Here is a 56,574-nt window from a genome sequence, read left to right on the forward strand (position 1 = left end):
GGAAATATTCAAAGAGTTCACCTTCGAGTCAGCCCACCGCCTGCCCCACGTTCCCGACGGGCATAAATGCGGCCGCCTGCACGGGCATTCCTTTCGTGTCGCCATCTATCTGGAAGGTGAGGTGAATGCCCATACCGGCTGGATTCGAGATTTCAGCGAGATAAAAGAGATCTTCAAGCCGATCTATGACCGCCTCGACCACAATTATCTGAACGATTTGCCGGGCCTTGAAAATCCGACCAGCGAAAATCTCGCCAAATGGGTCTGGCAGGAATTGAAGCCGCTACTACCGGAGCTGTCGCGGATCCGCATTCACGAAACCTGCACCAGTGGGTGCGAGTACCGCGGGGACTGACCGACCTGAGGCGTTTGCCGCCGCAGGCCTTTATGTTTCACGCCTAAATGAATTCCGGGACGTCAGCGCAGCGAGAGCGACCATCTGTACCGCTCTCGGGCTTGATCACTAAACCGCGATCCACGACCGCTCCGATCAGCCCTCCAGAGCTGCGAGACGTTTGAGGAAAGACGCTTCATCTTCAACCGTGACACCCAGTTCGTTGGCTTTGGCCAGCTTAGATCCAGCGCCGGGCCCAGCGACCACAACGCTGGTCTTGGCCGATACCGAGCCCGACACCTTCGCTCCCAGGGCTTCGAGTCGCGCCTTGGCGTCATCACGGCTCACGGCTTCCAGAGTGCCGGTGAGCACCCAGGTCTGACCCGCCAGCGGCAAACCTTCCGCAGCCTTCCGCTCACTTTGCCAGTGCATGCCGAACTGCTTCAGCTGAGTTTCGATGGCACGGGCGCGAGCTGAGTTTTCCGGCACATCGAAATAGTCGCGCAAGGCGCGAGCTGCTTTCTCATTGAGGCGCTCGACCTGCCGCAGGTCGAGCCAGTCAGCATCGATGATGCCCTCGAGGCTGCCGAAACGATCCGCCAGACGCTGGGCGCCTGTTGCTGCAATGAAGGGAATGTTCAGCTTGTCGAGCAAACCGGCCAGCGTTGCACAGGCCGCAAACTCTGCATGCACATCGCCCTCCTCCTGCAACTGCACGCCTCGTTCACGCAGCTGCCGAATAACAAGTTGATTGTGTTCGTCCTCAAAGAAGCTGTGTATCTCATGAGCCACTTCAAGACCGATATCCGGCAGATAGACCAGCACGTCCGGCAAGGCCTGTGCGATGCGATCCAGCGACCCGAGGGCGCGCGCCAGCAGCTTCGCCGTGCCCTCACCCACATCGGGGATACCCAACGCAAAAATGAAACGCGCAAGAGACGGCGTGCGACTTTCATCAATTGATTTGAGCAGGTTGCGGCTCGACACTTCGGCAAAGCCTTCCAGCGCGAGCACCTGCTCGAAGGTCAGGCAGTAAAGATCGGCAGGTGAGGCAACGAGCCCGGCATCCACCAGCTGTTCGACGATCTTGTCGCCTAGGCCGTCGATATCCATGGCACGGCGGGAAACGAAATGAATGATCGCCTGCTTGAGCTGCGCCTGGCAGGCCAGACGGCCGACGCAACGATAAATCGACCCTTCGCTGACCGACTCGCGGCCTTTGCTGCGCTTTATCAGCTGCGTACGTTCGACGGCCGAACCGCATACCGGGCATTGCTCCGGTACGTGCACCTCGCGAGCGCTATCAGGCCGGCGTTCAGGAATAACGCCAAGAATTTGCGGTATGACATCACCGGCGCGGCGCACGATCACCGTATCACCGATCATCACGCCCAATCGGGCAACCTCGTCCATGTTGTGCAGCGTCGCGTTCGAGACCGTTACACCAGCGACCTGAACCGGCTTGAGACGCGCCACTGGCGTAATGGCGCCGGTGCGGCCTACCTGAAATTCGACGTCAAGCAGTTCGGTCACTTCCTCACGAGCGGGAAACTTATGCGCGATGGCCCAGCGTGGTTCACGCGCCCGAAACCCCAGTTCGCGCTGCTGGGCAGTCGAGTTGACCTTGAACACGACGCCGTCGATCTCGTATGGCAGGGCATCGCGCTTCTCGCCAATGGCGTGAAAATAGTCGCGGCATTGCTGCACACCTTTGGCCAGTTTGAGTTCACGGCTGATCGGTAAACCCCACGCCTTCAATGCCTGCAATATGCCGACGTGCGTATCGGGTAGGTCCCCATCGCTGCGACCGACTCCATAAGCGCACAATTCCAGAGGTCGACTGGCTGTGATCTTCGAATCCAGTTGTCGGAGGCTCCCTGCAGCGGCGTTACGTGGGTTGGCGAAGGGTTTACCGCCTGCCTCCAGCTGACGAGCGTTAAGCGCCTCGAAGCCCGCCTTGGGCATGTAGATCTCGCCGCGCACTTCCAGAACCGCGGGCCAGTCGCTACCGTGCAGCTTCAATGGAATGTTTCGAACGGTGCGCACGTTGGTGCTGATGTCCTCGCCAGTGCTGCCGTCACCCCGGGTAGCGCCGCGTACCAGCTTGCCATTCTCGTAGAGCAGGCTCACCGCCAGGCCGTCGAGCTTTGGTTCGCAGCTGTATTCCAGCTCGACGCCATCATTCAGCAGATCGCCAGCTGGGAGATCTAGCCCTTCCCGAGCGCGCCGGTCGAAATCGATCAGGTCCTGCTCTTCGAACGCATTACCGAGACTGAGCATGGGCACTTCATGCCGCACCTGGCCAAATGCTGCGAGCGCTGCCCCGCCGACACGCTGGGTAGGCGAGTCGGGCGTCACCAGCTCGGGATGCTCAGCCTCGAGTGCTTTCAGCTCCTTGAACAGACGGTCGTACTCGGCGTCAGGAACGCTGGGCTCGTCCAGCACGTAGTAACGGTAGTTATGGGCGTCGATGTCGCTGCGCAGTTCGGCGATGCGCTCTGCGGCGGTCTGGGCGGACGTCATGGTATGAGAGGCCATTTCAGCAGGCCGGATCGGCTGCGCGCGCAGCGCGTCGATCGACCTTAAGTTGATGTTCTGCGCAGGATTTTAGCTTGTTTGGTCAGCGGCATGGGCATTGGCGGGGGTGGCGGCGCCTGCCAGCAGACGAGATGGTCAGGCCGTACCCTGCGTGTGGGGGATCAATGAAGATGCTCGCCTCGAGGGCTTCATCCACTGCCCGCAATTCGGTCAAGCCCCCGCCAGGCTGATGCACGCCCCGCGCCCCGACTCAACATGGGCAAGGTACAGAGGCCAACTTGCTAGATAAAAAAACCGCTCACGAGAGCGGTTTTTTCGGATCAACGCTTGGTAGTCATCTGCCGCCGCTCGTAGTCGACGATACGCTGGCGATAATGTTCGATGGTCTGCGCCGTCAGTACGCTGCGCTGATCGTCCTTGAGTTCACCGTTCAGCTCCTGAGAGAGCTTGCGAGCTGCGGCAACCATTACATCGAAAGCCTGTTTTGGATGGCGCGGGCCAGGCAAGCCGAGGAAGAAGCTTACCGCTGGCGTGGTGAAGTGATCGATGTCGTCCAGATCGAAGGTTCCTGGCTTGACCGCATTGGCCATGGAAAACAGCACCTCGCCGTTGCCCGCCATGCTTTCGTGCCGGTGGAAAATATCCATCTCGCCAAACCGCAGGCCGCTTTCCAGAATGTTCTGCAGCAGCGCAGGGCCCCGGAAGCCATGCGGATCACGGGAGATCACGTTGATAACAAGCACTTCCTCGACCGGAGGCAGCTCGAGATCGGGATCGCTGGCATTGCTTTCACCCTCGTCGGCTACCGGATCGAGTAGCGTCGGGACTGGCGTATCGTCGCTCGAGAAATGCAAGTCGCCCTGACGCGGCTCTGTAGTTCTGCGCTTAGCGGGCTCACGTGCGCTCATGGATGGCAAGTCGGTCTCGTCCAGCGCGGGTTCGTTACCGCGACTCACGACCCGCGGCGGGCCCAGCAGCTCGGCGGATTCGTCTTCATCGGGCAGCGTGCTCGCGATGTTGCGGTCCAGTTTGAATTTCAACTTGCCCTTGCTACCGCGCATCCGCCGCCAGCCATCGAAAAGAATGCCGGCGATAACAATGATGCCGATGAGGATCAGCCACTCGCGCAGACCGATATCCATTAATGCTTGAACCCCTGAAATCGATGATAAAGACGCAGATTCACAGCCGCTGAACAGGCTCATCTGCGCATCGTAAAAATTGCGCCCTAAACTAGCACGACGAACGGTCGATGTGCACCGCCTGACGTGGCTCTTTTATTGATCTCCGCCCACCTTGGTCGTTGCCTGAAACAGGCGCCACTCAAGCTTCCACCAGCGCCACCGCCTGTTCCACATCGACCGTCACCAACCTTGAGCAGCCCGGCTCGTGCATGGTCACGCCCATCAGCTGGTCGGCCATTTCCATCGCGATCTTGTTATGCGTGATGTAGATGAACTGCACCTTTTCCGACATTTCCTTGACCAGGCGCGCGTAGCGTCCGACGTTGGCATCGTCCAGAGGGGCATCCACTTCATCAAGCATGCAGAACGGCGCCGGATTGAGCTGGAAAATCGCAAACACGAGCGCCAAAGCAGTCAGCGCCTTTTCACCGCCGGACAGGAGATGAATGGTGCTGTTTTTCTTACCCGGCGGACGCGCCATGATCGCCACCCCGGTATCGAGTAAATCTTCTCCGGTAAGTTCCAGATAAGCGTTACCGCCACCGAAAACCTTGGGAAAAAGCGCCTGCAGGCCTCCATTGATCTGGTCAAAGGTCTCTTTGAAGCGATTACGCGTTTCTTTGTCAATCTTGCGAATGACGTTTTCCAGCGTATCCAGCGCCTCGGCGAGATCGTCGTTCTGGGCATCAAGGTAGCGTTTGCGCTCCGATTGCTGCTGGTATTCATCGATGGCCGCGAGGTTGATCGGGCCGAGGCGCTGAATCCGCGCAGCCAGACGTTCCAGCTCCGCTTCCCATTCCGACTCACCCGCTTCGCCCGGCAATGTCGCGAGCACGCCATGCAGATCGAAGCCATCCTCGTGCAACTGGTCCTGCAACGCCTTGCGCCGAACGCTCAGCGCCTGCCATTCCATGCGCTGCTGTTCCAATTGGCCGCGCAGCAGTTGCGCCTGCTGCTCGGCCTGGGTGCGGCGCTTTTCAGCATCACGCAATTCGCGATCAGCATCCTCCATGGCCAGACGGGCCAGCTTGAGCTCGTCCTCGACGCTCATGCGCCGCTCCAGCAGTTCCTCAAGCTTCATGCGCAGCTCTTCGAGCGGCGCTTCGCCCTCCTCCAGATTAAGGGTCAACTGTTCGCGGCGTTCAACGGCACGCTCGAATTGCAGCTCCAGACGCTCTAGCGCCTGACGGATCGAATCGTGCTGAGCTTTAAGTGAGCCAATGCGTACCGCCAGTTGATGGGCGTGATCCTTTTGCTGACGCGCTTCCTGGCGGACCCGGTCAAGCTGCTCGCGAATACCGTCGCGGCTTCCCAGCAATGTTTCGCGCTGCTCTGTATCAAGCGCCATGGCATCCAGCGCGTCCTGCAGATGCAGGCGCGCCTCGCCCAGCTGTTCGGTTTCCAGCGCGCGCTGTTCGGAAAGCTCGGAGAGTTCTGCATCCAGACGGCGTCGACGCAGACTTAGCTGTTCGAGTTTCGCCTGGCTTGCGGACAGACGCGCATTCAACTCGCCCTGCTGGCGCGAAAGGTCCTGATGACGACGACGCTGATGCTCGCGTTGATCCTCGAGATCGCGTTGCGTCTCGCGCAGCTGACCGAGCCGCTCACCGAACTGCTCGACGTCAGCCTCTCGCTCGGCACGTTCAGCCAGCAGACGCTCCAGTTCCTGACCGCGGGCGAGTAACCCCGACTCGGCCTCCACGGCCCGACGAATCCGCAGGAAATGCCGGCCAAGCCAGTAGCCGTCACGGCTTATCAAGCTTTCTCCGTCAAGCAGCGAGCTTCGTGCCTCAAGTGCCTGACCAAGGTCTTCCACGGGTCGGATCCGGCCCAGCCATGGCGAAAGATCGGTGTTGGAGTCAACTTTGTCCAGCAGGCTTCCGTTCAACGCAACGGCCCCTGGAGCGGGGCTGACGAGACGAAGATCGCCTTGCTCAAAACCACTCAGGTTCAGGTCATCGAACCGATCCAGCATGACCGCCTGCAGATCCGCGCCCAATACGGTTTCGACCGCCAGCTCCCACCCCGGCTCGACACGCAGTCCTTCGGCGAGACGGGGCCGCTCGTCCAGCCCTTGTTCCTCCAGCCATTCGGAAACGCCCTTGCCGGGGTCCATGGCCGCCTGCTGCAACGCTTCCAACGAAGCGATACGGCCATTCAAACGCTGTAGCTCACCCAGTGCCTGCTGCTCCGCACGGCTCGCCTGCTGCAACTCGTCACGCAGCCGTTCAAGCTGCTCATCGGTCTGTTCCTGCTCGGCCGCCAGCTCTTCGAGACTAAGGTCTCCGACTGTGAGCTGCTCGCTCATCTCGGCTACCACGGCGTCTTCCGGATCACCAGCCAGGGTGGCGCTTTCCTCCTCCAGCCGTCGTTGACGCTCGGCCAGGCGCTCGAGACTTTGTTCAAGCTGCTGGATGCGCGATTGCTGCACTTCGGCCGCACGTCGCGGCTCGGCACTTTGCTGGTTGAAACGTTCCCAGTGCTCCTGCCATTGCTGCATGGCAGCTTCGGCTTCTTCGAGTTGGGCGGCGGTTTCCTCGGCTGCCGCGGCAGCGAGTTCCTGCTCGGGCTCAAGCATCGCCAGCTCTTCGCCCAGCGTGGCGAGAATGGTGCGGTCGTGCCCGAGGTGGGACTCGGTTTCCAACCGGGCCCGCTCGGCTTCACGCAGATCATCCTGCAATTGGCGCAAGCGCTGCTGCCCGTGCTGAATGCTCTGCTCGACCCGGGCGATATCGCCGCCGACCGAATAGAATCGCCCCTGCACGAGGTTGAATCGCTCGGACAGCTCGTGATGGCCGTCGCGCAGGCGCTCGATGCTGGCGTCTGCATTGCGCTGTTCGGCGACCTGGGCCTCGAAACCGACCTCCTGATCGCCGATCACCTGCTCTCGCAGGCCGACCTGATCATTCAGTGCCTGCCAGCGCAACGCTGCGAGCTGCGCCTTGAGCTGCCGCTCCTCGGTTTTGTATTCCTGATACTTCTCCGCCGACTGAGCCTGGCGGTGCAGGCGCTCGAGTTGGCGCTCCAGTTCTTCACGCAAATCGGTTAGACGGGCGAGGTTTTCGTAGGTGCGACGGATACGATTTTCCGTCTCACGGCGCCGCTCCTTGTACTTTGAGATTCCCGCAGCTTCTTCGATGAAATTGCGCAGATCTTCCGGCTTGGCTTCGATCAGCTTGGAGATCATCCCCTGCTCGATGATCGAGTAGCTGCGCGGCCCCAGACCGGTGCCGAGAAAGATGTCGGTAATGTCGCGACGACGGCATTTGACGCCGTTCAGGAAGTAGGTGTTCTGCGCATCGCGGGTAACCCGACGGCGAATCGAGATCTCGGCGTATGCCGCGTATTCGCCCGTCAGCGTGCCGTCGGAGTTGTCGAAGATCAGCTCGATGCTCGCCTGGGTGACCGGCTTACGGGTATTGGAGCCGTTGAAGATGACGTCGGTCATCGACTCACCCCGCAGGTTCTTCGCCGAGCTCTCTCCCATCACCCACCGGACGGCGTCGATGATGTTGGACTTGCCACACCCGTTGGGACCAACCACGGCCGCCATGTTGCTTGGAAAGCTGACGGTGGTTGGATCTACGAATGATTTGAACCCGGCGAGCTTGATGCTTTTCAGACGCATGAGGGCCTATCCGTGGCAGTCGGCGTGAAGATGTACAAGCAGAGTCGCCGTGGACATCGGGATTCCTGGCATCGAGTGAGTGCGCGAGAAAACGGCGGAGTTTATCACGCTGCCTTGCAGTCATTGCGGGGATGGGTGCGCAGTGTTTCGAAGCAATCGCGGGTCGATACGGACGTATCGTTAGGCCACGCCGCCTCCGCCTCAGACGTAAACGTGGGCTTCAGCCCGCCAATGGCGACGATGAATATGCGCGGCAGGCGAAACTGCGCGCAGTGAAACCCTGCAAGGGTGAAACAGGCAAAGCTCTGTTCAGGGTGATTTGGGGTCTCGTGCAGCTGATGGGCTGAAGCCCAACCTACTGTTGATCCACCAGGCTCTAACTGGCTTTTTTATCCAGCCAGAAGCTGGCGGCCTAACCCCCGGTAACGCTCATGAAACGCACCACTTGCACCTGCTCGTCAGCACGGAAGTCGTGCTTTTCGGGCTTGAGTTGAAGCGCGTCGACCAGCGCCTGACGCAGTCGTTCGCGGTCACCCGGATAGCGGCGCATGAGGCTCTTGAGATCCAGGGCGCCTTCGTGCCCGAGGCAGAGCACAAGCTTGCCCTCGGCCGTAACCCTCACACGGTTGCAGCTGCCGCAGAAGTTGTTGCTGTGCGGCGAGATGAAACCGACCTGGGTTTCGGTTCCCGCGACCTGCCAGTACCGTGAAGGTCCGCCAGTGGTGTGGCTGCTACGCACCAACTGGTGGCCCACCTCGATGCGCTCGCGTACCTCATCGCTGGAGCAGAAAGTGATTTCCCGTTCGTGGCTTGAGACAGCGCCTAGCGGCATCTCCTCGATGAAGCTGATGTCCAGACCCCGCTCGACGGCGAAATTCACCAAGTCCAGCACTTCATCATCGTTACGGCCTTTCTGAATCACGCTGTTGAGCTTGATTCGACTAAAGCCGGCATCGATAGCTGCGTCGATTCCCTGGACGACCTGATGGAGCATGTCGCGGCGTGTGAGTTCGGCAAACCGATCACGCTTGAGCGAGTCCAGGCTGATGTTCAACCGATTGACGCCAGCCTCACGCAATGCGGTGGCAAGTACCGGCAGCTGGGAGCCGTTGGTGGTAATGGCCAGATCCTCCAGCTCTCCCCTTGCGCCCAGGCGCGACAGCAGCCCGGTAAGCCCCTTGCGCACCAGAGGTTCGCCGCCGGTTACACGGATGCGTTTGACACCCAGGGAGATGAACGCGTCTGCCACGGCATATAGCTCCTCAAGGGTGAGGATCTGTGCGCGCGGTGCGAACACCATGTCTTCGCTCATGCAATAGGTGCAGCGAAAATCGCAGCGGTCGGTGACCGACAATCTCAGGTAGGTGATGCGTCGGCCGAATGGATCGACCAACTTCGAATCTGACATTTCGCTCTCCAACGGCTTGATGCGCAAGGCTAAGACTATGCCTCATCGCACACGGTAGCAAAGACTCCGGACCCAACGGTTGACCAGGAGCAAGCTCGAACGGTCAATCCACTACAAATGTCGTTTTTCGTTTGCATCGGAGGCGCTATGCAACGCCACGTTACGGTAGCGAGCCTTTCGCATGCCGATGGAACTCGGGATACTTGCCCCTAAAGTTCGCCAGGAGCTGTACATGGACAACGATTCCCTCCAATCGATGAGCTGGCGCGAACGCATCTACGTCATCATCTTCTTCACCAACACCCCGGCAGGAAAGCGCTTCGACACCTGGCTGCTGGTGGTGATCTTTGCCAGCCTCGTGGTAGTCATGTTCGACAGCGTCGCGAGCTACAGCGAGCGCTATGGTCTGTTGCTGGACGGCCTGGAATGGCTGTTCACCGGCATTTTCCTGATCGAATACCTGGTGCGCATCTACTGCCACCCGGAGCCACGCAAATACGTCTTCAGTTTCTACGGCGCGATCGACCTGCTCTCGGTCGTTCCAGCATTCATCGCGCTGTTGCTGCCGGATGCCGAATATCTGCTGGTGGTGCGCGCCATCCGGATGCTGCGTGTATTTCGCGTGCTCAAACTCACCCAGTACCTTAGCCAGGCCAACTTCCTGCTGGTCGCTCTGCGCGGCAGCAAGCAGAAGATCATCGTGTTCCTGCTCAGCGTCACCACCATGGTGCTGATCTACGGGACCTTGATGTATGTGATCGAAGGCCCTGCGAACGGATTTACCAGCATCCCCATGAGCATCTACTGGGCGGTGGTGACCATCACAACCGTCGGCTTCGGCGATATCGTTCCGCACACCCCGTTGGGCAAAGCCGTCGCGACCATGGTGATGATCACCGGCTATTCGATCATTGCCGTCCCCACCGGAATTTTTACTGCGGAACTTGCAACCGCGATGCGCACTGACAGCTTGCAGCACAAGTGCCCGAGTTGTGAAAAATTGAGCCACGAACCCAACGCAGCCTTCTGTAGCCGCTGCGGCAGTCAATTGTACGAACGCAACGCCGAGAGCTGACTGCACACTGCCGAGAGCGCCGTCTGACGTGCGCTCCACCGGCCGACCATGGCAACTGACTGCTCCATCCGAACCGCCTCGGCAGAGGGTTGTCACAACCTCTGACTTGCCAAGGGCTGGATGGAGACGCGGATGCCCCTGCTCAAACTGCTGCACTTCGCGAGCCTGCTGTGTTGGTGCGGCACCTTGCTTTATCTGCCGGCCTTGATTGCCGCCGGCACCCGGCGAACTGACCCGCTTTTCTATCAGGACCATGCCCACCTGACGCGCATGGTGTTCAACCTCATCGGAACTCCGGCAGCGCTGATCGCGATTGGCTCAGGCACTGCCTTGTTCCTGCGTGACGGCATCATGGCGGGGTGGCTGATCGTCAAGCTCAGTACCGTGGCGGGCATGGTGCTTTGCCATGCCCTGTGCGGTGTGCTGGTGCTGCGAGTCGAGCGTTCGCCCGAACTGAGCGTGAGCATTCGCTGCCGCTTTCTCGGGCTGGTGACTGCGACCTTCATCACCGCAACGCTATGGCTGGTACTGGCAAAGCCGTTCTAACCGATGACTCAAACCGCTCGACAGAAGCGAAAGCGCCCATGACCGAACGATTCAAGCCGTACTCAGAAAGCAGGTCAGACCTTGTCCAGATCGACCCCAACGGCATGCTCATAGACCAGGCGTCCGCCGAGATAGGCCGCCAGGGAAATCAGTGCCGCTGTGATGGCGGAGAGATAGAGTGCCCAGAGGTGAACGTTCTCGCCCTCGTTCTGGTAGCGCAGCAACCAGTTGAGCGATGCCAGCGAGAGCATCATGACCGCCAGGATCGCGTGGCACCAGGCCGTGATCTTCTGCCTGATCTCGCGCACGGTGAGCAAGTCGATCAAGCCGAAGATGCTTGCAACCCAGCCCCCCAGCGCACCCACACCAGCCAGCCAGAGGCCGGCGCGCCACCAGAAATCGTCCAGCGTCCAGATATGCGCAATATCCACCGGCAGCAAACCGGTCAGCGCCGCGACGGGAAAGTGGATAAGCATCGGATGCAGGGGATGCCCGGCAATTGCCGCGCGGCTATGAATGGAATCTCGGTAATTGGCCATCCGGCCCTCCAGCAACAGAAAGAGAGGGCCGCGCAGCCGTTCAAACGAGCCGGCGACCTTCTCAAATGGACCACGCTGGCGCTGGCAGTTCCTTTATTGAGTGCGTGTGAAGGTCCGCTGTCGGCACTCAACCCGGCGAGCCCCATGGCACGTCAGGTCGCGAATGTCTGGTGGGGGATGTTTGCCTTCGCCACGCTGGTACTGGTGGTCGTGAGCGCCATCTGGATCTACGCGCTGGCGCGCAAGCCGCGCGACACCAGCGAGATAGAGGCGCTGGCGATCAATCGGCGCTGGGTCATCGGCGGCGGCATCGTGCTGCCGAGCGTAAGCATCATCGTTCTGCTGATATTTGGGATTCCCACTGGTCGCAGCATGATGCCGCTGCCCGTCGACGGCGAGCAGCCGCTGAAGGTCGAAGTCACCGGGCATCAGTGGTGGTGGGAGGTGCATTACCCGGACAGCGGTGTCACCACCGCCAACCAGCTGATCATTCCGGCCGGGCGGTTGGTTGACGTGCACGTCACCAGCGCCGACGTGATCCATTCATTCTGGATCCCTCGGCTAGGCGGCAAGATGGACATGGTGCCCGGGCGTACCAACGTCATCCGCATCGAAGCCGGGCACGCCGGGATATTCCACGGCCAGTGTTCCGAATTCTGCGGGCTTCAGCACACCCATATGAAGCTTCATGTCGAAGCCCAACCGGCGGAGCAGTTCTCCGCCTGGATCGCCGCCCGGGAAAATCTCACGCATGAGCAACGCGCGCCGGGCGAGGCAGGCCAGGTCTTTGATGAACGCTGCGGCCAGTGTCACCGCGTTTCGGGCATCAGCGAAGGCAATCGTGCGCCCGACCTGACTGATCTGGCCACGCGGCCAAGCCTGGGAGCAGGCGTGATCGACAACGACAGCGAAGGTCTGCGTCGCTGGCTGCGCGAGCACAAAACACTCAAGTTCGGCAATGCCATGCCCACCCACGACGACGTTCCCCCTGAAACCCTTGACCAGATTGCCGATTGGCTGGAGACGCTTGCTCCATGAGTTCTTTTGATGAAAGCAGCGCGCCCTGCACGGACCCCGACCAGCTGAACGATCAGTTCAACAAGGTATGGGGCAACCCGCCCGGCTGGCGTGCACTTACCGTCGTCAACCACACCACCATCGGTCTGCGTTTCCTGGTCACGGGAGCGGTCTTTTTTCTGATCGGCGGCCTGATGGCGATGCTGATCCGCACCCAGCTCGCCCTGCCCGGCTATGTGCTGATGGAGCCGGAGGTCTACAACCAGGTCTTCACCATGCACGGCTCGGTGATGATGTTCCTGTTTGCCGTACCGATGATGGAAGGCCTCGCGGTTTACCTGATTCCCAAGATGATCGGCGCACGCGACCTGATCTTCCCGCGACTGTCATCGCTTGGTTACTTTTGCTACCTGTTTGGCGGGATCATCCTGCTCTCCAGCGTGTTCCTCGGGGTTGCGCCCAAGGCCGGCTGGTTCATGTACACGCCGCTCTCCAGCTCCTCGCACATGCCGGGCGTGAACTCGGACTTCTGGCTGCTGGGCATCACCTTCGTCGAGATTTCCGCGGTGAGTGCAGGCGTCGAGCTGGTGGTGTCGATCCTGCGCACGCGTACCAACGGCATGGCGCTGCACAAGATGCCGCTGTACGCCTGGTACATCCTGGTTATGGCGCTAATGATCGTCTTCGGCTTCCCGCCGCTGATCCTCGGCAGCATCCTGCTGGAGCTCGAGCGTGCCGCCGGCCTGCCATTCTTCGACGTAGCCAAGGGTGGCGATCCGGTGCTCTGGCAGCACCTTTTCTGGCTCTTCGGCCACCCCGAGGTGTACATCATTTTTCTGCCGGGCGCAGGCATCGTGTCGACGCTGCTACCGGTGTTCTGCCAGCGCCCGCTGGTGGGTTATCGCTGGGTAGTACTCGGCGTGCTGACCACGGGCTTTCTGAGTTTCGGGCTGTGGGTTCACCACATGTTCACCGTCGGTATCCCGGCTCTGGCGCTGGGCTTCTTTTCGGCGGCGAGCATGCTGGTGGCAATCCCGACCGGGGTGCAGATATTCGCCTGGATCGCCACGCTCTGGCTGGGCAAGCCGGTCTATCACGTCCCGATGCTGTGGCTGGTGGGCTTCCTGATCGTCTTTGTCTGCGGCGGCTTGACCGGCGTGATGGTGGCGCTTGTTCCATTCGACTGGCAGGTGCACGACACCCATTTTGTCGTCGCCCACATGCATTACGTACTGGTCGGTGGGATGTTTTTCCCGCTGATGGCCGGCCTGTATTACTGGCTGCCGCACTTCTCCGGCCGCATGCCCTCGGTGCGCCTGGGCCGCTGGGGCTTCTGGCTGGTGTTCATCGGCTTCAACACCACCTTCCTGATCATGCACTGGACCGGACTGATGGGCATGCCCCGTCGCGTCTACACCTACGACACGGGCCTGGGCTGGGATCTGCCGAATCTGATTTCGTCGATAGGCAGCTTCATCATGGCCATCGGTATCGGCACCATCCTGCTGGACATCGTGCTGCACTTCCGTTTTGGTCAGCCTGCGAAAACCAATCCGTGGAATGCTGACACCTTGGAGTGGGCAACCAGCCTGCCGCCGAGCCCTTACAACTTCGTCAGCCTGCCTGACGTGACCGACCGCCATCCGCTCTGGAAGGACCCCGATCTGCCGCACAGCATCGCGCGTGCAGAACATGCGCTGAAGACCATCGACCATGGCCGTCGCGAAACCTGGGGCTCCGACGCGCTGACCGGCGAAGTTCGCGAGATCATCCACCTGCCCGGCAACAGCTGGCTGCCCTTCATCGCCTCGGTGTTCCTCGGCGTGCTATGCCTGAGCCTGCTGAACAAGGTGTACATGCTGGCGCTCGTGGCAACGGTCGCGACGGTGATTGTGCTGTTCCGCTGGTCTTGGGAAAACGGTGCGCACCCGGCCGCGGCGCCAGATGCGCACACCCAGCCGGACGAACCTCCCCTGCATTCGCGCACATTCGACGGGCCAGGCCTTTGGGGCATGGGCGTCACCTTGCTGGCGGACGGCACCATGTACCTGTCGTTGCTGTTCGGCTGGTTCTATCTGTGGACCGTTTCGCCGGAATGGGTGGTGCCTAAGCACTCGAATCTGAACGGTTGGCTGATGCTCGCCAGCGCCATTCTGCTGACTCTGGGAACGCTATGGATGCGGATCATTCCGGCCAAGCTGCGCCGCGGTGATAGCAGCCGACTGCTGGTGAATCTGTCAATCGTGTCTGTGATTGGCACCGTACAGTTCGGAATGCTGCTGTGGGTGCTGCTCAGCGCCGGCCTGCAGATAACCGCGACAGCCCATGACGCGGTGATCTTCGTGATCCTGGCATACAGCCTGATTCATTGCGCCCTGGCGACAATCTGCACAATCTTGCAGGCCATGCGCGTGCATTACGGTTACGTCGGCGAGCTCGCGCCCTACGAGCCTGTGGTGGTCGAGCAGCTCTGGTATTACAACCTGGGTGTGATCTGGAGCGCCTATGCGGCAATCATTCTATTTCCATCGGCCTGGGGAGGCGCCTGATGAAATACAACCGCACATCCGCCTTCCATCCGGTTCAGATTCCGTTCGGGCTGACTATCTGGAGTTTGTGGTTCGCCGCGATGTATGGGTCTCACGCGGTGGTCTGCTCGATCGCGCCACCCGATCCGAATAGCGGCGTTCTCAATTGGCTGAACGCCAGTTTTGGCGTGGCGACACTGCTGGTGGTGGTGCTGTTGCTGTGGCTTGGACGGCGTTCGTGGAAGCTGTCCCGACCGCCGCATGAGCTCAACGAGCGGCAGGTGTTCGTCACAAAGGTGGCGTCAGGCATCCACTTTATTGCAGCTCTGTCGACGGTGTTCGTAGGCTTGCAGCTGGCGTTTCTTCCGCCGTGCGTATGAGCCCAGATGGCGACGCGACTAATCGACTTTCTTGCGAATCCAGTAGAGGTAAGTACCGTCTTCGGCCTGCTGGCCGACGAGTTCGTGGCCGAGAAAGACGCAAAACTTAGGGATATCGCGCTGCGTGGACGGATCGGTCGCGATCACCTTGAGCAGCTCCCCGCCCCCAAGGCCGCGCACCTTGTTGTGCAGCATCATTACCGGTTCGGGGCAATTCAGGCCGGTGGCGTCCAGCACCGCGTCGGCAGATAGTTCAGCAGATTGAGGCATCACGGGCTCCTAAAAACAGGGTGAGATTGTCGCCCAAAGTATTGCAGTGGTCATCCGTAGACCCTCACAGGCGTCGCAGATGACAGGTCACTTCTTCACGGTCGTGGTACAGCTGCTTGCAGCCAATGCTCGCTTTCACCCCTCGTTCGGCAAGCCCGTCGGCAATGCGTTCCAGCAGGCGTTTGACTTCGGCGTAGCGCTGTTTCATTGGCAGCTTGAGATTGACTACCGCCTCCCTGCACAAGCCTTCACCGATCCAGGTTTCCAGCAGCGCGGCGTTCCTGGCTGGCTTTTCCACGATGTCACAGACCATCCAGTCGACTGCACGCTTCGGCCTGAAGGCAAAGCCATCGGCGCGGTAATGACCGACCAGCCCGGACTCGAGCAACTCCTCGTTCATCGGACCGTTGTCCACCGCCATTACCTCGATCTCCCGGTTGACCAGCTGCCAGGTCCAGCCGCCCGGAGAGGCACCAAGATCGACTGCTGTCATGCCCGGCGCCAGCCGCTGATCCCATTGGTCGCGCGGAATGAAATGGTGCCAGGCTTCCTCAAGCTTCAGCGTCGAGCGACTCGGCGCCTGACGAGGAAACTTCAAACGCGGAATGCCGCCGGCCCACATTGCGCTGTTGTCTACATCGGCAACGCCAAGGAAGACTTCGCGGCCACTCTTGAACGTCAATAAAAGGCGCGGGCCGTTGCCCCCGTCCTTCAGGCGACCGCCCTTCTCCAGTGCTTTGCGCAACGGCGCTTCGAACTTGCGACAGAAATTGGAAAGCTCCTTACCGTCGTTGGTGTCGAAGACCTCCAGCCAGACGCTGCCAAACACTGGATAGCCCTTGAGCTGCTCCATCAGCACACCGATGCGGTCGGTTTCCGGCAGGTCAATCCACTGGCCCTGCGCCCACTGTCGCGGAAAAATCAACCGGGAAAAGCGCACGCCGCGCATCAGCCGTTGCGCGCCGTCAGCCTCGCTACAGACGAATTCGGCGTAAGCGCTGTTCGGCTTTGCCCGAGCATAGCCGGTCGCCTCGACCCGAGCCGCGTGATCGCTGATCTCGGCGCACGCCTCGTTCTCGAACCCGGGACGGCAATGCAGCAGCAATGTATTCATGAGAAATCCTGAGTGGCCAGCGCGCCGGCGCCATGCCATGCGACCAAAGGCGCGCATGATAGCGGACTGGGGAACCCCAGGCTTGCTGCTCCGGTCCAGTGAAACAGTTGCTGGAAATCGTGCCCCTCTCTAAAGCAGCGCAACAGACGCCGGCACACCTGGCGCAACGATTCCCCACTGTCGCCCGAGCAGGCGGCGCGTCATGGCGAAACGCTTCGCCAGAGACTAGTTTCAAACGAGAACGCTCCCTACATCAGTCAGCCCGGCCGTGCGGGCACAAGGAGAGACGAATGCCATCGCTGGATAGCCTCAATTGCCGTCGAAGCCTCGACGTCAACGGCAAGACCTACCATTACTACAGCCTCCCGGAGGCAGCCAAGCAGCTGGGCGACATCAGCCGTCTGCCCACTTCACTCAAGGTACTGCTGGAGAATCTGCTTCGCTGGGAGGATGACATCACGGTGCGAGCCGATGATTTCAACTCGCTGGCGGTCTGGCTGAAGACGCACACGTCCGAACGCGAGATCCAGTATCGCCCCGCTCGCGTCCTGATGCAGGACTTCACCGGCGTGCCTGCCGTTGTCGACCTCACTGCGATGCGCGACGCGGTATCTCGTGCCGGCGCCGACCCCCAGCGCATCAATCCGCTGTCGCCCGTCGATCTGGTGATCGACCACTCGGTGATGGTCGACCGGTTTGGAACCGACAAGGCGTTCGAGCAGAACGTCGACATCGAGATGCAGCGCAACGGCGAGCGATATGAATTCCTTCGCTGGGGGCAGCAAGCCTTCGACAATTTCCGCGTCGTGCCGCCAGGCACTGGCATCTGCCACCAGGTCAACTTGGAGTATCTCGGTCAGGTGGTCTGGACCAAGGAAGAAAACGGCGAAACCATCGCCTATCCAGACACCTTGGTCGGCACCGACTCCCACACCACCATGATCAACGGGCTCGGTGTGCTGGGTTGGGGTGTCGGCGGAATTGAAGCCGAAGCGGCGATGCTGGGGCAGCCGGTTTCGATGCTGATTCCCGAAGTCATTGGCATGCGCCTGACTGGCAAGCTCAATGAGGGCGTGACGGCGACCGACTTGGTGCTCACCGTTACGCAAATCCTGCGCAAGCACGGTGTGGTGGGCAAGTTCGTCGAGTTCTTCGGTCCGGGCCTGGATCACTTGCCACTCGCCGACCGCGCCACCATCGGTAACATGGCCCCGGAATACGGTGCCACCTGCGGCTTCTTCCCGGTGGACCAGATCACCATCGACTATCTGCGTCTGACTGGCCGCGATGAGGACCGTATCGCGCTGGTCGAGGCGTATAGCAAGGCGCAGGGCATGTGGCGCGACACCGATTCCCCGGACCCGGTGTTCACCGCGACTCTGGAATTGGACCTGGCCGAGGTCAGACCTTCGCTCGCCGGCCCTAAACGCCCGCAGGACCGTGTTTCGCTCGAAGACATCGGCGCTAGCTTCGACCTGCTCCTGGAAACCAGTGGCAAGATTCAGCAGGTCGATACCTCAGTGCCAGTTGCCGGCGAAGACTTCTCGCTCAAGCACGGCGCCGTAGTGATCGCAGCCATTACCTCCTGCACCAACACCTCCAACCCGAACGTGCTGATGGCGGCTGGGCTCGTCGCCAAGAAAGCGCTCGAGCGTGGCCTGAAGCGTGCGCCATGGGTGAAATCCTCGCTGGCCCCTGGCTCTAAAGTCGTCACCGATTACCTGGAACGGGCCGGCCTCACCACCTACCTCGATCAGCTCGGCTTCAACCTGGTCGGCTATGGCTGCACCACCTGCATCGGAAACTCCGGCCCGCTGCCGGACGCGATCGGGCAAGCGATTACCGATAACGACTTGGTGGTGTCCTCCGTGCTCTCGGGCAATCGCAACTTCGAGGGTCGAGTGCACCCGTTGGTCAAGGCCAACTGGCTGGCTTCGCCGCCTCTGGTGGTCGCGTTCGCGCTGGCTGGCACAACGCGGATCGACATGAACAGCGAGCCACTTGGCTATGACGAGCAGAATCAGCCCGTCTACCTGCGGGACATCTGGCCGACCAGCGCCGAAGTGAACGAAGCCGTCAGCAAGATCGACGGGCAGATGTTCCGCACCCGCTATGCCGATGTCTTCAGTGGCGACGAGCACTGGCGGTCGATCTCCTTCACCGCGGGCGACACCTATACCTGGAACAATAACTCCAGCTATGTACAAAACCCGCCGTTCTTCGAGGACATCGGGCAACCACTGACGCCGCCGAAGGATGTCGAGAGCGCGAGAATCCTGGCGCTGTTCGGTGACTCGATCACCACCGACCACATCTCCCCTGCCGGCAACATAAAGGCCAGCTCCCCCGCCGGCACCTATCTGCAGCAGCTGGGCGTGCAACCCGAGGACTTCAACTCCTACGGCTCCCGGCGCGGCAACCATGAAGTGATGATGCGCGGCACCTTCGCCAATATCCGCATCAAGAACGAGATGCTTGGAGGCGAGGAAGGCGGTAACACCTTGTACCAGCCAAGCGGCGAACGCTTGTCGATCTATGACGCGGCGATGCGCTACCAGGCTGAGGGCGTGCCGCTGGTTGTTATAGCAGGCAAGGAATACGGGACGGGGTCCAGCAGGGACTGGGCGGCCAAGGGCACTAATCTGCTTGGCGTGAAGGCGGTAATCGCAGAGAGCTTCGAGCGGATTCACCGATCGAATCTGATCGGCATGGGTGTCCTGGCGCTGCAGTTCGTGGGTGATCAAACCCGCCATTCACTCGGCCTGACTGGCAACGAGAAGCTGTCGATTCGCGGGCTGGGGGCCGACATCAAGCCGCGCCAGCTGCTGACTGTAGACGTCGAGCGCGCCGACGGATCACAAGACGCCTTCCAGGTACTTTGCCGCATCGATACGCTCAATGAAGTTCAGTACTTCAAAGCCGGCGGCATTCTGTATTTCGTACTCAGGCAGCTGATCGACGAAAACTGAGTGTCATGACACTTTGCGTTGAAGGCCCGTTGCAGAGCTTCTGCGACGGGCTTTTCTTTTGCCGGCTGTCGCATAGACGCTTAAGTCCAAAGGGAAGTGGCCGTTACGTTGCTTAGCACAACGGTCACAGGATTGACGTCAATCTGCCATCAATTCCATGAAATGCCGTCCGAACGGCTCGACCGGATCTATGAATGTGGCTTCGGCCACCTCGAACCGCCAGGCGTACCCCATGCGAAATAACCAGCCCGTCACTCAGCGCGAGTATGCATTTCCCGATCAGCAACGCCTGATCTCGACCACCGACCTGACCGGCAAGATCACCTACTGCAACGATATCTTTGCTGAAGTCAGCGGATACGACCGCAGCGATCTCATCGGCGCGCCGCATAACCTGATCCGTCATCCCGACGTTCCGGCTGCGGTGTTTGGCCATATGTGGACAACCCTGAAGGACGGCAAGCCATGGATGGGCATCGTCAAGAACCGCCGCATCAACGGCGACCATTACTGGGTCAACGCCTATGTCACACCGGTTCTGGATACGCAGCGCAAAGTCATTGGCTACGAGTCGGTCCGCACCAAGCCTACTCGCGAGCAGGTGCAACGCGCAGAAGCGCTCTACGCACGCCTTAACGCAGGCAAAAGCGGTGTGCCACGGCGTGACAAGTGGCTGCCTGTAGCGGTCAATTGGTTGCCCTTCATCGTCATCAGCCAGATCGGTTTCATGATTGGCGCATGGTTCGATCATGGCTGGGGATTCGCCCTTGCCGCGCTGCTTTCCGTACCCCTTGGGCTGGCCGGGCGCCACTGGCAGATGCGAGGCATGAACAGACTGTTGCGCCTGGCTCAGCAATCAACCAGTGATCCGCTGATTGCGCAGATGTACACCGACAGCCAGGGCGTCGAAGCGCAGCTGGAAATGGCGATGCTCAGCGAACATGCACGGCTGAAGACGTGTCTGACGCGCCTGCAGGACAGCGCCGTTCAGCTTCAGCAACAGGCCAAGCGTGCTGACGAACTGGCACACAGCTGTTCGGATGGCCTGTCTCGCCAGCACCATGAAACCGAGCAGGTCGCCGCGGCGATTACCCAGATGGCGGCTACCACGCAGGAAGTCGCCAGCAATGTCGCACTCGCGGCCGACGCCACGGAACAGGCCAATCAGCTTACCTCTCACGGTCAGAAGATCGGTTCGGATACCCGCAAAGCCATCGAGCTGCTGGCTCACGCGGTTACTGAAACGGGCGATGCCGTGTCAGCGCTGGCTCAGAACAGCAACGAGATCGGCACCGTGGTCGATGTGATCAAGAGCATCGCTGACCAAACCAACCTGCTTGCTTTGAACGCTGCTATCGAAGCAGCCCGCGCGGGAGAAAGTGGCCGTGGGTTTGCGGTCGTAGCCGACGAGGTCCGACAGCTGGCTCAACGAACTGCAGCGGCGACCGGACAGATCCATCAGTTGATCGAGAAGCTGCAACAGCAGGCGCGCCTGGCCGTGCAAACCACCGAGCAGGGTCGCAACCAGGCCAATCAGGGCGTGGAGCGGGTGATCGACGCGGACAAGGCGCTGGTCGGCATCAGTGAAGCCGTCGCTCGCATTATCGAGATGACTGCGCAGATCGCCTCCGCAACTGAACAGCAGAGCGCCGTGGCCGACGAAATCAGCCATAACGTGGGCAATATCGCCCGCCTGGCTGATCAGACGTCGGGCGATGCGCAAAGCTCGGCGTTGCTATCGGAAGATCTGGCGGCAACGGCGCAATCTCAGTACAGCCTGGTGGAACGCTTCAATCGCTGAGGGATTCAACCGAGCCCGCGACGGTCGCACCCTCTGCGACCGTCGCCCTGGCAGCGCTGCAGCGGGCGGGCCTGCTCATATGGCCTAGAGACTGATCAAGAACTCCGCGACGGCATTGGCCGCTGTATCCAGATGATCGTCGTGGGTGAAGCCTGATCGCTTCAGCGGCTTGAGGTCGTGATCAGCCGCCTCCAGCCAGCTCTGTCGAATCGCAGACGATAGCTGATAGCTTGCAACCCGATCCTGTCCTCCCAGGGCGTCTCTTTCTCCCTGAACGATCAATGCCGGCGTACGTAGCTCAGCAAGATGTGCCACGCGCGGCTTTTCCGGCTTGCCGGCGGCATGAAAGGGGTAACCCAGGCACACCAACGCATCGACCGCCAGCTCATCAGCCAGCAGGCTGGCCATCCGACCTCCCATTGACTTGCCCCCGATTGCCAGCGGACCTGCGGTTTGCTGTCGCACCAGCTGATGCACTGCACGCCATTGTTCAAGCAATTGTGGCTGCGGATTGGGTGGTCGTTTGCGCCCGGTGGTACGGCGCTCGGCCATATAGGCGAACTCGAAACGCCAGACCGCTATACCGCGAAACACCAGCCGCTCCGTCATCTGCTGCATGAATGGGCTGTCCATTGGCGCGCCAGCCCCGTGCGCCAGGATCAGGTTCGCCAGCGTGTCGCCATGGGGCTGATCAGCCCGGACGGGCGGGATGTCACTGCCCTGCGAGTATTGACCGGCGTCAATACCGGCCATTTGCCCATTGCCCATCCTTGCCCCCGCTTTCTACTGAAAGAAATGTCTGCTCATCGCAACAACAAAACATGCTCATTACCGTGGATGGAAGCCCATACATGAACACAGCAACCAGTACCGCCTATGACTACAAGGTGGTCCGCCAATTCGCCATCATGACGGTGGTGTGGGGAATCGTCGGGATGGGGCTCGGCGTTTTCATCGCAGCACAATTGGCCTGGCCGTTCCTCAACTTCGACCTGCCCTGGACCAGCTTCGGCCGCTTGCGACCGCTGCACACCAACGCGGTGATTTTTGCCTTCGGTGGCTGTGCCCTGTTCGCGACGTCCTACTACTCGGTCCAGCGGACCTGCCAGACCACACTGTTCGCGCCCAAGCTCGCAGCGTTCACGTTCTGGGGCTGGCAGCTGGTGATCCTGCTGGCGGCGATCAGTCTGCCACTGGGCTTCACCAGCTCCAAGGAATACGCCGAACTGGAATGGCCGATCGATATCCTGATCACCATCGTCTGGGTGGCGTACGCGGTCGTGTTCTTCGGTACCCTGGCCACACGCAAGGTCAAGCACATCTACGTCGGCAACTGGTTCTTCGGCGCCTTCATCCTGACCGTGGCGATTCTGCACATCATCAACAACCTGGAAGTGCCGGTCACGGCGATGAAGTCCTATTCGCTGTATGCCGGTGCGACCGATGCGATGGTGCAATGGTGGTACGGCCACAACGCCGTGGGCTTCTTCCTCACCGCGGGCTTCCTCGGGATCATGTACTACTTCGTGCCTAAGCAGGCCGAGCGTCCGGTGTATTCCTATCGCCTGTCGATCGTTCACTTCTGGGCGTTGATCACCGTTTACATCTGGGCCGGCCCGCACCACCTGCACTACACCGCGCTGCCAGACTGGGCGCAGAGCCTGGGCATGGTGATGTCGCTGATTCTGCTGGCTCCGAGCTGGGGCGGCATGATCAACGGCATGATGACCCTGTCCGGTGCCTGGCATAAGTTGCGCAGCGACCCGATCCTCCGCTTCCTGGTGGTCTCGCTGGCGTTCTACGGTATGTCGACCTTCGAAGGTCCGATGATGGCCATCAAGACCGTCAACGCCCTGTCCCACTACACTGACTGGACCATCGGCCACGTCCACGCCGGCGCTCTCGGCTGGGTGGCCATGGTCTCCATCGGCGCGCTGTATCACCTGATTCCAAAAGTGTTCGGTCGCGCTCAGATGCACAGCATCGGCCTGATCAACGCGCACTTCTGGCTGGCGACTATCGGCACCGTGCTCTACATCGCTTCAATGTGGGTTAACGGTATCGCGCAGGGCCTGATGTGGCGCGCGATCAACGAAGACGGCACCCTCACCTACTCCTTCGTTGAAGCGCTGGAAGCCAGCCACCCCGGCTTCGTGGTGCGGATGATCGGCGGTGCGATCTTCTTCGCCGGCATGTTGCTGATGGCATACAACACCTGGCGCACCGTACAGGCGGCCAAGCCGGCCGAATACGAAGCCGCTGCGCAGATCGCCTGAGGAGCTGACTGATGAAGAAGCACGAAATACTCGAAAAGAACGTCGGCCTGCTGACCCTGTTCATGATCCTGGCGGTGAGCATCGGTGGCCTGACCCAGATCGTCCCGCTGTTCTTCCAAGATGTCGTCAACGAGCCGGTGGAAGGCATGAAGCCTTACACCGCGCTCGAACTTGAAGGTCGCGACATCTATATCCGTGAAGGTTGCGTTGGTTGCCACTCACAGATGATTCGTCCGTTCCGCGCCGAAACCGAGCGTTACGGCCACTACTCAGTTGCGGGTGAAAGCGTCTACGACCATCCCTTCCTGTGGGGCTCCAAGCGTACCGGTCCGGATCTGGCACGCGTCGGCGGTCGCTATTCGGACGACTGGCACCGCGCGCATCTCTACAACCCGCGCAACGTCGTGCCTGAGTCCAAGATGCCGTCCTACCCATGGCTGGTGGAGGACACCCTCAACGGCAAGGACACCGCCGCAAAAATGAAAGCACTGCGCAGCGTCGGCGTGCCTTACACCGAAGATGACATCAGTGCGGCCGGCGATGCCGTCAAGGGCAAGACCGAGATGGACGCCCTGGTGGCTTACCTGCAGGTACTCGGCACCGCGCTTCAGAACAAGCGCTGAAGCAGCACGCTATCGAGAACGACGCGCTGCAAGGGCAGCCGTCAGAGATCTAACATCGCGGGCAGCTCGAGCGTTCGGGCTGTCCAGGAGTAACAGATGAACGCTTTCTGGAGTGGATACATCGCCCTGCTGACGCTGGGCACCATTGTCGCTCTGTTCTGGCTGATCTTCGCCACTCGCAAGGGCGAGTCGCCAGGGACGACCGACAAGACCATGGGGCATTCCTTCGATGGAATCGAGGAATACGACAACCCGCTGCCCAGGTGGTGGTTCATGCTCTTCATCGGCACGCTGGTGTTTGGCATTTTCTATCTGGTGCTCTACCCCGGCCTTGGGAACTGGAAAGGCGTAATGCCTGGCTACGAAGATGGCTGGACTCAGGACAAGCAATGGCAACGTGAGGTCGACCAGGCTGATGAGAAATTCGGTCCGATCTTCGCCAAATATTCAGCGATGAGCGTCGCCCAGGTGGCGCAGGATGAACGTGCCCTGAAGATTGGTGGTCGCCTCTTCGCCAACTACTGCTCGGTCTGCCACGGCTCGGATGCCAAGGGTGCAAATGGGTTCCCGAATCTGGCGGACAGCGAGTGGCGCTGGGGTGGCGATGCCGAAACCATCAAGATAACCATCCTCCATGGCCGCGTCGCCGCCATGCCAGCCTGGGGTCAGGTCATCGGTGAGGAAGGCGTCAAGAATGTAGCGGCCTATGTTCGCAGCGATCTCGCCGGCCTGCCGCTGCCGGAAGGCACCGCAGCCGACACTGCTGCTGGTGGTCAGGTCTATGCGCAGACGTGCTCGGTCTGTCATGGCGCAAATGGAGAAGGCATGGCGGCAATGGGCGCGCCCAAACTGACCAGCTCGGCTGGCTGGATCTACGGCTCCACCCTGCCTCAGCTGCAGCAGACCATTCGTCACGGCCGCAACGGCCAGATGCCTGGACAGGAGCAGTACCTTGGGAACGACAAGGTTCATCTGCTAGCGGCTTATGTCTACAGCCTGTCGCAGCGACCAGAACGCTTGGCGAAACAGTAAACCCCTACAGGGCGGCGTCGGACACCGCCCTGTTTTGGGTCAATATCTTGCGCTATGCGACGCTCTGTCGCACACCGTCCGACCCCTGCTCCGTTTGCCCACCCCTATTGCTGCTTTAATATTCTTCGTACTCGCCGTAGTCCCGCAGAATTACAAGGCGAAGCCCTCGACTCAACACATCGGCATGATGTGCAAAACGACCCTGTAAAGAGCATGGAAAACGCTTGAAATCAGGGTCCGAACGGCATGAGACGGCCTGGGCCTTGATTGCATTGCCCCCCTCCTTTCTCCATACTTGCCGCCGTTTTTGCCCCCTTGAAATGCCATTAGCGTGGAAGCCTTGCATGAGCACAGCAATAAGTGAGACTGCATATAACTATAAGGTGGTTCGCCAATTCGCCATCATGACGGTGGTGTGGGGAATTATCGGAATGGGCCTGGGCGTGTTTATCGCCGCGCAGCTGGTATGGCCGGCCCTTAACTTCGACCTGCCATGGACCAGTTTTGGTCGTTTGCGCCCACTGCACACCAATGCGGTGATCTTCGCCTTTGGCGGATGCGCGCTGATGGCAACGTCGTTTTACGTGGTCCAGCGGACCTCGCAGGCTCGCCTGTTCTCGGACGGTCTAGCATCGTTCGTGTTCTGGGGCTGGCAGGCGGTCATTGTTCTGGCCGTTCTCACGCTCCCGCAGGGCTTCACCAGCTCGAAGGAATATGCCGAGCTGGAATGGCCGATCGATATCCTGATCACGGTCGTCTGGGTCAGCTACGCCATTGTGTTCTTCGGCACCATCATGAAGCGCAAGGCACGGCACATCTACGTGGGCAACTGGTTCTTCGGCGCATTCATTCTGGTGACGGCGATGCTGCACATCGTCAACAACCTTGAAGTGCCGGTTACCTGGTTCAAGTCCTACTCGATTTACTCGGGTGCGACTGATGCCATGGTTCAATGGTGGTACGGCCACAACGCCGTAGGCTTCTTTCTGACCACCGGCTTCCTGGGCATGATGTATTACTTCGTGCCGAAGCAAGCTGGTCGCCCGGTCTACTCCTATCGCTTGTCCATCGTGCACTTCTGGGCGCTGATCACCCTGTACATCTGGGCCGGCCCGCACCACCTGCACTACACCGCATTGCCGGATTGGGCGCAAAGCCTGGGCATGGTGATGTCGATCATTCTGCTGGCTCCGAGCTGGGGCGGCATGATCAACGGCATGATGACCCTGTCGGGCGCCTGGCATAAGCTGCGTACCGATCCGATCCTGCGCTTCCTGGTGGTCTCGCTTGCGTTCTACGGCATGTCGACCTTCGAAGGCCCGATGATGGCTATCAAGACCGTCAACGCCCTGTCCCACTACACCGACTGGACCATCGGCCACGTACACGCCGGCGCGCTCGGCTGGGTAGCCATGATCACCATCGGCTCGATGTATCACCTGATCCCGAAAGTCTTTGCTCGCGAGCAGATGCACAGCATCGGCCTGATCAACGCGCACTTCTGGCTAGCGACTATCGGCACTGTGCTTTACATCGCGTCGATGTGGGTCAACGGCATCACTCAAGGCCTGATGTGGCGCGCGATCAACGAAGACGGCACCCTCACCTACTCATTCGTCGAAGCACTTGAAGCCAGTCATCCGGGCTTCATCGTGCGGGCGCTGGGCGGTGCATTCTTCCTCGCCGGCATGTTGCTGATGGCATACAACACATGGCGCACAGTACGTGTGGCCAAGGCGTCCGAATTCGACGCCGCTGCGCAGATCGCCTGAGGAAACGGATAGATGAAGAATCACGAAATACTCGAAAAGAACATCGGTCTGCTGACCCTGTTCATGATCCTGGCAGTGAGCATCGGCGGTCTGACCCAGATCGTCCCACTGTTCTTCCAGGATGTCGTCAACGAGCCCGTGGAAGGTATGAAGCCCTATACCGCGTTGCAGCTGGAAGGCCGCGACATCTATATCCGTGAAGGTTGCGTTGGCTGCCATTCGCAGATGGTCCGCCCGTTCCGCGCCGAGACCGAACGCTACGGCCATTATTCGGTAGCGGGTGAAAGCGTCTACGATCACCCGTTCCTGTGGGGCTCCAAGCGTACCGGTCCGGACCTGGCACGAGTCGGCGGCCGTTATTCGGATGACTGGCACCGCGCGCACCTCTACAACCCGCGCAACGTAGTGCCTGAATCGAAAATGCCTTCTTACCCCTGGCTGGTCGAGCATAGCCTCGACGGCAAGGATACCTCCAAGAAGATGCAAGCCTTGCGCAGCGTAGGCGTGCCTTACACCGAAGACGACATCTCTGGTGCGAAGGACGCGGTCAAGGGCAAAACCGAAATGGATGCCCTCGTCGCCTATCTGCAAGTACTTGGCACTGCACTCACCAACAAACGGTAACGCACCATGGATATCGGGATTCTTCGCGGCCTGGGCACCATTCTTGTTTTCGTCGCTTTCATTGGCGTCGTGCTCTGGGCTTATAGCAGCAAGCGCAAGAAAAGCTTCGATGAAGCAGCCAACCTGCCGTTCGCAGATGAGCCCGACGCCCAAAAGCGTGAAGAAGAAGCTTCCAGGAGTAAGAAATAAATGACCTCGTTTTGGAGTTGGTACATCACCCTGCTGAGTTTGGGGACCATTGCTGCATTGGTCTGGCTGCTGCTCGCGACTCGCAAGGGACAACGCCACGACAGCACCGAAGAAACCGTAGGCCATTCCTATGACGGCATCGAGGAGTACGACAATCCACTCCCGCGATGGTGGTTTCTGCTGTTCGTTGCCACGGTGATCTTTGCGCTCGGCTATCTGGCGCTGTACCCCGGCCTGGGTAACTGGAAAGGCCTGCTGCCCGGCTACGAAGGCGGCTGGACACAAGTGAAGGAATGGGAACGTGAAGTAAACAAGGCCAATGAGCAGTACGGTCCGCTCTACGCCAAGTTTGCTGCAATGCCCGTCGAGCAGGTTGCTCAAGACCCGCAAGCCCTGAAAATGGGCGGTCGTCTGTTCGCCTCCAATTGCTCTGTCTGCCACGGCTCGGATGCCAAGGGCGCTTACGGATTCCCCAACCTGACCGATCACGATTGGTTGTGGGGCGGTGAACCCGAGACCATCAAGACCACCATCATGGGAGGTCGTCAGGCCGCAATGCCCGCATGGCGCGACGTGATGGGCGAAGAAGGCATCCGCAATGTGGCCGGTTATGTCCGCACCCTCGCCGGCCGTGACATTCCCGAAGGGATCAACGTGGACATTGAGCAGGGTCAAAAGCTCTTTGCAGCCAACTGTGTAGCCTGCCACGGACCTGAAGGCAAAGGCACCCAGGCCATGGGCGCGCCTAACCTGACCGACAATGTCTGGCTGTACGGTTCGAGCTTTGGGCAGATCCAGCAGACGCTGCGTTACGGACGTAACGGGCGCATGCCGGCTCAGGAAGAAATACTTGGCAATGACAAGGTGCACCTGCTGGCAGCCTATGTGTACAGCCTCTCGCAGAAGTCGGAGAACTGATCCCATCAGCTCAGGCGCGACCTACAGTCGCACCTGACTCCGGTTATCGAGGCGTACCATTCGCAGCAGGTCAGCTAAAGATCCCGGTCGGCACGTATCGACCGGGACACTCACCCTCCGCCGTGGTACGCATTCGATGTCTAAACAGATCCCCGTCCATGATGTAACACCACCGGCCAAGGTCAACGCGACATCCGACCTCTATGCCGCCCGTGAAAAGATTTACACCCGCTCATTCTCCGGCCTGTTTCGCAATCTGCGTCTCGTTGGCGGTGCCCTCCTCTTCGCGCTGTACTTCGGTACTGTGTGGCTCAACTGGAATGGCCGCCAGGCAGTCTGGTGGGACTTGCCCGAGCGCAAGTTCTATATCTTCGGCGCCACCTTCTGGCCCCAGGACTTCATCCTGCTGTCGGCTCTGCTGATCATCTGCGCATTCGGATTGTTCTTCATTACGGTCTTCGCTGGACGGGTCTGGTGTGGTTATACCTGCCCGCAGAGCGTGTTCACCTGGGTGTTCATGTGGGCAGAGAAAGTCACCGAGGGCGACCGCAACCAACGCATGAAGCTCGACAAGGCACCAATGAGTGCCAACAAGTTTCTTCGCAAACTGGCCAAGCACTCGATCTGGCTAGGCGTGTCCCTGGCCATCGGCATCACCTTCGTCGGCTATTTCACGCCGATCCGCGAATTGGTGCCCGATCTGGTGACGCTACAGGTGGGCGGCTGGGCCTTGTTCTGGGTTGGCTTCTTTACGCTTGCGACTTATGGCAACGCCGGTTATCTGCGCGAGCAGGTGTGCATCTATATGTGCCCCTATGCACGCTTCCAGAGCGTGATGTTCGACAAGGACACGCTGATCGTTTCGTACGATCCACGCCGTGGCGAGCGACGTGGCCCGCGCAAGAAGGAGGCCGATTACAAAGCCATGGGGCTGGGCGACTGTATTGATTGCACCATGTGCGTTCAGGTTTGCCCCACCGGTATCGACATCCGCGACGGTCTCCAGGTCGAGTGCATCGGCTGCGCTGCCTGTATCGATGCCTGCGACACCATCATGGACAAGATGAACTACCCGCGCGGATTGATCAGCTACACCACCGAGCACAACCTGTCCGGTCAGAAGACCCACCTGGTACGTCCAAGGCTCATAGGTTACGCAGTAGCGCTTGTCGCCATGATGGGCGTATTCGCTTTCGCCGTCAGCGATCGCTCGCTGGTCAAACTCGACGTGCTCAAAGACCGTGTTCTCTATCGTGAAAACGAGCAAGGCAGAATCGAGAACGTCTACACACTGAAGCTGATGAACAAGGGCCAGAGCGAGCAGACTTTCGTAATCGAAGCGACCGGCCTCGACGGTTTGCAGTACGAGGGGCGCAGTGAGATCAAAGCCGAAGCCGGGGAGCTTGTCACCGTGCCTGTCGAGCTTTCCGTTAAACCCGAGGAACTCCCCTCCAGCACTAACGACATCGTCTTCCACGTCAGATCGCTGGACGACGCTTCAATCGAAGATGAGGCGGAAAGCCGCTTCATCGGTCCGACCATTCGATAAACAGGTAGTACATGAGCAACTCCGAGCCAGAAAAAAGCACCCGTTGGTACACACAGTTCTGGGCATGGTTCGTCATCGCGATCCTGCTGTCATCCGTGATTCTCGGAACGTCGATGCTGACAATTGCCATTCGAAATGCCGACACCCTGGTCTCGGACAACTACTACGACGCCGGCAAAGGCATCAATCAGTCGCTTGAGCGCGAGAAGCTCGCCGAGAGCATGGAAGTCAGGGCCACGCTTAACCTCAATGACGAACGCGGGCTCGCTGAAGTGCAATTGAGCGGCTCCAGCCAGCCGCAACAGCTGGTCCTTAACCTGCTTTCGCCCACCCAGCCCGAGCGAGATCGCCGCATGGTTCTGCAACCCCAAGGTGACGGGCTCTATCAGGGCCAGATGCCGGAGCCGGTGACCGGCAGACGGTTCGTCGAGCTTATCGGCCGTGAGGGCGAGCAGGACTGGCGCCTGTTCGAGGAAGAGGACATCGTAAGCGGCCAGACAATCGAATTGAGCTACTGACGCGTCGATGGCGAGCCCCGTCCCCTGTTATCACTGCGGACTTCCCGTACCGGCTGGCAGTACCTTCCACGCCTACGTACTGAATGAGCAGCGAGCGATGTGCTGCCCCGGCTGCCAGGCGGTGGCCGAAGCCATCGTTCAGGGTGGGCTCGAAAGCTACTACCTGCATCGCAGCGAGACCTCCATCAACCCCGGAGTCCTTCCGCGGGCACTCACCGAAGAACTCGAACTCTACGATCGCAAAGACGTGCAGGAGCCATTCGTCAAACACGAAGGTGAGCTCGCCAGCACTGCTCTCATGATCGAAGGGATCAGCTGCGCCGCGTGTGGCTGGCTTATCGAAAAACACCTGCGTGGCCTCGACGGCATCAACGAAGCGAGCCTCAACCTCTCCAACCATCGCCTGCGGGTCAGTTGGAACGACGCTGCCCTGCCGCTGAGCGAACTGCTCGCCGAGCTTCGCCGCATCGGTTACGCCGCGCACCCCTACCAGGCCGACCAGGCTGCCGAACGACTCGCGCAGGAGAATCGACGCAGCATGCGCCAACTCGGCGTGACCGGTTTGCTGTGGATGCAGGTCATGATGGCGACGATGGCGACATGGCCCGAATTCAATATCGACCTATCGCCGGGAATGGCCACCATCCTGCGCTGGACGGCCCTTCTACTGACGACACCTATCGTTTTCTACTGCTGCACCGACTTCTTCAAGGGCGCCGTCCGGGATCTGCGAACCCGTCACCTGACGATGGACGTCTCGGTCTCGCTGGCAATCGGAGGCGCTTACATCGCAGGTATCTGGTCGACGATTACCGGCCAGGGTGAACTGTATTTCGATGCGGTGGGGATGTTTGCGCTGTTTCTGCTAGCCGGACGCTTTCTCGAACGCCGCGCGCGTGAACGTACAGCCGCCGCGACCGCGCAGCTGGTCAATCTGCTCCCAGCTTCCTGCCTGAAGCTCGACGAACAGGGGCAGACAGCGCGCATTCTTCTCAGCGAATTACAACTCGGTGATCGAGTACTGATCCAGCCTGGCGGCCTCATCCCTGCTGACGGACGCATCCTCAGTGGGCAGTCAAGCGTCGACGAGTCTGTGCTCACCGGTGAATACCTGCCCCAACCGCGGAGCATTGGCGAAGCGGTTACCGCAGGCACGCTAAACGTAGAGGGAGCGTTGACGATCGAAGTCCTAGCGCTAGGCGACAACACGCGCCTTTCCGCCATCGTGGGTCTACTTGAACGCGCGCAATCCGACAAGCCGCGGCTGGCTGAACTGGCTGACCGCGTTGCGCAGTGGTTCCTGATCATCGTGCTGGTGACCGCTGCAGTGGTCGGGATCATTTGGTGGCAAATAGACCCTCAGCGTGCGTTCTGGATCGTCCTTGCCTTGCTCGTCGCGACCTGCCCCTGCGCATTGTCGCTTGCTACGCCGACTGCGCTGACGACGGCGACCGGCACACTGCACAAGCTCGGCTTGCTGCTCACCCGGGGACATGTACTCGAAGGGCTCAATCACGTTGATACCGTGATATTCGATAAGACCGGAACCCTGACTGAAGGGCGCCTGACCTTGGGCGAGATCAAGCTTCTTGCCGAACTGGACGCCAATGCCTGTCTGGAATTGGCCGCAGCATTGGAGAATCGCTCCGAACACCCCATTGCCCGAGCGTTCGGTCGAGCTCCGCAAGCCGCCGATGCGGTGGACAGTATCCCTGGGTTAGGACTGCAAGGCACAGTTGCGGGACGCGTGCTGCGCATTGGCCAACCCGACTTCGTTGCAGCTGGTTATTCAGGTGCCGCGCCTGAGATTCCGGGCACGGACGGGCAGTGGTTGTTGTTGGGTGATACGCAAGGACCACTGGCGTGGCTTGTACTCGATGACCGTCTGCGCGACGACGCACCGGCGCTGCTTCAGGCATGCCGCAACAAGGGATGGCGAACCGTATTGCTGTCCGGGGACAGCTCGCCGATGGTCGGTGAAATCGCCCGGCGACTTGGTATCGAAGATGCCCACGCCGGCATGACGCCCACCGACAAGCTCGCTTATCTCCAACAGCTGCAAGCCGAAGGGCACCGGGTTCTGATGGTGGGTGATGGGGTCAACGATGCACCTGTTCTTGCCGCGGCGGATATCAGCGTGGCAATGGGCTCCGCGACCGATCTGGCCAAAACGAGCGCCGACGCGGTGTTGTTAAGCAATCGTCTGGACAGTCTGGTTCAGGCATTTGCAGTAGCGCGGCGCAGCCGGCATATCATCATCGAAAACCTCGCTTGGGCAAGCCTCTACAACGGCCTGATCCTGCCATTCGCAGCGATCGGCTGGGTGACCCCGTTGTGGGCGGCGCTGGGAATGTCCGCCAGTTCGCTGCTGGTAGTGCTCAACGCTCTGCGGCTGACTCGTTTACCAACGCCTGCAGCCCGACAATCCGCCCTGCCTGACGTAGGATAGGTCACTCGCTGGCTCAGCCAGACTTGCCGAGACGTTTCTGGAGGCCCTCATGGCCGCACTTTATATTCTGATTCCGGTTGCCGTGGTTCTCGTTGCATTGGCCATCTGGGTCTTTTTCTGGGCAGTCGAGAGCGGTCAGTACGATGACCTGGACGGCCCCGCTCACAGCATCCTGTTCGACGAGGAAGACCCAAAGCACCGCGCGGGCATCGAGCAAGCGGACAAAGGCCACGACGACGGGAAGCCCGACCGTGAGTGACCTGTTGCCGCTGCTGGTATCGGCACTGGTGCTCGGCTTGCTCGGCGGCGGACACTGTCTGGGCATGTGTGGTGGGCTGATGGGTGCTCTGACCATGGCCATCCCACCGGAGCAGCGCGCCAAGCGCTTGCGCCTGCTGGTCGCCTACAACATTGGCCGGGTGCTCAGCTATGCCACTGCCGGGCTGCTCATAGGGCTTGCCGGCTGGGCGGTCGCAAACAGCCCGGCCGCAATGGCGCTTCGCGTAATAGCCGCGTTACTGCTGATCAGCATGGGACTTTATCTAGCTGGCTTGTGGAGTGGGCTGACGCGCGTGGAAGCGCTGGGTCGAGGCTTGTGGCGTCATATTCAACCGTTCGCCAGCCGCCTTATGCCGGTAAAAAGCGTGCCACGGGCGCTCTTGCTCGGCGCACTCTGGGGGTGGCTGCCCTGCGGCTTGGTCTACAGCACCCTGCTATGGGCAGCAAGCCAGGGCGACGCACTGGACAGCGCGCTGCTGATGCTGGCATTTGGTATCGGCACCTGGCCTGTTCTGCTGGCAACCGGCCTCGCTGCAGAACGCCTCACCGCAATGCTACGCAAACGCGGTGTGCGATTGACCGGAGGCATCGTGGTGATCCTGTTCGGCCTGTGGACATTGCCCGGCCCTCACCAGCAATGGGTGATGGGCCATGGCAGCAGTACGCAACATCAGCAACCTGCGCACCATCATTAGAAGACGACCTACCGAAGGCGGCACGCGAGGTTAGTGGTGACAGGAACTCACCAGCCTCGCCTCCATGCCCTACCTCAAGGCTCTTTGGGCAACTGACGCTTGTGTGCGGATTTGTCATAGGTATCGACGATGATCTGCGCTGCCTCGTCAGGTACGGCGCGTCCCTGTAGGAATTCATCAATGTGCTTATAGCTCACGCCGTGCGCATCCTCATCTGGCTTGCCGGGCGACAACTCCTCAAGATCGGCAGTCGGCACCTTCTTGACCAACTGCTCAGGCGCTCCTAACGCAGCCGCGAGCTCGCGCACCTGGTATTTGACCAATCCTGCCAAGGGCGTCAGGTCGCAGGCGCCGTCGCCAAACTTAGTGAAGAAACCCATTACCGCTTCGGCTGCGTGGTCAGTACCGATCACCAGCCCTTGCCGTGCATTGGCAATGGTGTACTGCGCCACCATGCGCATCCGCGCTTTGGTATTGCCCAGAACAAAATCGCGCTTTTCGGGCGTCAGTTCATCAAGCGCCTCGGTTGCCCGCGACAGCCCTTGAACGGCCGCACCAATATTCACCGTATGGCATTCGTCTGGCTTTATGGTATCGACCGCAAGCTGCGCTTCGTCCTCGTCGTGCTGAACCTGATAGGGCAGCCGGACGGCAATGAATCGATAGTCATCGCCCTCTCCTCCTGCGCGCATACCCTCGACCGCACGCTGAGCGAGCAGGCCGGCAGTGGTTGAATCGACACCGCCGCTGATTCCAAGCACCAACGTCTTCAAACCTGACTCGCGCAGACAGGACTGGATGAACGCGACGCGACGATCTATTTCAGCCTGAACGGCAGCCGGCCCTTCGAAAGGGGGACATACGTTGAGTGCAGCAGCGATCTCTTGCTGACGGCTATGCATGAGTTTCTCCTATGCGATTGAGCGATACGGTTAAAGACCCTGACTTGCTAATCCGACCATAATTCAGCAGATAAATCTCCACCTACGTACCGTCGGTCTCGGCGCGCGTGCGCGGGTCAGGACTCGCTTGATACAGGTCAAGTCTACGCGTCTGCGCGGGACCTAGAATCCTGCTACCGCAGTCAAACCGAGACCGTAAGATGCTCGACGCCATTCGCTGGGATGCCGACCTGATTCATCGTTACGATCAGGATGGGCCGCGCAATATCTGCTATCCGACGCCTCTTCAGTTAGATGGCCACCTGAGCTCATTCGATTTTCTGCATGCACTGCGCAGCAGTCGCCAGGAAGGCCGAGCGCTTTCTCTATATATACACCTGCCTTTCTGCGCGGACGTTTGCTACCAATGTAACCGCAACAAGGTCATCACCAACGACCGAGGGCGCGCGCTGCCGTATCTGGAGAGACTGGAGAAGGAAATCGAGCTGGTGGCCTGCCATCTAGGGTCGGACCAGTTTGTCGAGCAACTGCATTTTGGTGGGGGGACGCCGACTTTTCTCAGCCATGCCGAACTGCGTAGACTGATGGCTCATATTCGTCAGCACTTCAATTTGCAGGATGATGACCATGCCGACTTCAGCGTCGCCATCGATCCGCGGGAAGCTGACTGGCCAACGGTCGGGTTATTGCGCGAGCTGGGCTTCAACGGCATCAGCATCGGACTGCAGGACCTTGATCCTGACGTGCAACGTGCCATCAACAGAGTGCAGACCCTCGAACAGACCCAGACGGTTATCGAAGCCGCCAGAACCCTGCAGTTCCGCTCGATACATGTCGAACTGGCCTATGGTTTGCCGAGACAGACCGCCGAAGGATTCGCGCGCACGGTAGACGCCATAATCGCCCTCCAGCCGGATCGCGTATCGGTGTCCAGCTATGCACACCTACCCGAGCGGCATATGGCGCAGCGGCGAATAAACGCAACCGAGCTTCCAACACCGCCGGACAAACTGGTCATGCTGAAACACAGCGTGGAATTACTGACCTGTGCCGGCTACCGATATATCGGCATGGGCCAGTTCGCGCTACCGGACGATGAACTCGCCATGGCGCAGGAAGACGGCACACTTCATCGCAACTATCAGGGCTACACGACCCATGGCCACTGCGATCTTATCGGCCTGGGCGTATCGGCCGTCAGCCACATCGGCGATCTCTACTGCCAGAACAACAGCGACATCACTCTCTATCAGCAGGCGCTGGACCAACGCCAGCTGGCTACCGTACGCGGGCTCCGCTGCAATGAAGACGATCAGATTCGCCAGCGCGTGATTCAGTCGTTGATCTGTAATTTCGAGCTTCGTTTCGACGATATCGAAAGCATCTTTGGAATTCGCTTCAGCGCATATTTCAAGGATATCTGGCCGTCTCTACAAGAAATGGACGCCGATGGACTGATATCGCTCAGGGAGGACGCAATCTCGATTCGATCAGCCGGCCGGCTGCTGGCGCATAGGGTATGCATGCAGTTCGAACAGCACCTGCCGCCCCGCCACTGCGCGCAGTTGTCTCGTGCGATTTAGAGCGCCTTCACAAAGCCCCTGCGACCCCTGTGACGATTGGCCTTGAGCACCTGCGTGAGTTACCCTTGCACACTTCGTAGGGTTTCTCAGGGTCTGCCAATGTCCGAGTCAATCAAGGTGCGCAAGCAGCCGCAAGCCAACTGCAAGGATTGCAGTCTTTCTGGCCTGTGCCTGCCGCTTTCCCTGAACATGCAGGACATGAAAGCGCTGGACGATATCGTCAAGCGCGGGCGTCCGCTGAAGAAAGGTGAAACGCTTTTCCGTCAAGGCGACACATTCAGTTCCGTATTCGCCATCCGCTCAGGGGCGTTGCGCACATTCAGCGTCACTGATTCAGGTGAAGAACAGATAACCGGCTTCCACCTGCCCAGTGAGCTGGTCGGACTATCCGGGATGGATACCGAGACCTATCCGGTATCGGCGCAAGCCCTCGAAACCACATCAGTGTGCGAAATTCCTTTTGACCGTCTCGATGAACTCAGCGTGCTTCTGCCACAACTGCGCCGCCAGTTGATGCGCATCATGAGCCGAGAGATCCGTGACGATCAGCAGATGATGATGCTCCTGTCGAAAAAAACAGCTGACGAACGTATCGCGACCTTTCTCGTTAACCTTTCAGCTCGATTCAGCGCACGCGGCTTTTCCGCCAACCAGTTCCGGCTGCCCATGTCACGTAATGAAATAGGCAACTATCTCGGCCTCGCCGTCGAGACGGTTTCGCGGGTATTCACTCGTTGCCAAGCCAGTGGCCTGCTTGAAGCCGAAGGCAAGGAAGTTCGAATTCTGGATTCGATCCGTTTGTGCGCCCTTGCGGGCGGAAACATGGACGCCTGATGGAGCCGACATGATTTTCGATGAATTCTCGATCAAGACGCTAATCCGCCCCGTCCCTGACTTCCCGAAGCCAGGCGTAGTGTTCCGCGATATCACGCCACTCCTGCAGTCGCCCAAGGCGCTGCGGATGGTCGCCGACAGCCTGATCCAGCGCTATGTTGAAAGCGACTTCAGCCACGTAGGTGCTCTGGATGCTCGTGGCTTTATCATCGGGTCGATCATTGCCTATGAACTGAACAGACCACTGATCCTGTTCCGTAAGAAGGGCAAGCTACCCGCCGACGTCCTAGCCGCCTCCTACACCACCGAATACGGCGAAGCCTTCCTTGAGGTGCACGCCGACAGCCTCTGCGAAGGTGATTCGGTACTTCTGCTCGACGATCTGATAGCCACCGGCGGCACGCTGGTTGCCGCTGCTCAGCTGGTTCGCCGGATGGGCGCACAGATACACGAAGCAGCTGCAATCATCGATCTCCCTGAACTGGGTGGATCGCGCAAGCTTCAAGATATGGGAATCCCCACTTTCACCCTCACCGCCTTCGAGCTGAACGAGCGCTAGGCGTGCGCAGCCAGCTGAAGACCGCCATTCGCTACGCATTGGCGCTCGGCCTTTTAGCGCTCTGCACAGGAGCGCTGGCGCTTGATCGCAACGCACTGCTCGATGATGCGAACATCCTGCTGCTGCCTCGGGAGCGTGGACTACCGAGTCTGAAATTGGTGAATGAACAGGGGCAAACGGTCACGACGGATTCCCTTAAGGATCGTTGGCACCTGTTGTTCTTTGGCTTCACCGCCTGCCCTGATGTCTGCCCTACGACCCTGAGCGATATGCGTCAGCTCCTGGCGAAACTGCCAGCCGATGTTGGCAGTCAGCTTCAGCTGATTCTTATCAGCGCCGATCCGAAGCGCGACACGCCAGAAGCCCTGCGGACCTATTTGAGTTATTACCGAGCAGGATTCAAGGGGCTAACAGGCGAAATGGAGCAGTTGCAAAAACTCTCGAAGGCTCTGGGCCTTCCCTTCGTTCCCGCACAAGATACGACCGGAAATTACAGCGTCAGTCATAGCGGCAACCTGGCCATCATCGGCCCGGATGGCACCTTACGTGGGCACATCCGCGCACCGTTCAAGCTTGAAGGATTGAAGCAGGCACTCCCGCAACTTATCGAAGCTGAGTGACGGCTCGCCAGTCAGGTCTGTTCAATGACAATCCAGAGTGTCAGCCAGCACATAGGCCTGAAATGCAACTTCATCGATCCATTGCTGAGTGACGCTGGCTAAGCGTTCCTGGGCCTGCGGGCTGGCTGCCACTTGTTCGAGCCGCTCTTGCACCCTCGGGTCTTCAGCCTTTATCCGCAGGTTCACGGTCCGTTCGCCCAAGGAAGGCAGCAGCCTGTTGTAACGGCGCCACTCGGGCAGCTCGGCTATCTGCTCCAAAAGGACTTGGTCACCAACTACCGCCTGGCACTCGCCAAGCTTCAGTCCGATCAGCGCATGCGCGGCACTCGGATAGCTACGCGCTATGCCTCCATAGGTCGCTTCGACAACGTCAGCATGCGGACTGCCATCTGTCACACAAAAGGGTTGTCGTGAAAGGTCTTCCCATCGCGCCGGACCAGAGGAGGCGGCAGTCAGGGCAGAGATGTGGCTGGAGTAATAGGCGACGCCGGAGTCAATCGCACCGAAATGGATATCGGCTTGGCTTGGGTCCTTACCAAGGATGATAGGGCGGCCTGCCTGTTCGCCTAGTGTCGAAAGCCATGCAGCCTCGAAGCCCTCCTCTACAGCTTCGGCATCAGCTGCCTTGAGGGGTCGATAAGCCCCTTCAGAAACCGCCTCGAGCGTAGCCGCGAACGTGCTGGCCGAAACCGGAACGGCCAGCATTATCATCAGTTGGAGCAGACGATTGGTCACGGTACTTCCTCAGACGTACTGGTAACGCAGCATCCTTTGCTTGAATTTTTCCAGGACGACTTGATCGATCAATGTCGCGAGAATCGCAATGACCAATATATTCATCATGACCCCGGCCATATCGGCGATCTCGCCCGAATAGGCTAATGAGCGCCCCAACCCCTGGCCGAAACCAATGAGCATCTCGGCGGAAATCAGCGCCCGCCAGGCGTTACCAAAAGCCAACTGCGCACCGGTTATGAGTTCAGGCATCACGGCGGGAAGATAGACGCGACGCAATAACTGCCAACGCGAAGCACCCATTACCCGAGCAGCCGCAACGTGCACTGGCTGGACACTTTCGGTGGCATTCATCACCGACAGCGCCATTGGGAAAAAGGCAGCGAGCGCCACCACGACGATAATCGGCAGGTTACCGAAGCCCATCACGATCAGAAACAAAGGCACCCAGGCAATCGATGGGATCGACTGCAAAATCACGATGGCCGAGCGCAGGATCTCGCGGAAGAAAAACAACACCCCCCCGAGTAACCCGAAACCGATGCCAAACAACAGTGCAAAGCTGTAACCACTGCCCAATCGACTCATGCTGCCGTACAGCCCCTCTCGGAACACGGGCTCCTGCACGTTGGCGAACAGACGCTCGAACACGACAGGAATACCGGGCATCAGGAACGCTGGAAGACTCCATGCCGCAATTTGCCAGATCAGCAGGATGAACAGGATGGCCAATACCACGGCCAGGTATTTTTTCGGACCGGTAAGACGACGTCCCTGACTCATCAGTGGCCTACCTCCGTCTTGATGCCCAGCAACCGCAGAATCTCGCGCCGCTCTGCAGCAAATTCAGAAAGGTCGTGGCTTTTTTCACAATGAGTGAAGTTGAAGGTTTTAAGCACCTTCGCGGGTCGGGCACTGAATACCAGCACGTGGTCAGCCAGATAGAGCGCCTCGTCAACATCGTGGGTGACCAGCAGAACGGTCGGCTGATGCTCGTCGATCAGCTCGCGCAGAACATCCTGAAGCGCCATACGAGTCAGTGCGTCCAACGCGCCGAACGGTTCATCCAGCAACAGGACTTCAGGCTTGGCAATGAAGGCCCGGGCCAGCGCGGTACGCTGGCGCATGCCACCGGACACCTGATGCGGATAGTAATGCTCGAAGCCGTCCAGGCTGACCCGGGCAAGCCAGGCCTTGGCCTGCTCAAAAGCATCGCCCTTGGCCACACCTTGAAGCTCCAGCGCCATTGCGACGTTGCCCTGCAATGAAAGCCATGGATAGAGGGCATGCTCCTGGAAAACCAGGGTTCGCCGCGGACTTGGTCCGGGAATTTTTTTGCCATCGGCGAGGACCCGGCCTGACGTGGGGTCCTCAAGTCCGGCCACCAGATGCAGCAACGTTGATTTGCCACATCCAGAAGGTCCAACCAGGGCCACTAGTTCGCCCTGGGCGAACTCACCGCTGAAGCCCTTGATGACCTCCAGCTGCCCAAAGCGTTTGTCTACTTCTTCAAACCTGAGCTGCATAGCGCGTTGAAGACCTCAAGTATTTGCCCGACTGCGGGGCTGAATGACACTGCCCGGCGCTAGGCCGGGCAGTTGATGGAGCAATCCGACGCTCGCTTCAGAGTTCGCGCGCCTGCTGCCAGGACAGATCGAGAATCCCGCTCGTATCGAACGGCTTGCCGTCACGAGTCTTCAGCGATCCAAGCTCCTGAAGAATGTCGGCCAATTCCTGGATACGGGCTACGTCGTCGCTGCCAAGCTTGGAGCTGAACGTTTGAGTGGCGATGGCTTCTTCGATGACCACTTCACGAGGCAGATCACCGCGATTGAGGGTCTTTAACGTTGGTTCTGCAATGAAGTAGTTGGCGATGAGCTTCGCTGCTTCAGCTGGCTGGCTTTCCAGCATTTCGATGGCTTCACGCTGGGCATCGAGCGACTTCCAGACAGCCTCTTTACGCTTTTCCAGGGTGTCGCCGGAAGTAATCACAACCATGCATGGGAAGGGCCAGACCTCACCAATCTCATAAACCTGCTTAACAGGCGCTACGAGCTGAGCAATTCGGTCATAAGGCTCAAAGAGGAAAGCTGCATCAGTACGACCCGACACCAGCGATTGAACAGCAACGGCTGGGCTGGTTCCCATGATGTTCACGTCGCTGGGGGTCAAGCCAGCCGCCTTGAGCGTAACGCCGCGCAGCACGGCGTCGGCGGTGCTGCCCTCCTTCTGCGAGGCGAGGATCTTGCCCTTGAGGTCCTCGATCTTCTCGATGCCGGTGCCTTCACGCGCGACGATGGAGTGATAGCCCTGCTGGGCGCCTCCAACGACCTTGAGGTCGGCACCCTTGGACGCCCAGGCAACTGCGTTGGTAAAACCAAGCACGCCTGTATCCAGCTGACCGCCAATGATGGCCTTGATAAGGTCGGTACCAGAGCTGAATTCCACGAGTTCTACTTCAAGGCCGTGCTTTTTATAAAACCCGCCCTCGTGGGCAACCATTGCCTGAGCATCATCCATTACACGGATGTATCCGACTTTGAACTTCTCCTGGGCCTGAGCAAATGCGCTCATTAGCACCAGTGCGGGAATTAGCCAGTGTTTAGCTTTCATCATCGACCTCGGATTCGTAGGCAGCGCTTCGCTTATAACGGAATCAAAGGTTATTGTTCCATATAGATATAAGCGTATTCTGGCTTAGAACTTTACACGAAGTGATGAGTGATCGGCACTACCTTGCTGCCATAAACCGCGAACTCATGGTTATAAGGGTTGAGTGGGCAGTCGGATACGTCAGCCTACAAAGTGATTGTGTTTCGCCCGGCCAACGCATGGGCGAGTGTGCCACCGTCCACGAGATCGAGCTCCCCGCCTAGCGGTACGCCGTGTGCTATACGGCTTAGCGTCAGGCCTTTGGGGATCAGCAGCTGAGCAATGTAGTGCGCCGTCGCCTCACCTTCAACGGTGGGATTGGTGGCGAGTATGGCCTCGCTAAAGCTTCCCTCCGCTACCCGTACCAGCAGTTCGGGAATACCTATGGCCTCGGGGCCCAGACCATCAAGCGGAGAGAGATGGCCTTTAAGGACGAAGTAGCGACCGCGAAAGCCTGTCTGCTCTACTGCAAACACGTCCACGGGGCTTTGAACGATGCATAGCAGCGCATCATCCCGCCGTGGGTCGGCGCACTGCGGGCAGAGATCGTCTTCGCTCAAGGTTCGACACTGCCGGCAGTAACCCACCTCTTCCATAGCACGGGAAAGTGCCTGCGCTAAACGAAGGCCGCCACTGCGATCACGCTCGAGCATTTGCAGCGCCATGCGCTGGGCAGACTTCTGCCCCACGCCGGGAAGAATACGTAGCGCGTCTATGAGCTGACGAATAAGCGGACTGAAGGACATGGGCTCACCGGTGGGGGACGAAGCGGAAGTTTGGCAGATGATCGGTATCGGGTTCGCCCCGAACCTTCTAGCTGATTCCGCCAGAGCGGAAGCTAAGGTTCGGGGTGATTAGTACGGGCGCCAGAACGGCGCTCGTGAGTGGTCAGAAAGGCATCTTGAAACCGGGCGGCAGTTGCATGCCGTCAGTCATGCCAGACATTTTCTCCTTGCTGTTCAGCTCGATTTTTCGCACAGCGTCATTCACCGCGGCGGCGATCAGATCCTCGAGGATTTCCTTGTCTTCCTGCATCAGGCTGTCGTCGAGACTGACACGCTTGACGTCGTGCCGGCCGTTCATGACGACGCTAACCAATCCAGCGCCGGACTGGCCGCTCACCTCTGCGTTGGCCAGCTCTTCCTGCATCTTCTGCATTTTTTCCTGCATCTGCTGAGCCTGCTTCATCAGGCCTGCCATGCCACCTTTCATCATGGGGATTTTCCTCGGATCAGGGTTCGGAATGTTCTACGGGTTCGATAGTGCCGTCACGAATGACGGCGGCAAACTGTTGCATCAGTTGTTGCACCACGGGGTCCGATTGAATCGATTGCTCCGCCGCGCGCTGCCGCTCACCGCGTCGGCGCGCGGCAGCCTGCGCAGGTGTTTCCTGTCGCGGCGTCTGTAACTCGATGTCCAGATTGATCGTGCGGCCGTGATATTGATTCAGTGCGTCATTCAAACGACGGTGCTGGGTAGCATTGAACAAGGCACTTTGTGCGGGATCGAGATGCATCAGCCAGCGATCTCCATCCACCGAGATCAATGTGCAGTTGGCCGCGATGCTACCGGTTAAACCACCGAGACCAAGCTTCAGAAAGATCTCCAGCCACTCGGCTGCCAGTCCGGTCGCCGGCTCGATTGCTGGGGAAGGCTCAGGGGCCTTTGCCTGCTCAGCCACGTCGTCAAGGCCGTCCATGAAGGCTTCGGCCTGGGTTTCCACCTCGAAGTAATCTTCGTCGGTCAACGGCGGCTCGTCATCATCAGGCTCATTCACCTCGATGACGGTCGCATGATGCTCGGGTGAGTCAGCCGGCGTGGTGAACTGCTCAACCGCTTCGGTCTCGACCGCTACCGGGGGAATTGCCGGCGGCTCATTCCAGGGCACATCGACAACTGGTAGCTCTCGGTCCGCCCCGGCCGGGGCCACTGCTTCCGAACTTGGCGCTTTCTTCAAGCCTGAGGGTACCGAGGTCGAGGCAGGTACCAGCTGGGCAGCCATGACAAGGTTTGTATCCGAGAGCGTCGGTTCCGATGGCTGTGTTGCTGTCGGAGCTGTCGGAGCTGTCGAAGCTGTCGAAGCTGTCGAAGCTGTCGAAGCTGTCGAAGCTGTCGAAGCTGGGACCGGAGCGGCCTCTGAATGTGCCGTGCCGGCCACTTCATTCGTTTTGGAATCAGTTGTGGCCGAACTGATTCCCAAGGTCTTTAGCGGTGTTCGCGGCGCGTCGTCACTGCTAGCGGGACGAAATGCAAGCATACGCAGCAAGACCATTTCGAAGCCGCTGCGAGGATCGGGTGCCAAAGGCAGATCACGTCGACCGATCAGGCCCATCTGGTAGTAGAACTGCACGTCTTCGGCGGGCAATGCCTGCGCCAGCGCGAGGACTCTGTCTCGATCGCCCTGCCCGTTATCCACCGCGTCCGGCAATGCCTGAGCCACCGCAACGCGGTGCAGCACATTGAGCATTTCTGCCAGCACACCGCCCCAGTCGGGGCCCTGCTCAGAGAGGTGACGTACTGCTTCGAGCAACGCTTTCGCATCACCTTCCAGCAGCGCCTGCAGCACACCGTAAACCTGCCCGTGATCGAGTGTACCGAGCATGCTCCGGACATCAGCCGCGAGGACCTTGCCTTCCCCGAAGGCTATGGCCTGATCGGTCAGGCTCATGGCGTCGCGCATGGATCCATCGGCGGCGCGACCCAGCAGCCAGAGGGCATCCTCCTCGAATGGCACCTGCTCGACGCCGAGCACATGGGTGAGGTGTTCGACCACGCGCTCGGGCGGCATGTTTTTCAATGAGAACTGCAGGCAGCGCGAAAGAATGGTTACCGGCAGCTTCTGCGGGTCCGTTGTTGCCAACAGAAATTTGACGTGCGGAGGCGGCTCTTCGAGCGTCTTGAGCAGCGCATTGAAAGAATGCGACGAGAGCATATGCACTTCGTCGATCAGATAGACCTTGTATCGCCCACGGCTGGGAGCGTACTGAACGTTGTCCAGCAGTTCGCGCGTATCCTCGACCTTGGTACGGCTCGCGGCGTCGACTTCGATAAGGTCGACGAAACGACCTTCATCGATTTCTCGGCAGACTGAACATTCGCCACAAGGCGTAGAGCTGATGCCGGTTTCGCAGTTGAGGCATTTGGCGATAATCCGCGCGATGGTGGTCTTGCCGACTCCGCGCGTACCGGTGAACAGATAAGCGTGGTGCAGGCGCTGGCTGTCCAATGCGTTAATCAGGGCCTTGAGCACATGCGTCTGCCCGACCATTTCGCGGAACGAGCGCGGACGCCATTTACGGGCTAGTACCTGATAACTCATAACACCATCGCGGGATAAAGCAGAGGACGGGTAATGCTAGCGGAGCAGGCCACAAATTGCATCCGGCCTGTGTTCGCCCTTCTCGCGTCAACAAGGTGTCAGGATTTCAACCGTGCACCCAACGCTCGGACTACTCGCTCAAGCTCAGGCGCGACGGAGCTGAACTCAATCTGCACGCCGTCCACTTCCCGACGCTGCGGGTAGTGCTTGCGAAGCTGGTCGAATTCCACGCGACGTTGATCCCCGTCAGCGCTCAGGCTTCGACGAAACGCGGCGTCATCCCGACGTGGGTCGTAGACGGCTCGGCAGATAGTCGCGAGTAAATCCTCAGGCTCGATCGATGCATCAAAAGACAGGCCACGAAGCGGTGCCGCGGGCATCAACTCAGCCAGTTCCACCTTCGGCTCCAGCCCCTTGCTGGCGCAGAACGCCTGATAGATCTGCGCCGTGCCGCGCAACTTACCGTCCAGGCTGTAACCGGCGATGTGCGGCGTCGCGATCCAGCACAGTTCAGCCAGCGAAACATCCACTTGTGGCTCCCCTTCCCAGACGTCGAGCACTGCCTGAATGTCCGTGCGACGCGCCAGCTGATCACGTAGCGCCAAATTATCTACGACCGCACCGCGGGCAGCATTGATCAGCCATGCCCCGGGACGAAGCTTTTCCAGTCGATTGGCATTCAGCAAATGGAAGGTCGAGTGCTCGCCGTCCAGCGTCAAAGGTGTGTGCAAACTGATGACGTCGCATTCCCGCATGATCTCGTCCAGATCAACGAATTCGCCCAGTTCGCTCGCCTGGCGCAGCGGATCGCAGACTCGGACATCCCAGCCCAATCCCCGCAGCACCTCTACCAGCCGGCCACCTACCTCCCCTGCGCCAATCACACCATAACGGCGACGCTTAAGCTCGACGCCTTCGCCTTCGGCCAGCGCCAGCAGACTGCCAAGCACGTAATCGACCACGCCGCGTGCATTGCAGCCAGGCGCGCTTGCCCAGCTAATTCCAGCCTCGTCGAAATAATCGAGATCGAGATGATCGGTTCCGATCGTGCAGGTGCCGACGAAGCGCACCGAGCTGCCTTCGAGCAACTCACGATCAACACGGGTCACTGAGCGCACCAGCAGGACCTCGACATCCTCAAGCGCGGCCTTGTTTATCTGTCGTCCAGGCATGCGGCGAATCTCCCCATGTTCTGAGAAAAAAGCGTCGACCAGTGGAATGTTTTCATCGGCAAGGATGCGCATCAGCATAGCTCCGTCATTAGCTAGCCCATTCTAGACCGCGTCGCGCAGCTCTGCTGCCTTCCCGATTGCACCTCGCGCGGCGTAGACTAGGCCGCTCCTGTATACAATCTGGATAACACGTAATGCCCACTGAGCTCAGACTCAGACGGGTGCGCATTGAACTGCGTACCCTCTTCTCCCTCGCCCTGCCGATGATGATCGCCCAGTTAGCGAATACCACCATGGGCTTCGTGGATACCTTGATGGCGGGCCGGGTCAGCCCACACGACCTCGCGGCAGTCGCCCTCGGCAACTCGATCTGGGTGCCGGTGTTTCTGCTGGTCACCGGCATCATTCTGGCGACCACCCCCAACGTCGCTCAGCGCTTCGGCCGAGACCAGCACGACCAGATCGGGCCGTTGGTACGTCAGGCACTGTGGATGGGGCTTGGTGTGGGGACGCTGTTCGCTGTGTTGATGTGGAATGCCGAACCGGTGCTGCACCTGATGAATGTCGAACCGGCCCTGATCGAGCCGACGATGGCTTACCTGCGTGCAGTTGCATGCGGATTCCCGGCGGTTGCGTTGTATCAGGTCCTGCGCTGCTACAGCGATGGGCTTGGCCACACCCGGCCGAGCATGGTCGTCGGGATTCTCGCGCTGATGCTGAATATCCCGCTCAACTACATATTCATCTACGGCAAGCTGGGCCTTCCAGCCATGGGCGGTGTCGGCTGCGGCTGGGCCACTGCACTGGTCATGGGTTTCATGCTGCTGGCGATGCTGTTCTGGGTACGCCGTGCCGCCTATTACCAGCCAAGCCTGCTGTTCGCCCGTTTCGACTGGCCGGACTGGTCAGTACTGAGCCACCTGCTTTCGGTTGGCGTGCCTATCGGTGTGGCGGTGTTCGCCGAGGCCAGCATTTTCTCGGTCATCGCGCTGTTGATTGGCGGCCTGGGTGCGACCGTTGTGGCGGGCCACCAGATCGCGCTGAATTTCACCTCACTGATTTTCATGATCCCGTTGTCGCTGGGAATGGCCATCACCATCCGAATCGGCCAGGCACTGGGACGCGGTACGCCGCGCGATGCACGCTTCGCTGCAGGCGTGGGGATCATTTCGAGCCTGGTGTACGCCTGCTTTTCCGCTGGCGCCATGCTGCTGTTCAGTGAGCAGATTCCCCGGATCTATACCACCGATTCAGCAGTGATCGCCGTCGCCGCCAGTCTGTTCTTCTACGCTGCGCTGTTCCAGTTTTCCGACGTTGTGCAGGTCACGGCAGCCGGCGCGCTGCGAGGGTATCAGGACACTCGCATGACCATGATATTCACCTTGTTCGCCTACTGGGGAATCGGCCTGCCGGTCGGCTACGCGCTCGGTCTGACCGACAAGCTTGGTGAGCCCACCGGTCCAGCAGGATTGTGGCAGGGGCTGATTGCGGGCCTCAGCTGCGCAGCCATTCTGCTTAGCATTCGCCTGGCACGAAGTGCGCGCCGTGCGATACGCCAGCAAGCCGCCGTGACGGCTTCGCATCGCTGACATCGCTCTTCATACCTCCATCCCGAGCAAGACCGCACTGAGCACCAGAAACAAGCTGAAAAGCGCGCGCAGGACTCTCTCCGGCAAGGCGTGCGCCAGCTTCACACCCAGGCTGATGCTGAGCAGCCCGCCTGCCGCTAGTGGCAGGCCTAGTGCCCAGTTGACCTGGCCATGACTGGCATAGGTGAACAGCGTTACCGCCGTGCTCGGTGCCGCCAGTGACAGTGAGAGGCCCTGAGCTACTACTTGAGACGCCCCGAAAACGCCGGTGAGAATCGGCGTGGCAATCACTGCTCCGCCCACGCCGAACAGCCCACCGAGGACCCCGGCACCAGCTCCCAACGCACTCAGCCACGGCCAGGGATAGCGAAGTTGAGTGCTGCCCACCTGTGTTCGCAGAAATACCCGCAGCAACGTGTAGGCAGCCAACGCCAGGAGGAATCCAACGAAGGCGATGCGCATGCGGCCGGGGTCCAACGAAACCGCGAAAGCAGCACCGGCAATGGCAAAGCAGAAGCTGGTCACGCCCAGCGCCAATGCGTGTCGAAACTCGATACGGTTGCGCTGGTGGTAGCGCCAGATCGCCAGAAGCACGTTGGGGACGACCATCACCAGGGCCGTGCCTTGCGCTACCTGTTGGTCCAAACCGAAGAGCACGCCGACGACCGGGATTGCGATGAGGCCCCCGCCGATGCCGAACAGCCCTCCGAGGGTTCCAAGCACCATTCCCAGCACGACATTCAGCCCAATCACTAACAAATCCATTTACTGTCACCAGCTCAAAAGGACGATCCTAGCGATGCCGGTCTGGCCGCGAAACGCAAAGCCACGCACAATGCTTGTGCACTATTGGCAAAACGACGACCTTCATGAAGTCTGATGCGCTCACCGAGCAACTGAAGCTATATCTCGACGTTCTTGAAAACGGCAGCTTCTCTGCAGCAGCTCGACTGCATGGATTAACGCCCTCTGCTATCGCGAGGCGTATCGACGCGCTGGAAGCATCACTTGGCTGTCAGCTCGTCAGTCGCAGTACGCATGCCGTCAAACCGACGTCTGCCGGACGCGCTTTTGCCGATCGAGCGCGACGTATCGTTCAGGAAATGCAGTTCGCGCGCGCTGAACTCTCAGCCTCTCAGAGCATTCCGGCAGGCCACATACGCATTGACGCTCCGGCACCCTTTGGTCGCCGTCATCTGGCGCCCGCGCTGGCCGACTTTCTTCAGGCGTACCCAGGCGTCGATATCCAGCTCCGGCTGATCGACAGCTTTATCGATCTGCAAGGGGACCACCTGGGCAAGGTTGACCTGAGCCTGCGCATTGGCCCACTTGCCGATACGCGCCTGGTCGCAACGCCGTTGGCGCCCCTTACGCGCATCGCCTGTGCCAGCCCCGGCTACCTGCAACTGCGAGGGATACCGCAAGTCCCGTCAGAACTGCCAGACCACGACGGCCTCGACTGGGATGGACTTTCGCCGCCGCATGCGTGGCGCTTCGGGCATGAAGGTAAACATATTCTGTTCAAGCCGCGGCGCTTGCGGATGGTGGCAAACAATGCCGAAGCACTGCTGAGCGGAGCCCTTAACGGCTTGGGGATTGCGCACCTTCCCACATGGCTGATCAGCGAATATTTGCTGCGCGGCGAGCTGCAGCCACTGTTCTGCGAGCACGGATTGCCACCACCGGAGCCCAGCGGCATATACGCTTTGCGCCTTACAAGGGAAACCGACTCGCGCAGCCGGCTATTGCTGGAATTCCTGAAAAATCGCTTCGGCCCGGTCCCACGATGGGACCAGGCGCTGCAAAGCGGCCTCGGTCTGGGTTGATATCAGACGGAACAGCCGGAGAGCTCCTGGGTGACACCCCAGCCATCGAGCACTCCGCCAAGCGGTTCGACAAGATCTTCGAGGTCCTGCTCGAAATCGCCGATGCCATCAAAGGTTGCGTACATTACTTTGCTGACCTGGAGGTCCCAGGCGCCATCATCGCGGGGAGAAATCTGAGTATTGACGCATTCGCCGCGAAAATTACTGGCCACGGCGATTGCTCGTTCGCGGTCAGGAAACACAGCGTAGAACTCGATTGGATGAACGCGAGCGAAATCGAAACCGCCCTCTTTCATCCGCAAAAGCACATTGCTGCTTACATCCTCATGGAAGGTGGTACTCATAAAACAACCTCCTCGCACTCATGGATGACAATTTCAGGAATGGAAAAACCTCTAGTACAGCGCAGGTGCCGGCAGGAGTCCGGCGTGATTTGACGTGTATAAGCGAAGTGCCCGAACGGCCGATCTATAGCTATCGGATGCACACGGCAGCATGGCTTGCCCGACTCAACCGCCCTTCGAACATACGGCCTCTGCATCGCTACTGCAATGGACAACCGAGCAGAGATATCGATCCGGCTGCCATACAGTCGGATCGATCAAGAGCGGTATGAATGAGAAAAGACCGAGATCAGTCGTTGCTGGGCTTGTTGATGGCCTGAAGCACGTACTGCGGAAGAGCGAACGCCCCTAGATGAACATGAGGATTGTAGTAACGCGTAACGATTCCACTGCCGGCAAAGCGCTGACAGAGCGTCTCCAGCGATAGCTTGCGACTGTCCGAATCGCAGGCGCCCCATGCAAAGGTCATCGCACCGCCGATGTAGGTCGGCACTGCGGCCTGGTAGAAATGCCAATCCGGGAACAGCCCGTTCATTCGCTTTGCAGTGGTCTGAACCTCGGCTAGCTGCATGAACGGCGTGCCATTCTGCGTGACCAGGATGCCGCCATCATTGAGGCAGCGACGGCACGCCTGATAGAAATTCTCGGAGAACAACACCTCGCCAGGACCGATGGGGTCAGTGGAGTCGGAAATGATCACGTCGAATTTTTCTTCGGTAGTCGCTACGAAGCGCATGCCGTCATCGATAACCAGATTTAACCGCGGATCGTTGAAGGCACCCTTGGAGTGCTCCGGCAGGAACTCCTTGCACATCTCGACCACGGTGCCATCGATCTCGACCATGGTGATGCTTTCGACATCGCGATGCTTGGTCACCTCACGCAGCATGCCGCCATCACCACCGCCGATGATCAACACGCGCCGCGCCAGACCGTGTGAAAGAATCGGAACGTGAGTAAGCATCTCGTGATAGATGAACTCGTCCGCTTCGGTGGTCTGTATGACACCGTCAAGCGCCATGACGCGCCCCATGCGAGCGTTTTCGAAGATAACCAGGTGCTGATGCTCGGTGCGTACTTCGTGAAGCATCTTGTCGACCGAGAATCGCTGGCCGTATCCCTCGTAGAGAGTTTCCTGATAGTCGCTCATGGGGTATCTCCCAGATGGATGGCATAACGGGGGAGCGCGCTACCCCCGATGGCAAAGAGGCGCATTCTACTTTGGTCTCATGACAGGTGGAACCGCGCCGTTCCAAAGCGCGTCAGGTGAAGACAGCCCTATCACTGAACGCTATCTTCGACGCATGACCATCGTCCATCTACCCTATAGCCCGCCCTGGAACTGGATGCAGTTCTATCAGCATTTCGCGTTGCGCCTGCTCCCTGGCGTCGAGGTCCTCGAGCTTGAACGTTACGTTCGCAGCGTACGATTCGGCGGAAATGTTGGATGGCTCAGCGTCCGGCCTGCGCCCGGCCAGCATGCCCTTGAGCTGAACGTGAGCAATTCAATGAGCGCACATCTGCCTGCCCTCTCGACGCGCGTTCGCAAGATGTTCGATCTCGATACCGACCCGAGCGAACTGGCCCGTCATTTCGCGACCGACCCGCATTTAGGCCCGCTGGTCGCGGCAAACCCAGGGCTTCGTTTACCCAGCGCCTTCGATCCCTTCGAGCAGGCTGTGCGCGCCATTGTCGGGCAGCAGGTTTCCGTCAAGGCTGCCGTGACCATCACCGGCAGGTTGGTTGAACGGCTGGGTGATGAATTGATCTGCGCGCCTGAAACGCAGCCGCAAGGGTTGCTCAAGCTGTTCCCAAGCGCGGAGGCCATCGCCGCATCCGAACTCGAAAATATCGGAATGCCCGGCAAGCGGGTCGCGACACTCCAACGACTGGCCGCCGCGGTAGCCGGCGGAGCGCTTGAGCTGGTTATCAAAGATGGCGTGGACCAACTGGCCCGGCGGCTGTGCGAGCTTCCAGGTATCGGGCCGTGGACAGCGCAATACATTGCATTACGCGGCTTTGGCGAACCCGATGCGTTTCCCGTCGCGGATCTCGGGTTACTTAAGGCTCCAATGTGGGGCAGTGAGGGGATTAGCGCCCGAGCGCTACTGAACCGGTCAGAGGCCTGGCGCCCTTGGCGAGCCTACGCCGCAGTTCATATCTGGCAGAACTATAGTGACGCGGCCTCCCCAGTGGGAGGAAAGGTCAAGGCGGCGGGATCCGCCCAATCACTTTCGGGGAACCCTTGATCGGCAGCGCAAGGACCAGCGCTTCACCGGATCGCGGGAACACCCCGGTCAGCGCAGTGACATTTACCTGATGGGTGACGAGAATTATTGGAGATTGGGCAGACAACGAGTTGAGAAACTCTGCCAGCTGTTCGGTCTGCGTGTCTTTCTGATTCTGACGCACAAAAAACGAATCCAGCAGGGGTAACGGTTCCACCTCATCGGCAAAACGCATTCGTTCTGCAGTCTCCAGCGCCCTGCACCAGCGGCTGCTGTACACCTTCGGCTGGTTTATACCGTTATTTCGCAGCAGCTCACCCCAACGCTTCGCCTGGCCACGACCATGGCCGTCGAGATTACGTTGCGTTGCACAATCTCCCAGTACGAATCCTGCAGGATCACCGATTCCAGGTGCGGAAGCGTGACGCATGAGGAGAGCCGCTCGACCATCTCGGATTTCAGCCCACCATTCGTCGCTGGCCGCCGCAATGTTCGAGCACAGCAACAGTGCGAAGATCGCTGCTAACGGCACGCTATAGCCTGACCTTGGCGTTACGCCCTGCAGCCAGGAACCACATGATCAGCCCGACTACAGGCACCAGTACGATGACGAGGCTCCAGATGATCTTCCGCCCAGCCTCGATCCGACTGCGACAGACCTGAATGATCGCAACGATATCAGCCACCAGGACGATCAATGCCAGCACGGTGCTCCAGGCCTCCACGACTCAGGGCCTCAGATTACGCTCATCGGGACGATTTCCACGCGGGCCCATGATGCCCCAGATGATCAGCCCAACCACCGGCAGAATGACGATCAGCAACACCCACATCGCCTTCTTCCCGGTTGTACTATCGCTGCGTAACACGCTGACGATGGCCCATATATCCAGTGCGAGGATCAGCAGGCCAAAAATACCGCCAAAGGCATCGGTCATGACAAGACTCCAAATTACGGTGTGTTCGTAATTAGGATGCCTGCCCGGTTTGAGGGTTCAGTGGGTATTTCGTCAGTACCGACCCGGGTCGATTGTTTCGAAGCTGGGAGCAACTTCGTGATCGCCCAGTTGCCCACCAGCGCGCACCAGGCCATAGGTAAGCATTCCCGCTTGTCGGGCGGCATCCAGCTCCTCGACAACATCCGAAAGAAAGAGGACCTGCTCTGGTCGCAGCCGGATCGATTCGGCTATCTGCCTATAGGATTGGCTCTCGCGTTTAGGCCCACAGCCGGTATCGAAGTAACCGGAAAAGAGCGGCGTCAAATCGCCCACCTCGGCACAGCCGAAAATCAGCTTTTGCGCCTGCACCGACCCCGATGAATAGACGTAAAGCCCATAACCTTGCTCATGCCAACGGCGCAGCGCCAGCACGGCATCCGGATAGACATGCCCTTTAAGCTGCCCTGCGCGATAGCCTTCGGCCCATACCATTCCCTGCAACGCTTTCAGGGGTGTTGCCTTGCGGTCAGCAGCGATCCATTCGAGCAGTATCTCGATGACGCGTTCGATATTCGCGTCCGGCTCGCCGCTATCAGCCCGTACCGCATCGAGCTGCGCCAGCACAGCGGGCTCCTGAGCGTGTGTCCGCACGAATCCGGGCAGATGCTCGCGCGCATAGGGGAAGAGCACGTCGAAGACGAAACTCACAGCGCTGGTTGTACCTTCAATGTCCGTCAGAATGGCCTTGATCGGCATGATCAATCCTCCAGCCGTGGAAAACGTCCGGCGATGTCTTCACCGGTGAACTGCGCGACCCAGCCTTCCGGGTTGTTGAACAGGCGAATCGCGACGAAGTGCGGGTGTTCGCCCATGTCGAACCAATGCCGGGTGCCGGCAGGCACCGAAATCAGATCGTTCTTCTCACAGAGCACGGCATACACCTTGTCCTCGATGTGCAGCGTGAACAGGCCGCGGCCGGCAACAAAGAAGCGAACTTCGTCTTCGGCATGCTGGTGCTCCTCGAGAAACTTGGCACGCAGTTCGGCTTTCTGCGGATGGTCGCTGGTCAGGCTGATGACGTCGACAGTCACATAGCCGCGTTCATTTTTCAGCCGCTCGATTTGCGGACGATAGGCAGCAATTACTTCCTCTTGGCTTGCACCCGCCCCGATGGGCGCACTGGCCTCCCACCGTTCGAGATGCACCCCGACATCCGCCAGCGTCGCGGCAATGTCTTCGAGATGGGTGAGGACTTTAAGCGGCTGCTCCGGAGCACTGTCCTGATATACGCTGAGAATGCTCATGCTGATCGTCTCCTGCCGGAATTGCGGTCCGGTCTTGTCATCAATGAAAAAAGCTCGCGGCTGCGCTGAAAATGGCACCAGTCAGCCGCGCCGTAGCATGCGCATCTTCAATTCGCAGTCGAACAGAAACTCGAATGCCTCGATCTGACGCAGGGCATCGTGCATACACGGGCCCCAGGTATATAGACCGTGCCCGCGGATCAGGTAACCGACGCAGTCAGGATGATCGTCCAGCCAGGGTTGCACGCGCGCGGCGAGGCGTTCGATGTTCTGATCGTTCTCGAAGATCGGAACCAATACCTGAGATTCATGTGTTGCCACACCAGTGAAGGCTTTCTGCAGCTCATAGTCGGCAAATACCAGCGACTCACCAAGGCTGATACGTGAAAGCACCGTCGCATTGACCGAGTGCGTGTGCAGTACCGCGCCGATCTCAGGCTTCCAGCGGTAAAGCTGGGTGTGCAGCAAAGTCTCTGCCGAAGGCCTTTTACGGGCCTCCAGGCTACGGCCTTTCATATCGACGGCCAGCAGGTCCTCCACGGCGAGTTGGCCCTTGTGCTTGCCGGAAACCGTCAGCAGCACCTCGGCGCTTGTCAGCCGCGCCGAATAATTGCTGCTGGTCGCTGGCGACCAGCCTCGAGCGTAAAGAAACTGCCCCGCCTGGATGATGGCCTGCGCCAGATTTTCACGAATGGCTGTCATACCACGGTCTCCTGCTTTGAGATGGCAATGATAACGGCCGCAGCCAGCGCCGCCAGGCTGGCGATGGCAAAGGTCCACAACGGGCCAAGCCCGGCCCAGCTGTAACCGGAGTAAAGCGCCCCCAATGCTCCGCCGACGCCTGCCAGCGTTGCATAGAGCGCTTGCCCCTGACCTTGTTGTCTAGGCCCGAAGCTGCGCTGGACGAAATGAATGGCTGCCGCATGAAAACTGCCGAACGTGGCAGCGTGCATCAGTTGCGCGAGCAGCAGGACGCCCAAATGATCGGCGAGCGTACCCAGTAGCAACCAGCGCAGTGCAGCCAGCAGGAAACTAGCGGCCAGTACCTGGCGCAACGAGAACCGTGCCAGCAGCGCAGCCATTACCAGAAAGATGAGAATTTCAGCTACGACACCCAGCGCCCAAAGCAGGCCGATGGTGCCCCGGCCATAGCCGAGGGCTTCGAGATGAATCGTGAAGAAGGTGTAGTAAGGGCCATGGCTGACCTGCATCAGCCCCACACAAATGAAGAATGCCAGCACACCCGGCCGGCTGAGTTGGCGCAGGAAACCGCCCTGCGCCTCAAGCTCCGGCCGTTCCGCTGGTACGGCATTGGGCACCCAGATGCTACTGACGACAATGCCAAGCATCACCACCATGACCGCGACCGGATAGATGTCCAGACTCAGATGCGCGAACAGTGCGCCCAGCCCAACAACGGCGACGATGAAACCGATGCTGCCCCAAAGACGGATCTGACTATAGCGGGATGCCTGATCGCGCAGGTGAGCCAGCGTGATGACCTCGAATTGCGGCAGAACCGCATGCCAGAAGAACGCATGCAACGCCATGACCAGGGCGAGCCAGGCATAGCTCTTGCTGTGAAAGATCAGGCTGAACGAGACCAGGGTACAGAGCGCGCCGAGCCGGACAATCGCCAGGCGACGGCCTGTAGTGTCGCCCAACCAGCCCCATAGATTAGGGGCCAGACAGCGCATCAGCATTGGAATCGCGA

General features: G+C 59.6%; 54 protein-coding genes and 1 pseudogene (2 of these 55 only partly in view). 27 read left to right on the forward strand and 28 right to left on the reverse strand.

The annotated features are described in order from the left end of the window. A protein-coding gene (queD, locus tag NA619_RS09845) for a 6-carboxytetrahydropterin synthase QueD (protein ID WP_255961669.1) crosses the window boundary here: on the forward strand, positions 1–355 show its 3' portion. It extends 2 nt beyond the left edge of the window; only the last 355 of its 357 coding nucleotides appear in the window; only part of the start codon is in view: it crosses the left edge, with 1 base visible at position 1; its stop codon occupies positions 353–355. Between the two features lie 135 nt (positions 356–490). Here the strand turns inward: queD and ligA are convergent, their stop codons facing one another. From ligA to moaA, 4 genes are all read right to left on the reverse strand, one after another. Further along, complete coding sequence (ligA, locus tag NA619_RS09850; protein ID WP_255961670.1) at positions 491–2,857, reverse strand: NAD-dependent DNA ligase LigA; 2,367 nt, start codon at positions 2,855–2,857, stop codon at positions 491–493. A 335-nt stretch (positions 2,858–3,192) separates the two neighbouring features. Further along, a complete protein-coding gene (zipA, locus tag NA619_RS09855) occupies positions 3,193–4,014 on the reverse strand; it encodes a cell division protein ZipA (RefSeq protein WP_255961671.1) in 822 nt (273 codons plus the stop codon). Positions 4,015–4,195: 181 nt separating this feature from the next. After that, positions 4,196–7,684, reverse strand: a complete 3,489-nt coding sequence (gene smc, locus NA619_RS09860) for a chromosome segregation protein SMC (RefSeq protein ID WP_255961672.1) — start codon at positions 7,682–7,684, stop codon at positions 4,196–4,198. 412 nt (positions 7,685–8,096) lie between these two features. Beyond that, positions 8,097–9,092 (reverse strand): GTP 3',8-cyclase MoaA, encoded by a 996-nt coding sequence (gene moaA / locus NA619_RS09865; protein ID WP_255961673.1) that lies wholly within the window; start codon positions 9,090–9,092, stop codon positions 8,097–8,099. Positions 9,093–9,324: 232 nt separating this feature from the next. Here moaA and NA619_RS09870 point away from each other — a divergent pair, with 232 nt between their 5' ends. Together NA619_RS09870 and NA619_RS09875 are read left to right on the forward strand one after the other, a co-directional pair. Beyond that, on the forward strand, positions 9,325–10,167 hold the full coding sequence (locus NA619_RS09870) for an ion transporter (RefSeq protein ID WP_255961674.1): 843 nt from the start codon (positions 9,325–9,327) through the stop codon (positions 10,165–10,167). 132 nt (positions 10,168–10,299) lie between these two features. Beyond that, positions 10,300–10,713: a CopD family protein gene (locus NA619_RS09875; protein ID WP_255961675.1), complete on the forward strand. Its 414-nt coding sequence runs from the start codon at positions 10,300–10,302 to the stop codon at positions 10,711–10,713. Positions 10,714–10,787: 74 nt separating this feature from the next. Here the strand turns inward: NA619_RS09875 and NA619_RS09880 are convergent, their stop codons facing one another. Beyond that, entirely contained in the window at positions 10,788–11,252 is a 465-nt protein-coding gene (locus tag NA619_RS09880; protein ID WP_255961676.1) for a DUF2231 domain-containing protein, read from the reverse strand. Positions 11,253–11,396: 144 nt separating this feature from the next. On the opposite strand from NA619_RS09880, the gene coxB reads away from it, so the two are divergent. Genes coxB through NA619_RS09895 form a run of 3 tightly spaced genes read left to right on the forward strand, consistent with a single transcriptional unit; the run spans position 11,397 to position 15,177 of the window. Then, on the forward strand, positions 11,397–12,290 hold the full coding sequence (coxB, locus tag NA619_RS09885) for a cytochrome c oxidase subunit II (RefSeq protein WP_255961677.1): 894 nt from the start codon (positions 11,397–11,399) through the stop codon (positions 12,288–12,290). After that, complete coding sequence (ctaD, locus tag NA619_RS09890) at positions 12,287–14,818, forward strand: cytochrome c oxidase subunit I (protein ID WP_255961678.1); 2,532 nt, start codon at positions 12,287–12,289, stop codon at positions 14,816–14,818. Before coxB ends, ctaD begins: the two co-directional genes overlap by 4 nt. Beyond that, positions 14,818–15,177 (forward strand): hypothetical protein, encoded by a 360-nt coding sequence (locus NA619_RS09895; RefSeq protein WP_255961679.1) that lies wholly within the window; start codon positions 14,818–14,820, stop codon positions 15,175–15,177. Before ctaD ends, NA619_RS09895 begins: the two co-directional genes overlap by 1 nt. Positions 15,178–15,195: 18 nt before the next feature. Here the strand turns inward: NA619_RS09895 and tusA are convergent, their stop codons facing one another. Further along, complete coding sequence (gene tusA / locus NA619_RS09900; protein WP_255961680.1) at positions 15,196–15,447, reverse strand: sulfurtransferase TusA; 252 nt, start codon at positions 15,445–15,447, stop codon at positions 15,196–15,198. A gap of 64 nt (positions 15,448–15,511) precedes the next feature. Beyond that, positions 15,512–16,561 carry a 23S rRNA (cytidine(2498)-2'-O)-methyltransferase RlmM gene (gene rlmM, locus NA619_RS09905; protein WP_255961681.1) on the reverse strand — a complete coding sequence of 350 codons (1,050 nt, stop codon included), beginning with the start codon at positions 16,559–16,561 and terminating at the stop codon, positions 15,512–15,514. 290 nt (positions 16,562–16,851) lie between these two features. On the opposite strand from rlmM, the gene acnA reads away from it, so the two are divergent. After that, complete coding sequence (acnA, locus tag NA619_RS09910) at positions 16,852–19,530, forward strand: aconitate hydratase AcnA (protein ID WP_255961682.1); 2,679 nt, start codon at positions 16,852–16,854, stop codon at positions 19,528–19,530. A gap of 232 nt (positions 19,531–19,762) precedes the next feature. Further along, the gene (locus NA619_RS09915; protein ID WP_255961683.1) at positions 19,763–21,331 is read left to right on the forward strand and encodes a methyl-accepting chemotaxis protein; all 1,569 of its coding nucleotides are present in this window, start codon (positions 19,763–19,765) and stop codon (positions 21,329–21,331) included. An 84-nt stretch (positions 21,332–21,415) separates the two neighbouring features. Here the strand turns inward: NA619_RS09915 and NA619_RS09920 are convergent, their stop codons facing one another. Next, positions 21,416–22,099, reverse strand: a complete 684-nt coding sequence (locus NA619_RS09920; protein WP_255961684.1) for an alpha/beta family hydrolase — start codon at positions 22,097–22,099, stop codon at positions 21,416–21,418. Between the two features lie 83 nt (positions 22,100–22,182). Here NA619_RS09920 and ccoN (NA619_RS09925) point away from each other — a divergent pair, with 83 nt between their 5' ends. The 12 genes from ccoN (NA619_RS09925) (at position 22,183) to NA619_RS09980 (ending at position 34,255) form a co-directional block, all read left to right on the forward strand. Beyond that, positions 22,183–23,607, forward strand: a complete 1,425-nt coding sequence (ccoN, locus tag NA619_RS09925; protein WP_255961685.1) for a cytochrome-c oxidase, cbb3-type subunit I — start codon at positions 22,183–22,185, stop codon at positions 23,605–23,607. Positions 23,608–23,618: 11 nt separating this feature from the next. Next, positions 23,619–24,230, forward strand: a complete 612-nt coding sequence (ccoO, locus tag NA619_RS09930) for a cytochrome-c oxidase, cbb3-type subunit II (RefSeq protein ID WP_255961686.1) — start codon at positions 23,619–23,621, stop codon at positions 24,228–24,230. Between the two features lie 96 nt (positions 24,231–24,326). Then, a complete protein-coding gene (ccoP, locus tag NA619_RS09935) occupies positions 24,327–25,262 on the forward strand; it encodes a cytochrome-c oxidase, cbb3-type subunit III (protein WP_255961687.1) in 936 nt (311 codons plus the stop codon). A gap of 344 nt (positions 25,263–25,606) precedes the next feature. Then, on the forward strand, positions 25,607–27,034 hold the full coding sequence (gene ccoN / locus NA619_RS09940) for a cytochrome-c oxidase, cbb3-type subunit I (RefSeq protein ID WP_255961688.1): 1,428 nt from the start codon (positions 25,607–25,609) through the stop codon (positions 27,032–27,034). A 12-nt stretch (positions 27,035–27,046) separates the two neighbouring features. Then, entirely contained in the window at positions 27,047–27,658 is a 612-nt protein-coding gene (gene ccoO, locus NA619_RS09945) for a cytochrome-c oxidase, cbb3-type subunit II (RefSeq protein WP_255961689.1), read from the forward strand. A 6-nt stretch (positions 27,659–27,664) separates the two neighbouring features. Then, a complete protein-coding gene (locus NA619_RS09950) occupies positions 27,665–27,847 on the forward strand; it encodes a cbb3-type cytochrome oxidase subunit 3 (RefSeq protein WP_255961690.1) in 183 nt (60 codons plus the stop codon). Further along, entirely contained in the window at positions 27,848–28,765 is a 918-nt protein-coding gene (gene ccoP / locus NA619_RS09955) for a cytochrome-c oxidase, cbb3-type subunit III (RefSeq protein WP_255961691.1), read from the forward strand. It begins immediately after the preceding gene. Positions 28,766–28,901: 136 nt separating this feature from the next. Continuing rightward, complete coding sequence (gene ccoG / locus NA619_RS09960) at positions 28,902–30,314, forward strand: cytochrome c oxidase accessory protein CcoG (RefSeq protein ID WP_255961692.1); 1,413 nt, start codon at positions 28,902–28,904, stop codon at positions 30,312–30,314. An 11-nt stretch (positions 30,315–30,325) separates the two neighbouring features. Then, on the forward strand, positions 30,326–30,832 hold the full coding sequence (locus NA619_RS09965) for a FixH family protein (protein ID WP_255961693.1): 507 nt from the start codon (positions 30,326–30,328) through the stop codon (positions 30,830–30,832). Between the two features lie 7 nt (positions 30,833–30,839). Then, complete coding sequence (locus NA619_RS09970; protein ID WP_255961694.1) at positions 30,840–33,281, forward strand: heavy metal translocating P-type ATPase; 2,442 nt, start codon at positions 30,840–30,842, stop codon at positions 33,279–33,281. Between the two features lie 49 nt (positions 33,282–33,330). After that, entirely contained in the window at positions 33,331–33,540 is a 210-nt protein-coding gene (ccoS, locus tag NA619_RS09975; RefSeq protein WP_255961695.1) for a cbb3-type cytochrome oxidase assembly protein CcoS, read from the forward strand. Next, positions 33,533–34,255 carry a sulfite exporter TauE/SafE family protein gene (locus tag NA619_RS09980; protein WP_255961696.1) on the forward strand — a complete coding sequence of 241 codons (723 nt, stop codon included), beginning with the start codon at positions 33,533–33,535 and terminating at the stop codon, positions 34,253–34,255. The genes ccoS and NA619_RS09980 overlap by 8 nt, the downstream gene beginning before the upstream one ends. 74 nt (positions 34,256–34,329) lie before the next feature. On the opposite strand, the gene nadE is transcribed toward NA619_RS09980, so the two are convergent. After that, positions 34,330–35,157, reverse strand: coding sequence for an ammonia-dependent NAD(+) synthetase (gene nadE / locus NA619_RS09985; RefSeq protein ID WP_255961697.1), 828 nt, complete (start codon positions 35,155–35,157; stop codon positions 34,330–34,332). A 200-nt stretch (positions 35,158–35,357) separates the two neighbouring features. Here nadE and hemN point away from each other — a divergent pair, with 200 nt between their 5' ends. From hemN to NA619_RS10005, 4 genes are all read left to right on the forward strand, one after another. Beyond that, entirely contained in the window at positions 35,358–36,740 is a 1,383-nt protein-coding gene (hemN, locus tag NA619_RS09990) for an oxygen-independent coproporphyrinogen III oxidase (protein ID WP_255961698.1), read from the forward strand. Between the two features lie 99 nt (positions 36,741–36,839). Beyond that, complete coding sequence (fnr, locus tag NA619_RS09995) at positions 36,840–37,574, forward strand: fumarate/nitrate reduction transcriptional regulator Fnr (RefSeq protein WP_255961699.1); 735 nt, start codon at positions 36,840–36,842, stop codon at positions 37,572–37,574. Between the two features lie 10 nt (positions 37,575–37,584). Then, positions 37,585–38,133, forward strand: a complete 549-nt coding sequence (locus tag NA619_RS10000) for an adenine phosphoribosyltransferase (RefSeq protein WP_255961700.1) — start codon at positions 37,585–37,587, stop codon at positions 38,131–38,133. A 14-nt stretch (positions 38,134–38,147) separates the two neighbouring features. After that, the gene (locus tag NA619_RS10005; RefSeq protein ID WP_255961767.1) at positions 38,148–38,753 is read left to right on the forward strand and encodes an SCO family protein; all 606 of its coding nucleotides are present in this window, start codon (positions 38,148–38,150) and stop codon (positions 38,751–38,753) included. Positions 38,754–38,774: 21 nt separating this feature from the next. On the opposite strand, the gene NA619_RS10010 is transcribed toward NA619_RS10005, so the two are convergent. The 8 genes from NA619_RS10010 to pdxB form a co-directional block, all read right to left on the reverse strand. Beyond that, positions 38,775–39,488: a transporter substrate-binding domain-containing protein gene (locus NA619_RS10010; protein ID WP_255961701.1), complete on the reverse strand. Its 714-nt coding sequence runs from the start codon at positions 39,486–39,488 to the stop codon at positions 38,775–38,777. A gap of 9 nt (positions 39,489–39,497) precedes the next feature. Then, entirely contained in the window at positions 39,498–40,271 is a 774-nt protein-coding gene (locus NA619_RS10015; protein ID WP_255961702.1) for an ABC transporter permease, read from the reverse strand. Further along, positions 40,271–41,014: an ABC transporter ATP-binding protein gene (locus tag NA619_RS10020; RefSeq protein ID WP_255961703.1), complete on the reverse strand. Its 744-nt coding sequence runs from the start codon at positions 41,012–41,014 to the stop codon at positions 40,271–40,273. The genes NA619_RS10015 and NA619_RS10020 overlap by 1 nt, the downstream gene beginning before the upstream one ends. A gap of 97 nt (positions 41,015–41,111) precedes the next feature. Further along, on the reverse strand, positions 41,112–42,101 hold the full coding sequence (locus NA619_RS10025; RefSeq protein ID WP_255961704.1) for an ABC transporter substrate-binding protein: 990 nt from the start codon (positions 42,099–42,101) through the stop codon (positions 41,112–41,114). A 185-nt stretch (positions 42,102–42,286) separates the two neighbouring features. Then, positions 42,287–42,886, reverse strand: a complete 600-nt coding sequence (gene recR / locus NA619_RS10030; protein WP_255961705.1) for a recombination mediator RecR — start codon at positions 42,884–42,886, stop codon at positions 42,287–42,289. A 142-nt stretch (positions 42,887–43,028) separates the two neighbouring features. Further along, positions 43,029–43,355 carry a YbaB/EbfC family nucleoid-associated protein gene (locus NA619_RS10035; protein WP_255961706.1) on the reverse strand — a complete coding sequence of 109 codons (327 nt, stop codon included), beginning with the start codon at positions 43,353–43,355 and terminating at the stop codon, positions 43,029–43,031. 16 nt (positions 43,356–43,371) lie between these two features. Continuing rightward, complete coding sequence (gene dnaX, locus NA619_RS10040) at positions 43,372–45,459, reverse strand: DNA polymerase III subunit gamma/tau (protein WP_255961707.1); 2,088 nt, start codon at positions 45,457–45,459, stop codon at positions 43,372–43,374. 98 nt (positions 45,460–45,557) lie between these two features. Beyond that, a complete protein-coding gene (gene pdxB / locus NA619_RS10045) occupies positions 45,558–46,703 on the reverse strand; it encodes a 4-phosphoerythronate dehydrogenase PdxB (protein WP_255961708.1) in 1,146 nt (381 codons plus the stop codon). 122 nt (positions 46,704–46,825) lie between these two features. Between pdxB and NA619_RS10050 the strand changes: the two genes are divergently transcribed. Then, complete coding sequence (locus NA619_RS10050) at positions 46,826–48,220, forward strand: MATE family efflux transporter (protein ID WP_255961709.1); 1,395 nt, start codon at positions 46,826–46,828, stop codon at positions 48,218–48,220. Positions 48,221–48,229: 9 nt separating this feature from the next. Here the strand turns inward: NA619_RS10050 and NA619_RS10055 are convergent, their stop codons facing one another. Beyond that, complete coding sequence (locus NA619_RS10055) at positions 48,230–48,985, reverse strand: sulfite exporter TauE/SafE family protein (protein WP_255961710.1); 756 nt, start codon at positions 48,983–48,985, stop codon at positions 48,230–48,232. A gap of 104 nt (positions 48,986–49,089) precedes the next feature. Between NA619_RS10055 and NA619_RS10060 the strand changes: the two genes are divergently transcribed. After that, complete coding sequence (locus tag NA619_RS10060) at positions 49,090–50,046, forward strand: LysR family transcriptional regulator (protein WP_255961711.1); 957 nt, start codon at positions 49,090–49,092, stop codon at positions 50,044–50,046. Positions 50,047–50,048: 2 nt separating this feature from the next. Here NA619_RS10060 and NA619_RS10065 read toward each other — a convergent pair whose 3' ends face one another. Both NA619_RS10065 and speE read right to left on the reverse strand, forming a co-directional pair. After that, positions 50,049–50,390, reverse strand: coding sequence for a ribonuclease E inhibitor RraB (locus NA619_RS10065; RefSeq protein WP_255961712.1), 342 nt, complete (start codon positions 50,388–50,390; stop codon positions 50,049–50,051). Positions 50,391–50,679: 289 nt separating this feature from the next. Continuing rightward, positions 50,680–51,540, reverse strand: a complete 861-nt coding sequence (gene speE, locus NA619_RS10070; RefSeq protein ID WP_255961713.1) for a polyamine aminopropyltransferase — start codon at positions 51,538–51,540, stop codon at positions 50,680–50,682. A 154-nt stretch (positions 51,541–51,694) separates the two neighbouring features. On the opposite strand from speE, the gene NA619_RS10075 reads away from it, so the two are divergent. Continuing rightward, positions 51,695–52,639: a DNA-3-methyladenine glycosylase family protein gene (locus NA619_RS10075; protein WP_255961714.1), complete on the forward strand. Its 945-nt coding sequence runs from the start codon at positions 51,695–51,697 to the stop codon at positions 52,637–52,639. On the opposite strand, the gene NA619_RS25210 is transcribed toward NA619_RS10075, so the two are convergent. The 8 genes and pseudogenes from NA619_RS25210 to NA619_RS10110 all read right to left on the reverse strand — a co-directional run. Continuing rightward, complete coding sequence (locus NA619_RS25210; RefSeq protein WP_423836821.1) at positions 52,596–52,853, reverse strand: hypothetical protein; 258 nt, start codon at positions 52,851–52,853, stop codon at positions 52,596–52,598. The genes NA619_RS10075 and NA619_RS25210 overlap by 44 nt on opposite strands. Continuing rightward, positions 52,854–53,048, reverse strand: a pseudogene (locus NA619_RS25215) (histidine phosphatase family protein); the annotation flags it as partial. Positions 53,049–53,151: 103 nt separating this feature from the next. Then, positions 53,152–53,325, reverse strand: a complete 174-nt coding sequence (locus NA619_RS10085; protein ID WP_423836819.1) for a PLDc N-terminal domain-containing protein — start codon at positions 53,323–53,325, stop codon at positions 53,152–53,154. A gap of 21 nt (positions 53,326–53,346) precedes the next feature. Next, the gene (locus NA619_RS10090) at positions 53,347–53,556 is read right to left on the reverse strand and encodes a PLD nuclease N-terminal domain-containing protein (RefSeq protein WP_255961717.1); all 210 of its coding nucleotides are present in this window, start codon (positions 53,554–53,556) and stop codon (positions 53,347–53,349) included. 72 nt (positions 53,557–53,628) lie between these two features. Continuing rightward, positions 53,629–54,312, reverse strand: coding sequence for an acireductone synthase (gene mtnC / locus NA619_RS10095; protein ID WP_255961718.1), 684 nt, complete (start codon positions 54,310–54,312; stop codon positions 53,629–53,631). 2 nt (positions 54,313–54,314) lie between these two features. Then, entirely contained in the window at positions 54,315–54,860 is a 546-nt protein-coding gene (locus NA619_RS10100) for a 1,2-dihydroxy-3-keto-5-methylthiopentene dioxygenase (protein ID WP_255961719.1), read from the reverse strand. Between the two features lie 81 nt (positions 54,861–54,941). Continuing rightward, a complete protein-coding gene (locus NA619_RS10105; protein WP_255961720.1) occupies positions 54,942–55,562 on the reverse strand; it encodes a methylthioribulose 1-phosphate dehydratase in 621 nt (206 codons plus the stop codon). After that, on the reverse strand, positions 55,559–56,574 hold the 3' portion of the coding sequence (locus NA619_RS10110) for an MFS transporter (RefSeq protein ID WP_255961721.1). The gene runs 136 nt beyond the window's last position; 1,016 of the gene's 1,152 nt are visible here — the last part of the coding sequence; the start codon falls outside the window, past its right edge; the stop codon is at positions 55,559–55,561. The genes NA619_RS10105 and NA619_RS10110 overlap by 4 nt, the downstream gene beginning before the upstream one ends.

Origin of the sequence: Stutzerimonas stutzeri (genome assembly GCF_024448895.1) — a bacterium.
GTDB classification, from domain to species: Bacteria; Pseudomonadota; Gammaproteobacteria; order Pseudomonadales; family Pseudomonadaceae; genus Stutzerimonas; species Stutzerimonas stutzeri_Q.

What these genes read in the sequence shown, in the direction of transcription:
- dnaX (WP_255961707.1), bottom strand. Translation starts at nt 45,459, where the DNA reads ATGAGTTATCAGGTACTAGCCCGTAAATGGCGTCCGCGCTCGTTCCGC.
- pdxB (WP_255961708.1), bottom strand. Translation starts at nt 46,703, where the DNA reads ATGCGCATCCTTGCCGATGAAAACATTCCACTGGTCGACGCTTTTTTC.
- NA619_RS09920 (WP_255961684.1), bottom strand. Translation starts at nt 22,099, where the DNA reads ATGGGCAATGGGCAAATGGCCGGTATTGACGCCGGTCAATACTCGCAG.
- ccoO (WP_255961689.1), top strand. Translation starts at nt 27,047, where the DNA reads ATGAAGAATCACGAAATACTCGAAAAGAACATCGGTCTGCTGACCCTG.
- ccoP (WP_255961687.1), top strand. Translation starts at nt 24,327, where the DNA reads ATGAACGCTTTCTGGAGTGGATACATCGCCCTGCTGACGCTGGGCACC.
- NA619_RS09965 (WP_255961693.1), top strand. Translation starts at nt 30,326, where the DNA reads ATGAGCAACTCCGAGCCAGAAAAAAGCACCCGTTGGTACACACAGTTC.
- ccoN (WP_255961688.1), top strand. Translation starts at nt 25,607, where the DNA reads ATGAGCACAGCAATAAGTGAGACTGCATATAACTATAAGGTGGTTCGC.
- ligA (WP_255961670.1), bottom strand. Translation starts at nt 2,857, where the DNA reads ATGACGTCCGCCCAGACCGCCGCAGAGCGCATCGCCGAACTGCGCAGC.
- recR (WP_255961705.1), bottom strand. Translation starts at nt 42,886, where the DNA reads ATGTCCTTCAGTCCGCTTATTCGTCAGCTCATAGACGCGCTACGTATT.
- NA619_RS09875 (WP_255961675.1), top strand. Translation starts at nt 10,300, where the DNA reads ATGCCCCTGCTCAAACTGCTGCACTTCGCGAGCCTGCTGTGTTGGTGC.
- ccoP (WP_255961691.1), top strand. Translation starts at nt 27,848, where the DNA reads ATGACCTCGTTTTGGAGTTGGTACATCACCCTGCTGAGTTTGGGGACC.
- ccoS (WP_255961695.1), top strand. Translation starts at nt 33,331, where the DNA reads ATGGCCGCACTTTATATTCTGATTCCGGTTGCCGTGGTTCTCGTTGCA.
- fnr (WP_255961699.1), top strand. Translation starts at nt 36,840, where the DNA reads ATGTCCGAGTCAATCAAGGTGCGCAAGCAGCCGCAAGCCAACTGCAAG.
- NA619_RS10075 (WP_255961714.1), top strand. Translation starts at nt 51,695, where the DNA reads ATGACCATCGTCCATCTACCCTATAGCCCGCCCTGGAACTGGATGCAG.
- NA619_RS10060 (WP_255961711.1), top strand. Translation starts at nt 49,090, where the DNA reads ATGAAGTCTGATGCGCTCACCGAGCAACTGAAGCTATATCTCGACGTT.
- acnA (WP_255961682.1), top strand. Translation starts at nt 16,852, where the DNA reads ATGCCATCGCTGGATAGCCTCAATTGCCGTCGAAGCCTCGACGTCAAC.
- NA619_RS09970 (WP_255961694.1), top strand. Translation starts at nt 30,840, where the DNA reads ATGGCGAGCCCCGTCCCCTGTTATCACTGCGGACTTCCCGTACCGGCT.
- speE (WP_255961713.1), bottom strand. Translation starts at nt 51,540, where the DNA reads ATGAGCGACTATCAGGAAACTCTCTACGAGGGATACGGCCAGCGATTC.
- ccoG (WP_255961692.1), top strand. Translation starts at nt 28,902, where the DNA reads ATGTCTAAACAGATCCCCGTCCATGATGTAACACCACCGGCCAAGGTC.
- rlmM (WP_255961681.1), bottom strand. Translation starts at nt 16,561, where the DNA reads ATGAATACATTGCTGCTGCATTGCCGTCCCGGGTTCGAGAACGAGGCG.
- NA619_RS10050 (WP_255961709.1), top strand. Translation starts at nt 46,826, where the DNA reads ATGCCCACTGAGCTCAGACTCAGACGGGTGCGCATTGAACTGCGTACC.
- ccoO (WP_255961686.1), top strand. Translation starts at nt 23,619, where the DNA reads ATGAAGAAGCACGAAATACTCGAAAAGAACGTCGGCCTGCTGACCCTG.
- ctaD (WP_255961678.1), top strand. Translation starts at nt 12,287, where the DNA reads ATGAGTTCTTTTGATGAAAGCAGCGCGCCCTGCACGGACCCCGACCAG.
- coxB (WP_255961677.1), top strand. Translation starts at nt 11,397, where the DNA reads ATGGCACGTCAGGTCGCGAATGTCTGGTGGGGGATGTTTGCCTTCGCC.
- NA619_RS10035 (WP_255961706.1), bottom strand. Translation starts at nt 43,355, where the DNA reads ATGATGAAAGGTGGCATGGCAGGCCTGATGAAGCAGGCTCAGCAGATG.
- NA619_RS09915 (WP_255961683.1), top strand. Translation starts at nt 19,763, where the DNA reads ATGCGAAATAACCAGCCCGTCACTCAGCGCGAGTATGCATTTCCCGAT.
- NA619_RS09950 (WP_255961690.1), top strand. Translation starts at nt 27,665, where the DNA reads ATGGATATCGGGATTCTTCGCGGCCTGGGCACCATTCTTGTTTTCGTC.
- NA619_RS10000 (WP_255961700.1), top strand. Translation starts at nt 37,585, where the DNA reads ATGATTTTCGATGAATTCTCGATCAAGACGCTAATCCGCCCCGTCCCT.
- NA619_RS10055 (WP_255961710.1), bottom strand. Translation starts at nt 48,985, where the DNA reads ATGGATTTGTTAGTGATTGGGCTGAATGTCGTGCTGGGAATGGTGCTT.
- NA619_RS10065 (WP_255961712.1), bottom strand. Translation starts at nt 50,390, where the DNA reads ATGAGTACCACCTTCCATGAGGATGTAAGCAGCAATGTGCTTTTGCGG.
- tusA (WP_255961680.1), bottom strand. Translation starts at nt 15,447, where the DNA reads ATGCCTCAATCTGCTGAACTATCTGCCGACGCGGTGCTGGACGCCACC.
- NA619_RS09880 (WP_255961676.1), bottom strand. Translation starts at nt 11,252, where the DNA reads ATGGCCAATTACCGAGATTCCATTCATAGCCGCGCGGCAATTGCCGGG.
- NA619_RS10025 (WP_255961704.1), bottom strand. Translation starts at nt 42,101, where the DNA reads ATGAAAGCTAAACACTGGCTAATTCCCGCACTGGTGCTAATGAGCGCA.
- hemN (WP_255961698.1), top strand. Translation starts at nt 35,358, where the DNA reads ATGCTCGACGCCATTCGCTGGGATGCCGACCTGATTCATCGTTACGAT.
- NA619_RS10090 (WP_255961717.1), bottom strand. Translation starts at nt 53,556, where the DNA reads ATGACCGATGCCTTTGGCGGTATTTTTGGCCTGCTGATCCTCGCACTG.
- zipA (WP_255961671.1), bottom strand. Translation starts at nt 4,014, where the DNA reads ATGGATATCGGTCTGCGCGAGTGGCTGATCCTCATCGGCATCATTGTT.
- nadE (WP_255961697.1), bottom strand. Translation starts at nt 35,157, where the DNA reads ATGCATAGCCGTCAGCAAGAGATCGCTGCTGCACTCAACGTATGTCCC.
- NA619_RS10015 (WP_255961702.1), bottom strand. Translation starts at nt 40,271, where the DNA reads ATGAGTCAGGGACGTCGTCTTACCGGTCCGAAAAAATACCTGGCCGTG.
- mtnC (WP_255961718.1), bottom strand. Translation starts at nt 54,312, where the DNA reads ATGCCGATCAAGGCCATTCTGACGGACATTGAAGGTACAACCAGCGCT.
- NA619_RS09870 (WP_255961674.1), top strand. Translation starts at nt 9,325, where the DNA reads ATGGACAACGATTCCCTCCAATCGATGAGCTGGCGCGAACGCATCTAC.
- smc (WP_255961672.1), bottom strand. Translation starts at nt 7,684, where the DNA reads ATGCGTCTGAAAAGCATCAAGCTCGCCGGGTTCAAATCATTCGTAGAT.
- ccoN (WP_255961685.1), top strand. Translation starts at nt 22,183, where the DNA reads ATGAACACAGCAACCAGTACCGCCTATGACTACAAGGTGGTCCGCCAA.
- NA619_RS10105 (WP_255961720.1), bottom strand. Translation starts at nt 55,562, where the DNA reads ATGACAGCCATTCGTGAAAATCTGGCGCAGGCCATCATCCAGGCGGGG.
- NA619_RS25210 (WP_423836821.1), bottom strand. Translation starts at nt 52,853, where the DNA reads ATGCGTTTTGCCGATGAGGTGGAACCGTTACCCCTGCTGGATTCGTTT.
- NA619_RS10020 (WP_255961703.1), bottom strand. Translation starts at nt 41,014, where the DNA reads ATGCAGCTCAGGTTTGAAGAAGTAGACAAACGCTTTGGGCAGCTGGAG.
- moaA (WP_255961673.1), bottom strand. Translation starts at nt 9,092, where the DNA reads ATGTCAGATTCGAAGTTGGTCGATCCATTCGGCCGACGCATCACCTAC.
- NA619_RS09895 (WP_255961679.1), top strand. Translation starts at nt 14,818, where the DNA reads ATGAAATACAACCGCACATCCGCCTTCCATCCGGTTCAGATTCCGTTC.
- NA619_RS10100 (WP_255961719.1), bottom strand. Translation starts at nt 54,860, where the DNA reads ATGAGCATTCTCAGCGTATATCAGGACAGTGCTCCGGAGCAGCCGCTT.